At 45.2% G+C, this 57,671-nt stretch carries 46 protein-coding genes (1 of these 46 running past the window's edge); 21 read left to right on the top strand and 25 right to left on the bottom strand.

Features of this window, described 5'->3' with window-relative positions; genetic code table 11:
* Positions 1 to 605, top strand: the 3' end of a protein-coding gene (locus VNM22_08950) for a DegT/DnrJ/EryC1/StrS aminotransferase family protein (protein ID HWP47274.1). It extends 685 nt beyond the left edge of the window; only the last 605 of its 1,290 coding nucleotides appear in the window; its start codon lies beyond the left edge, outside the window; it ends in the stop codon at positions 603 to 605.
* Positions 606 to 651: 46 nt separating this feature from the next.
* Here the strand turns inward: VNM22_08950 and VNM22_08945 are convergent, their stop codons facing one another.
* The 6 genes from VNM22_08945 to VNM22_08920 form a co-directional block, all read right to left on the bottom strand.
* Positions 652 to 1,827 carry a tetratricopeptide repeat protein gene (locus VNM22_08945; protein HWP47273.1) on the bottom strand — a complete coding sequence of 392 codons (1,176 nt, stop codon included), beginning with the start codon at positions 1,825 to 1,827 and terminating at the stop codon, positions 652 to 654.
* Between the two features lie 112 nt (positions 1,828 to 1,939).
* A complete protein-coding gene (locus VNM22_08940) occupies positions 1,940 to 2,638 on the bottom strand; it encodes an AcvB/VirJ family lysyl-phosphatidylglycerol hydrolase (GenBank protein ID HWP47272.1) in 699 nt (232 codons plus the stop codon).
* Positions 2,639 to 2,802: 164 nt separating this feature from the next.
* Positions 2,803 to 4,500: a phosphatidylglycerol lysyltransferase domain-containing protein gene (locus VNM22_08935; protein HWP47271.1), complete on the bottom strand. Its 1,698-nt coding sequence runs from the start codon at positions 4,498 to 4,500 to the stop codon at positions 2,803 to 2,805.
* A gap of 40 nt (positions 4,501 to 4,540) precedes the next feature.
* Positions 4,541 to 5,803, bottom strand: a complete 1,263-nt coding sequence (locus VNM22_08930; protein HWP47270.1) for a TolC family protein — start codon at positions 5,801 to 5,803, stop codon at positions 4,541 to 4,543.
* Positions 5,804 to 5,860: 57 nt separating this feature from the next.
* The gene (locus tag VNM22_08925; protein HWP47269.1) at positions 5,861 to 9,277 is read right to left on the bottom strand and encodes an efflux RND transporter permease subunit; all 3,417 of its coding nucleotides are present in this window, start codon (positions 9,275 to 9,277) and stop codon (positions 5,861 to 5,863) included.
* Positions 9,274 to 10,527 carry an efflux RND transporter periplasmic adaptor subunit gene (locus VNM22_08920; protein ID HWP47268.1) on the bottom strand — a complete coding sequence of 418 codons (1,254 nt, stop codon included), beginning with the start codon at positions 10,525 to 10,527 and terminating at the stop codon, positions 9,274 to 9,276. Before VNM22_08920 ends, VNM22_08925 begins: the two co-directional genes overlap by 4 nt.
* A 758-nt stretch (positions 10,528 to 11,285) precedes the next feature.
* Between VNM22_08920 and VNM22_08915 the strand changes: the two genes are divergently transcribed.
* The 6 genes from VNM22_08915 (at position 11,286) to VNM22_08890 (ending at position 15,617) form a co-directional block, all read left to right on the top strand.
* The gene (locus tag VNM22_08915; GenBank protein HWP47267.1) at positions 11,286 to 11,705 is read left to right on the top strand and encodes a PepSY domain-containing protein; all 420 of its coding nucleotides are present in this window, start codon (positions 11,286 to 11,288) and stop codon (positions 11,703 to 11,705) included.
* Positions 11,706 to 11,810: 105 nt separating this feature from the next.
* Positions 11,811 to 12,725, top strand: a complete 915-nt coding sequence (locus VNM22_08910) for an ABC transporter ATP-binding protein (protein HWP47266.1) — start codon at positions 11,811 to 11,813, stop codon at positions 12,723 to 12,725.
* A complete protein-coding gene (locus VNM22_08905) occupies positions 12,722 to 13,474 on the top strand; it encodes an ABC transporter permease subunit (GenBank protein ID HWP47265.1) in 753 nt (250 codons plus the stop codon). The genes VNM22_08910 and VNM22_08905 overlap by 4 nt, the downstream gene beginning before the upstream one ends.
* The gene (locus VNM22_08900; protein ID HWP47264.1) at positions 13,471 to 14,040 is read left to right on the top strand and encodes a hypothetical protein; all 570 of its coding nucleotides are present in this window, start codon (positions 13,471 to 13,473) and stop codon (positions 14,038 to 14,040) included. Before VNM22_08905 ends, VNM22_08900 begins: the two co-directional genes overlap by 4 nt.
* 269 nt (positions 14,041 to 14,309) lie before the next feature.
* Positions 14,310 to 14,723: a PepSY domain-containing protein gene (locus VNM22_08895; protein ID HWP47263.1), complete on the top strand. Its 414-nt coding sequence runs from the start codon at positions 14,310 to 14,312 to the stop codon at positions 14,721 to 14,723.
* A 93-nt stretch (positions 14,724 to 14,816) separates the two neighbouring features.
* Positions 14,817 to 15,617, top strand: a complete 801-nt coding sequence (locus tag VNM22_08890) for a transporter (GenBank protein HWP47262.1) — start codon at positions 14,817 to 14,819, stop codon at positions 15,615 to 15,617.
* 102 nt (positions 15,618 to 15,719) lie between these two features.
* Here the strand turns inward: VNM22_08890 and VNM22_08885 are convergent, their stop codons facing one another.
* The 3 genes from VNM22_08885 to VNM22_08875 form a co-directional block, all read right to left on the bottom strand.
* On the bottom strand, positions 15,720 to 17,471 hold the full coding sequence (locus tag VNM22_08885; protein ID HWP47261.1) for a hypothetical protein: 1,752 nt from the start codon (positions 17,469 to 17,471) through the stop codon (positions 15,720 to 15,722).
* A gap of 34 nt (positions 17,472 to 17,505) precedes the next feature.
* The gene (locus VNM22_08880) at positions 17,506 to 18,324 is read right to left on the bottom strand and encodes a glycosyltransferase family 2 protein (GenBank protein HWP47260.1); all 819 of its coding nucleotides are present in this window, start codon (positions 18,322 to 18,324) and stop codon (positions 17,506 to 17,508) included.
* Positions 18,325 to 18,500: 176 nt separating this feature from the next.
* Positions 18,501 to 20,216: a hypothetical protein gene (locus tag VNM22_08875; GenBank protein HWP47259.1), complete on the bottom strand. Its 1,716-nt coding sequence runs from the start codon at positions 20,214 to 20,216 to the stop codon at positions 18,501 to 18,503.
* A 536-nt stretch (positions 20,217 to 20,752) separates the two neighbouring features.
* Between VNM22_08875 and VNM22_08870 the strand changes: the two genes are divergently transcribed.
* Positions 20,753 to 22,354, top strand: coding sequence for an ATP-binding protein (locus tag VNM22_08870; GenBank protein ID HWP47258.1), 1,602 nt, complete (start codon positions 20,753 to 20,755; stop codon positions 22,352 to 22,354).
* A gap of 32 nt (positions 22,355 to 22,386) precedes the next feature.
* Complete coding sequence (locus tag VNM22_08865; GenBank protein HWP47257.1) at positions 22,387 to 23,754, top strand: sigma-54 dependent transcriptional regulator; 1,368 nt, start codon at positions 22,387 to 22,389, stop codon at positions 23,752 to 23,754.
* A 141-nt stretch (positions 23,755 to 23,895) separates the two neighbouring features.
* Here VNM22_08865 and VNM22_08860 read toward each other — a convergent pair whose 3' ends face one another.
* The gene (locus VNM22_08860) at positions 23,896 to 24,753 is read right to left on the bottom strand and encodes a hypothetical protein (protein HWP47256.1); all 858 of its coding nucleotides are present in this window, start codon (positions 24,751 to 24,753) and stop codon (positions 23,896 to 23,898) included.
* 622 nt (positions 24,754 to 25,375) lie between these two features.
* On the opposite strand from VNM22_08860, the gene VNM22_08855 reads away from it, so the two are divergent.
* Positions 25,376 to 26,293 carry an SdiA-regulated domain-containing protein gene (locus tag VNM22_08855; protein ID HWP47255.1) on the top strand — a complete coding sequence of 306 codons (918 nt, stop codon included), beginning with the start codon at positions 25,376 to 25,378 and terminating at the stop codon, positions 26,291 to 26,293.
* 179 nt (positions 26,294 to 26,472) lie between these two features.
* Here VNM22_08855 and VNM22_08850 read toward each other — a convergent pair whose 3' ends face one another.
* Positions 26,473 to 26,982 carry a hypothetical protein gene (locus VNM22_08850; protein HWP47254.1) on the bottom strand — a complete coding sequence of 170 codons (510 nt, stop codon included), beginning with the start codon at positions 26,980 to 26,982 and terminating at the stop codon, positions 26,473 to 26,475.
* A gap of 269 nt (positions 26,983 to 27,251) precedes the next feature.
* Here VNM22_08850 and VNM22_08845 point away from each other — a divergent pair, with 269 nt between their 5' ends.
* Complete coding sequence (locus VNM22_08845) at positions 27,252 to 28,442, top strand: hypothetical protein (GenBank protein ID HWP47253.1); 1,191 nt, start codon at positions 27,252 to 27,254, stop codon at positions 28,440 to 28,442.
* Positions 28,443 to 28,604: 162 nt separating this feature from the next.
* On the opposite strand, the gene VNM22_08840 is transcribed toward VNM22_08845, so the two are convergent.
* Positions 28,605 to 28,997 carry a peptidoglycan-binding domain-containing protein gene (locus VNM22_08840; protein HWP47252.1) on the bottom strand — a complete coding sequence of 131 codons (393 nt, stop codon included), beginning with the start codon at positions 28,995 to 28,997 and terminating at the stop codon, positions 28,605 to 28,607.
* Positions 28,998 to 29,385: 388 nt separating this feature from the next.
* Here VNM22_08840 and VNM22_08835 point away from each other — a divergent pair, with 388 nt between their 5' ends.
* From VNM22_08835 to VNM22_08805, 7 genes are all read left to right on the top strand, one after another.
* A complete protein-coding gene (locus VNM22_08835; GenBank protein ID HWP47251.1) occupies positions 29,386 to 29,550 on the top strand; it encodes a hypothetical protein in 165 nt (54 codons plus the stop codon).
* Positions 29,551 to 29,559: 9 nt separating this feature from the next.
* On the top strand, positions 29,560 to 31,038 hold the full coding sequence (locus VNM22_08830) for an ATP-binding protein (GenBank protein ID HWP47250.1): 1,479 nt from the start codon (positions 29,560 to 29,562) through the stop codon (positions 31,036 to 31,038).
* Positions 31,022 to 32,422 carry a sigma-54 dependent transcriptional regulator gene (locus tag VNM22_08825; protein HWP47249.1) on the top strand — a complete coding sequence of 467 codons (1,401 nt, stop codon included), beginning with the start codon at positions 31,022 to 31,024 and terminating at the stop codon, positions 32,420 to 32,422. Before VNM22_08830 ends, VNM22_08825 begins: the two co-directional genes overlap by 17 nt.
* Positions 32,423 to 32,538: 116 nt before the next feature.
* A complete protein-coding gene (locus VNM22_08820) occupies positions 32,539 to 33,816 on the top strand; it encodes an ABC transporter substrate-binding protein (protein HWP47248.1) in 1,278 nt (425 codons plus the stop codon).
* Positions 33,817 to 33,891: 75 nt separating this feature from the next.
* Positions 33,892 to 34,758 carry a branched-chain amino acid ABC transporter permease gene (locus VNM22_08815; protein ID HWP47247.1) on the top strand — a complete coding sequence of 289 codons (867 nt, stop codon included), beginning with the start codon at positions 33,892 to 33,894 and terminating at the stop codon, positions 34,756 to 34,758.
* A gap of 267 nt (positions 34,759 to 35,025) precedes the next feature.
* Positions 35,026 to 35,976 (top strand): branched-chain amino acid ABC transporter permease, encoded by a 951-nt coding sequence (locus tag VNM22_08810; protein HWP47246.1) that lies wholly within the window; start codon positions 35,026 to 35,028, stop codon positions 35,974 to 35,976.
* Positions 35,977 to 36,019: 43 nt separating this feature from the next.
* Entirely contained in the window at positions 36,020 to 37,555 is a 1,536-nt protein-coding gene (locus tag VNM22_08805; protein ID HWP47245.1) for an ATP-binding cassette domain-containing protein, read from the top strand.
* A 74-nt stretch (positions 37,556 to 37,629) separates the two neighbouring features.
* Here the strand turns inward: VNM22_08805 and VNM22_08800 are convergent, their stop codons facing one another.
* The 3 genes from VNM22_08800 to VNM22_08790 all read right to left on the bottom strand — a co-directional run bounded on the left by VNM22_08800 (position 37,630) and on the right by VNM22_08790 (position 40,754).
* The gene (locus VNM22_08800; protein HWP47244.1) at positions 37,630 to 38,403 is read right to left on the bottom strand and encodes a slipin family protein; all 774 of its coding nucleotides are present in this window, start codon (positions 38,401 to 38,403) and stop codon (positions 37,630 to 37,632) included.
* Positions 38,404 to 38,495: 92 nt separating this feature from the next.
* Positions 38,496 to 39,827, bottom strand: coding sequence for a nodulation protein NfeD (locus VNM22_08795; protein HWP47243.1), 1,332 nt, complete (start codon positions 39,825 to 39,827; stop codon positions 38,496 to 38,498).
* 30 nt (positions 39,828 to 39,857) lie between these two features.
* On the bottom strand, positions 39,858 to 40,754 hold the full coding sequence (locus tag VNM22_08790) for a selenium metabolism-associated LysR family transcriptional regulator (protein HWP47242.1): 897 nt from the start codon (positions 40,752 to 40,754) through the stop codon (positions 39,858 to 39,860).
* 493 nt (positions 40,755 to 41,247) lie between these two features.
* On the opposite strand from VNM22_08790, the gene VNM22_08785 reads away from it, so the two are divergent.
* Positions 41,248 to 42,063, top strand: coding sequence for a PhnD/SsuA/transferrin family substrate-binding protein (locus VNM22_08785; protein ID HWP47241.1), 816 nt, complete (start codon positions 41,248 to 41,250; stop codon positions 42,061 to 42,063).
* 4 nt (positions 42,064 to 42,067) lie between these two features.
* Complete coding sequence (locus VNM22_08780) at positions 42,068 to 43,015, top strand: ABC transporter substrate-binding protein (GenBank protein ID HWP47240.1); 948 nt, start codon at positions 42,068 to 42,070, stop codon at positions 43,013 to 43,015.
* Here VNM22_08780 and VNM22_08775 read toward each other — a convergent pair.
* The gene (locus tag VNM22_08775; protein ID HWP47239.1) at positions 42,996 to 43,373 is read right to left on the bottom strand and encodes a tetratricopeptide repeat protein; all 378 of its coding nucleotides are present in this window, start codon (positions 43,371 to 43,373) and stop codon (positions 42,996 to 42,998) included. The genes VNM22_08780 and VNM22_08775 overlap by 20 nt on opposite strands.
* Positions 43,374 to 44,197: 824 nt before the next feature.
* Entirely contained in the window at positions 44,198 to 45,550 is a 1,353-nt protein-coding gene (locus tag VNM22_08770) for a sigma-54 dependent transcriptional regulator (protein HWP47238.1), read from the bottom strand.
* Positions 45,551 to 45,866: 316 nt separating this feature from the next.
* On the opposite strand from VNM22_08770, the gene VNM22_08765 reads away from it, so the two are divergent.
* Positions 45,867 to 46,628, top strand: a complete 762-nt coding sequence (locus VNM22_08765; protein HWP47237.1) for a fumarylacetoacetate hydrolase family protein — start codon at positions 45,867 to 45,869, stop codon at positions 46,626 to 46,628.
* A gap of 67 nt (positions 46,629 to 46,695) precedes the next feature.
* Here VNM22_08765 and VNM22_08760 read toward each other — a convergent pair whose 3' ends face one another.
* The 8 genes from VNM22_08760 to VNM22_08725 all read right to left on the bottom strand — a co-directional run bounded on the left by VNM22_08760 (position 46,696) and on the right by VNM22_08725 (position 57,362).
* A complete protein-coding gene (locus VNM22_08760) occupies positions 46,696 to 49,752 on the bottom strand; it encodes an FG-GAP-like repeat-containing protein (GenBank protein ID HWP47236.1) in 3,057 nt (1,018 codons plus the stop codon).
* 8 nt (positions 49,753 to 49,760) lie between these two features.
* Positions 49,761 to 50,186 (bottom strand): hypothetical protein, encoded by a 426-nt coding sequence (locus VNM22_08755; protein HWP47235.1) that lies wholly within the window; start codon positions 50,184 to 50,186, stop codon positions 49,761 to 49,763.
* 104 nt (positions 50,187 to 50,290) lie between these two features.
* On the bottom strand, positions 50,291 to 51,181 hold the full coding sequence (locus VNM22_08750) for an ABC transporter permease (GenBank protein HWP47234.1): 891 nt from the start codon (positions 51,179 to 51,181) through the stop codon (positions 50,291 to 50,293).
* Between the two features lie 5 nt (positions 51,182 to 51,186).
* On the bottom strand, positions 51,187 to 52,152 hold the full coding sequence (locus VNM22_08745; protein HWP47233.1) for an ABC transporter permease: 966 nt from the start codon (positions 52,150 to 52,152) through the stop codon (positions 51,187 to 51,189).
* A gap of 638 nt (positions 52,153 to 52,790) precedes the next feature.
* Positions 52,791 to 53,402 (bottom strand): hypothetical protein, encoded by a 612-nt coding sequence (locus VNM22_08740; GenBank protein ID HWP47232.1) that lies wholly within the window; start codon positions 53,400 to 53,402, stop codon positions 52,791 to 52,793.
* Between the two features lie 532 nt (positions 53,403 to 53,934).
* Positions 53,935 to 55,443: an ABC transporter substrate-binding protein gene (locus tag VNM22_08735; protein ID HWP47231.1), complete on the bottom strand. Its 1,509-nt coding sequence runs from the start codon at positions 55,441 to 55,443 to the stop codon at positions 53,935 to 53,937.
* A gap of 1 nt (position 55,444) precedes the next feature.
* On the bottom strand, positions 55,445 to 55,684 hold the full coding sequence (locus tag VNM22_08730) for a hypothetical protein (protein HWP47230.1): 240 nt from the start codon (positions 55,682 to 55,684) through the stop codon (positions 55,445 to 55,447).
* A 64-nt stretch (positions 55,685 to 55,748) separates the two neighbouring features.
* Positions 55,749 to 57,362, bottom strand: coding sequence for an ABC transporter substrate-binding protein (locus VNM22_08725; protein ID HWP47229.1), 1,614 nt, complete (start codon positions 57,360 to 57,362; stop codon positions 55,749 to 55,751).
* Positions 57,363 to 57,671 lie beyond the last annotated feature (309 nt).

Raw genomic sequence — 57,671 nt, 5'->3', positions numbered from 1 at the left:
TCTCCGGATATCTTCAACGGGCTTTCATCAGCCCCTATGGGTTTACTTTCAGTCTTTTTCCGGCTTTTTACATTGCCTCCTTCTTCGGACACCATGATTTAACACGTTACATTTGGGAAAAAATTCGACCCCTGGATCCGCTACCTTCAGCCTATCGACGACGTTATAGTAATGCCCAGGCCGTCATCGGACTGAAAGTACTGGAAGTAATTGATAAATTGAATGCAAAGAGTCAAGAACATGCCCGCCGATTGACGGAAGGCTTGAAAGAAATCCAATCGATTTTGCCACCCCAGACCCTTCCTTATACCTCGCCGGTTTATTACCAATATTGCATACGCACCTCAGATCCCATTACCTTAAGCCGTCGCGCAATCCGCCGTGGTATAGATATGGAAATCATGCATGTGGACATATGTACCCGCTTGGAGCTATTTGCTCCTTACACCTCCCCGTGTCCCCATGCCGAATCAACCGAAGGAACCCTACAATTGCCCGTTTACTCGGGACTCCAACCCCAAGATATCCGCCGAATCCTCCGGGTTATTCAAGATATCAGTCGCGATTTACCTCCCCTGACGATGACCGGACCTGGAAAACCGTAGGCCTCCTTAAATCCAAATGAGATGAGATAGCGTATCCCTGAAACACCTAATCCTGACCGGGTTTATAGGGAGCTTTTAAGTATCTCTCAACTTTCTTATGGGAGTCTTCAAAATCTTTCAACGCGAGAACATTTCGATATGACTCCAGAGCCTTGTCTCTTTCTCCGAAAGTATCATAGATTTTTCCTAAGCTGAGATGTGCATAGGCCAGAACCCAATACTTATCCGTTGAATCGGTATGAACCATGGCGTCGAAATATTTTTTAGCTTCTTCATATTTTCCGGCCAATCGTAAACTCTCTCCAAAAAAGTATGTGGTAATATTTAAGGACTCTTCTCCATAAACTTCTTTTGCAGCAGCCAGTTCCAGTATTTTTCTATAGGTATGAATGGCATTGTCATAATCTTTGAGTTCTTTATAGCAATAGGCCAACAGGCCTAAATAATTGAGATTTTCCGGATATTGATCCGTTAACTCCTTAAGTAGGTTTAAAGCCTGAGGGGCTTTATTTTCGTACCTTACATAGAAAAAAGCCAGGAAAAACTTGGCTAAATCCCTACCATAGGTTCCCTTTTCCATGGCAAGTTGCAATTCCTTGAGGCCTTTTTCCTGACCCCCATACAAACCAAACAAAACCTTACTGAAGACTCGAATATAGCCCGGGAAGGTAGCCGTGAAATAATCATAAAGGCCTAATCCCAGATAGGCATCATAAATTTCCGGGTTGATCTCCACGACTTTCTCGAAGTAGGCCCTGGCCTTCATAGATCGCACTATGGCTTCCCATCGATGGTTATAAGAACCTTCCAGCAATCCCCAACGGCCATACAAGCTGGCTAAGATAAGCAGGGTGTCGGTATCATTTTTGTTCCTCTTTAAACGCGCTTCCCCCATTTTAATAACCTTCTGGCTCAATTCAATGAAATGTTTCTCGGCTTCTGTATTCTCCCGCTTATTGATAAATATCGACCAGTAGGTCTCCGCCTGTAAAAAATAGCCTAAAAGACTTTCCGGGTGTTTTTGGATGAACCGTTCAAAGTTTTCTAGGGCCTGCTGAAAGTTATAGCGCTGATACTCTCCAACTCCCTGACGAAGGTCCGGATCATTAACCTCCTCTAACACGCTATTTTTATAAGCTTCCTGGGGAAAGGTTTGTTGAGTAATGAACAAAACCTGAACTACAAGCAAAGCGAATAAAAAACCTCTTAAGTTTTTTTCCATTTCATACCTTGTACGGGCGTACGGCCGTACGCCCCTACTTTTGATGAGGGCTTGATCTCTTCTATCCAATCTATGTTTATATATAAAAAGACGAGCCTGTAAAAGATAGCAGTCAATGACCTGCTGGGTTGACCCATTGCAATCCTTCCTGCAATAAACGAAAGAATTCCTCTCTATTGCCATCAAAACGATGATTTCGAGCTTTAATTAATATAAACCGCTTCGGTTCTTGCCCGGTATCAAACATCCGCCGGGCTGTTTCCGGAGAAACCCATTCATCTTGAGTGGCATGGATCATTAGCAAAGGAAGTGGAGCAACTCGAGGCAAAAAATCAACACTCCAAAACAGCGGCTCCCTGGGATCTTTTTTGGTAAGGTACGTAAGGTTATCTACCCATCGCCAGCCTAAGGCACTGGTTTCTGCCAGGCCGATAGTAATCAGACCCTTGAATATCTTTTTGTTTTCTTCCGAAGCCGCTGCCAGCAAACATAGTCCGGCTCCTTCGGACCAGCCAACCAGAGTAACCCGTTTATTCGCTCCCTGGACCATCCATTCTGCAATTTGCCGGAAATCTGACATAACGTCTGTTTCTTTTAAGGTTGTTTTACCGGTAAAACTTTTCAGGTAATGTTTAGTATCCAGCCCATACACATCGTATCCCCCAGAGGCCATAACCTGAGCAAGCTCGATGGCATAGCCCCGCCATCCTCCATCTCCAGGGGCAAATAGAATTTTAGAATTTGAACTTTTAGGCTCTCCCCGAGCAGGATATAAATAAATATACTGTGGCTGCCCTCGAAGAATGAGCACATTTTTTCCTGCGAAGGGGGTCTGGGCGAACAGAAGAGCAGGAAATAAAACTCCTATCAGAATACTACAAAGGTATGACCGGTAAAGACACCTCTGTAGAATTGATCTACTTTCATAATTATTTTCACTATGAATAAATATCATACAGAAAAAGCAAAGGGCATCTAGAGACCTCTGGCGAGTGGATTCAAAGAAAACGTAAAGCCAGAACTCGTGAAATACCCTCTCTTCAACTCAGAGACTTTGCTCAAAGCAATAGCTAACCGCGGTAAATCGAAAGGATTTCGATAAACCACATAGCGCGGCTCCCAAAAACTCACGAATTTTGCTTTATATTGCCGTAACCCAATATAGCTGAAGAGGAAGTTCAGGTGCTGAAAAAAATAGTGAATGGCTTTCTCTTCCCTTGAAGCTTGTTCATTTTCTTGAAATCCAGACATAGGAGCCATCCCTAAGTCAAAACGTTGGTATCCTTTTTCTTGATTGTATAAAAAAAGCTTTACAAAGAGATAGTCCATGATTCCATTGGGAACTCCCCTACGATGTCTCATAAGGTCAATAGTCGCTTCTCCCTTGCAATAGGAAGGAACTATATTTGCAAACGCCAGAATCTGACCGTTTTGGTCGATGGCTACAAACAGGGGAGTAGATCGAATATAGTTCGGTTCGAACCTCCCCAACGTAAATCCGCGCTCCCGACGTCCCGGAACCTGCAACCATTCATCAGAGACCTCCTTTACTTGTAAAAGAATTTCCTCAGGAATGGGGGGTTTGTAGTAAAGAGCTTGAATTCCAGACTTTTCCAGTTGATTGGTATAATGCCGAATTTTCTTCATAGCTTTTCCCTGAAGGCTGAACCGTTTTAGATCTACGATAGCACTATCCCCAATTTTCAGTTTTTTAAAACCTAATTTTTGATAGATAGGGAGAAAATCGGGTAAGGTTTGGTGGAATCCAAGTCCCCAATCATTCTCCTGGCAAAATTCCATAAAGGTACGAATTGTATCTTCTATTTCCTCTTCAGGCCCTACAGGATCTCCCAATACCACGGCGAAATTTCCTCCAACGCGGTAAGCAAGAAAACACCTTTGAGAAGGTGAAAAAAAGTAAGATTTATCCGGCCAAAGTTTAAAATAATCCAGTGCCGAACGGCCCCATTTGAGTACGATCTCTGTTGCCATGGCACGCTCCTGGGGATGAGTTCTAAATTGATAAAGGACCGGTCGAAATAGTACGAAAATACAATAACCCACGGTAGTCATAGTCATCATATAAAGAGAATTCACGAACCAGTGAGCGTAGCGTGTGTGGGGTACAACTTGTGGATCCCCAACCAGAGAGAGGAATAGGAAGGTTTCGTAGATGGAATTGCGGAGGGTAAAGTTGATATGAAACTCTTTCTCATCAAGAAACCAAAACCCGGCCATCCCATAGCTAATCGCCACGGTAACAGCTATTCCTAAACGGATCAATTCTAAACGCAAGTCTGGAATACTACTTTTTACAGTAAAACTTTTTCGGACTAGAACCAGCAAAATCAGCAAAACCATGGAGGATAGCACATCTTCATAATCAAGTCCTTGGGTTAAATGGAAGATGATGGACAGGCACGCTAACAAAAACACGCTTTGAAAGGCCCTTTTCTTTCGTTTATAAATGTTAATAGAAGAGATAACAAGGGCAAAGCCAATCAACAAGGTCAGAAAGGCAGAAAGATGGAGAAATTCCAGTGGAAAAATCTCTACGAACCAGCCAGCACGCAGGGATAGGCCTGGACGTATGAGAGAAAAGAGATTTACCAATCCACTTCCAAAAGTAACCCCCGCAACTATCCAGACCAAGACACGTCGCTTTTTCATCATGGAGAATAATCTTATCTCCCATTGGCCAGAGTTCAAGACTTTACTGAACAACCTCTTTACCAACTGAGAGATTAATCTGATAAAGACTGATCAGGTAATCAGCTAACGCTTGATGATAATTTAACTGGGTATCTCGATAGGTTCGTTCAGCATCCAGGAGATCCAACAGCGAAGTCTCTCCTTGACTATAGGCAAATTGGGCTATCTCTCTTAAACTTTCGGCCTGTTTCAGATATCCTTCTGTACCAGACGTTCCAACCTCATAAAGAAGTACAGTTTCACGGGTACTTTTAAAAGATTCGAAGGCGTTTTCAACCTCACTCATGATTTGTGATTTTAAAGCTTCTAAAGTGATCTTACTTCGCTGAACCTCCAACCTGGAACCTTGGATCTCTCCCTGATTTCGGTTAAACAGAGGGAGAGGAACACTAAATCCGAAGATGCCCGTATTATCAGGGCCTGTTCGTTTATAATCTATCTCAGCCGTGATATCTACTTTACCATTGGCTACTGCCAGCCGGGCATCGGTTTCAGCTTTTTCAGTGGCTTTGAGAGCTGAAATCCAATCGGGTCGATGGTGAAAAGCTGCATCGATTAAGTCGTTCAGGGCTAGTTGAACATTTTTAAATTTAAGATCCCCTTTTACCTCAAAATCTTTGCTAAGCCTGGGGGTATAGAGAAGATTCCATAAGGCTACCCGGGCCTGAGTTAACTGTAAGGTGGCAACATTCAAATCATTCTGAAATTTTAATTGTTCCAGGGTTATCTTCTTAAGATCGCTTCCCGAGATATCTCCTTTTTGAAACCGTAACATATTGAGCCTGATAATTTCCTGGAAGGCCATCAAGTTCTTTTGGGCTAATTCCCGATTTAACTTCGCCAGTAAAAGTTGGATAAAGGCCTTTTTTACCTCAAAGGTGAGTAAACGCACACGATCGGCAAAATCGGCTTCTGCTATCTGAGTTTCTAGCCGGGCACTTTGAATCCGTAATTGACGCTTACCTCCTCTTTCCAGAAGTTGGCTGATAACAGCGGTATACTCTTTGACAGGCGAAAGAACATCATTTGTATTACTGAAGACCGGGTTCGGTCGCAGCCCAGCGGTAATTTCCTTGGTTTGAGCTATCTGAATCCTAAGTTTCCCACTCATAAGATTGGGATTGTTTTCCAGGAGCAACCCTACCGCTTCATCTAGTGTGATTTGATGAATGGGGGCCTGGGATTTAGGGGTTTGGGCAAACCCGGGTATCACACCCCCTACTTCAAGAGCCAGAATAAATAGAAATCCTATCAGTTCCTTCAACAGAATTCATAAATCCCCAAAAACTACGAAGTAAAAATCATCGTAGTCCCCGGTAGATCAGAAGATGTTCGATAGCAGTACATAGAAAGCCGGAGCTATAATCAAGGACAAACCCATAGAAAGGCAAAGTCCACCCATGACAGCAATGGCTAACGGTTGCTGCATTTCAGCCCCAGCTCCAATCCCCAAAGCCAGGGGAAGCAACCCTAGCATAGCTGCCAGGGTTGTCATCATAATAGGTCGTATCCGGCGACGTCCTGCTAGAATCAGAGACTCAAGGATATCGGAATGAGAGGCTTCATAACGTTTTGCGGAATCTAACAGGAGGATCCCGTTTTTAGCTACAATCCCTACCACCATGATGGTTCCCATGAAAGAAGACACGTTAAACGGAGTATGAGTGAACCAGAGGGCTCCTAAAGACCCTGAGATAGAAAGGAGTGTGGTCAGGATAATGGAAAGCGGAGGAATAAAAGTGCTAAATTCGAAGAGAAGAACGATAAAAACCAGGAGAAATGCAGTCAGTAGTACGGTTAATAAATCTTTGAATGCTTCCTGCTGACTACGATATAAACCTCCATATTCCAGCGTTACACCCTTAGGAAGTTGAACCTTGCGGTGTAATTGGCTTTGAAGCTCTCGGATAGTACTACCTAAATCCCTTCCACTTAATCGGGCCGTAACTGTTGTAACCTGGCGTAGATTATCCCGATTAAGCTCAGTATGGCCCTTTTCGACCCGGATGTCAGCCAACTCTCTTAAAGGAACAGAAATCCCTTGTGAATTAATTAAGGTGAGTTCTTTAAGCAGATCCAGGTTCTTGCGATACTCCATAGGGAACATTACCCGGAGTCCGATCTCCTGATCCCCTTTGATGAGGTTGGAAGCAAGGGTTCCTGTCAGAATGGTATTGAGGTTCGTGGCGATTTCCTCTACGCTCAGGCCGTTTCGAATGGCCCTCTCCTTATCAATATCTATTGAGATAACAGAACCGCTCACCACAACTCCATCAAATACATCTACAACTCCAGGGATTGACTCAAGTACCTGGGCGATCTCCCTAGCCTTCTCCTGTCGAACAGTGTTATCATCGGAGAAAATCTTTACCTCAATGGGAGAAGGAGAATGGGTCAGATCTCCAATAAGATCCTGGAGGATCTGAATAAACTCAACCCGAATAGCAGGTTCTGACGATTCAATCTGTCGCCTTAGATCATCCATGATTTCTTCAATTCTCCGGGTTCTCCGATCTTTGAGTTTAATCAGAAAATCTCCGGTATTAGGCTCTGTAATCGCCAGACCCAACTGGGTTCCAGTACGCCGAGAGTAGCTTTCTATCTCTGGAATGGCCTGGATAAGTGCTTCTAAATGCTTCAACATACGATTCGATTCTTCCAGGGAAGTCCCAGGTGGAGTGACATAATCCAGAACAAAAGCTCCCTCATCCATTTCTGGCATAAATCCAGACTCTATGGTTCCGTATACAAGATAAGAACCTCCGACCAGAATCAGGATAATGACGAGAACGATCCAGGGTCGAGGAAGAATCCAGCGAATCGCCCGTTCATATCCGATCAGAATACTTTGAAATAAACGTCCACCTTCTTCACAGCTTCGTTGAGAAACATCAAGGTAATGCCCAGGATCCTCCTCCATGTAAGGAGAATCTTCGTTGTCGCCCTGATCATAGTCAATCTTAACCGGGCGATCATAAAAGCCGGTTCCGTCCATAGACCCAGAATCTGTACTAGGCGTGCTGAAGGATCCGTCTCCTCCTTTGCTTCCATCACCGACCGTCTGGTAAGAACTATTCCTGTCATCACCCCGTCGAGGCCTGTGTTCTTTATAACTCATAGAACCCGACAAAGGAATGGTTTGAATCCATTCTCGCTTTTTCCATGAAAAAAGACTCGTAGTCAAACGGTTTATCGCTGTTATCGACCTGCTATAAATTGCACTACGGCGAATCCAGCTGTTATCCAGGGTCTTTTTTATTGACTTTTCGGATAAAAATAGGGCAGCCAGGGTCGGTGTGAGGGTTAAAGCCAACACCAAGGAGGTGAGGAGCGCCAGAACCATTGTCATAGAAAAGGGTTTGAAGAAGGCTCCAGTAAGACCTTGAAGAAAAGCCAGGGGAATAAACACGACAATGGGTGTCAAGGTAGAGCTGATAACCGCCGGGGTAATCTCGATTATGGCGTTTCTTATAGCTATCAAACGTGTCTCCCCATCATCCAAGTGTTTCACAATATTTTCAACCACCACGATGGCATCATCAATGATCAATCCGACAGCGGCGGCAATACCCCCTAGAGTCATTAAATTAAAACTCATATTCCATACATACATGAGTACAAAGGTTATGAGAACCGTTGATGGAATAACCAGAATGGCTACGACCGTGCTCCTCCAGGTTTTTAAAAATAATACAAGAATCAGGGTAGACAAGCAAAGCCCCAAGAGGATACTATCTCGAACGTTTTTAATGGACTCTCGAACCAGGAGGGATTGATCATAAAAAGTAGAGATAACGACGTCAGGTGGAATTTGCCTCCGGAGGGGTTCCAGGGTATTCTTGACTTCATCTGCAATACGGACCGTATTACCTCCTGGCTGGCTATAGATATTGATAAGAACGGCCTGGGTTCCATTTGCTGTGACAATCACATTTTCTGGTCGTACTGCAGGTTCTACCGTAGCCAGATCACGAAGACGAATGGGTACTTTATTGTCTACTTTCAAAATGAGGTTTTTAATCCCCTCTGAGTCGTTTACCTGCCCACTCACAAGTACAAGATAGAGTTGATAGTTTTCCTCTAACAACCCACCTGAAGAAATCCAGTTTGTAGCCTTTAAGGTGTTCACGACCTGGTCCAAGGTCATTTTAAAAGCCGCCAGCTTAACAGGATCGACTATGATATGATATTCCCGAACTTTACCCCCTACCACCACCGCCTCCGAAACCCCCTGGACTCGCCCCAGTTGAGGACGCAAACTATAAGTTGCTAGATCGGTAAGATCTGCCAGGCTCTGGGTTTTAGAAGTCAAACTGAACCCCATGATGGGGAAAATGGTAGGAAATAAGCGTCGGGCTGTAATACTGGTTGGAGGAGGAAATGTCGAACTGATTTCTGAAAGCCGGGATTGGATCAACTGAAGGGCTTGAACCATATCTATTCCCCAATCGAAGTTGAGATTGATTTCCGCAGAGCCCCGGCTGGTAGTCGATTTAATCGTACGGATTCCGGGGACAACACCGACTCCCTCTTCAATAGGTTTTGTAACCGTCACCAACATCTTTTCGGCAGGTTCTACCTCATTTTCAGCAATAACGACAATTCGGGGGATACTGATATTTGGGAAAATGGCTATTGGAAGACGAAAGGCTAGATAAATTCCCCCTAAACTTAGGATCAGGGTCGTAAAAAGAATAGCTTTTCCATGTTGAAGTATCCATGAAAAGAATCGGCTCATGGCTCCCCTTGTACCAGATGCTCAGGCTTTACCTTCGTACCATCCGGAAGACCGTAAACCCCTTCCGTAATCACGATTTCTCCTTCTTCTAACCCCTTTAGAATCTGAACAAAACCATCGTTTATTACTCCCCGAACTACCTCCCGACTCCGGGCTATCGCGTCTTTGTCTACGACCATGACCATGGCTCGGGAGGTTTGTTCGTCTAAAAGAGCTGCTTGCCTGGGAATCACTAAACTGTCTGGATAAACCCGTGTAATAACCTTGACGGTTGCATAATCCCCAATTTTTAACTCCTTCTCCCGATTGGGAACCTGTACCCATATCTCAACAGTACCATTGGTTGGATCGAGGACCGATCCGATCTGAATAACCCGACCTTCAAATACCTTGTCCGGGTAAACTTTTACCATCACTTGAGCCTCTGAACCCGCCTTCACCTGAGAGGCGTCTTCTGGAGTAAAGTGAGCCCGTACGATAACTTCATCTAATTTCATGATGGTTACTATGGGTGCTTTGATGTCTACAACCTCTCCCGGGTATACAAACTGCTCGGTCACAACTCCTGTTAAAGGACTTCGAATGAGGGAACGATCCAGATCGATTTGAGCCAATTCTAACTCACTCTTTTTCTGAAGTACTAAGTCCCAGGCTGCTTCAAGGTCCTCCTTTCGAGAACCCTTTTTAAGGAGTTGTAAGTTTTGTACAGCCGTTTGATAATTACTACGAGCAGTTTCCAGATCTACTCTGGCCTGCTCGTAGTCTTTTCGAGATATCGCCTCTCGTTGGAAAAGTTGTGTTTTTCGGTCTAATTCTGCTTGAGCATTATTTAAAGAGGCCCGGGCAGAGTTTACACTGGCTTCCGCCTGTTTAATCTCCTCGGGTCGAGATCCAGCCTTTACCTTCTGAAAGCTTGCCTGGGTCGACTTTAAATCAGCCTCCGCCCTTAACTTAGCCAACTCCAGGTTCTGGTTTTCAAGAACAGCTATAAGGTCTCCCTTCTGAACCTCGCTTCCCTTCTGAACTTTAAGCTCTTTGACAGACGCTGAAAGCATGGAGCTGACGGTAGTCTGTTCAAGAGGATAAATAGAACCTACACCTGAGACAAACTCTACCACCTTCCGACGTTCTACCCGGGTAACCTTAACAGTAACCTCAGGAGCAACCTCTTCCTCCTTTTTCTGAGCGTCCGAAGCCGAACACCCCAACAAATATAACATCAAAAAGAAGCTTAAAAATCTTAAGGTCATAAAAATGCTAAAATAACCTCTATAAGGATTTCTAAAAAATTAAGTTATGGACAGCCTTCTTCTTTGAAAGAGCTATCCACAACTTGTTAGATTCAGAGCGAAGCTCTGTTAAGGAGAGGTCCCTTAATGCTCTTTTGCACCCATTTAGCCTACAAATCTGATGCCACAAATTTCCGTCCTAGGTCCCCATTAAAAGTTGCTCCCTTTATACCAGGTCGGTATTGAAATGGGGTGTAAAGCAGGCATAGTCCACTCTAACCCTCCCCGCAGGCAAGGAGGGAAGGAAGAGGCTGCCTGTTAAGGGCCACCTAGCGTTGTCCCCTCCCAAGATGCAACCTCTTCAATCGGAATGGGTATTACCAGGATAGAATCCCTAAAAGAGGATTAAAAAGTCCTGAATTAGGTATTTATAACCGTCCTTGATCAAGGGTCCGGATGATCCTGCGAGATTTTCTGCCTTACTTTTGGATGGCACTCTTCTTGCGTTGAATTTGGAGTAGATAGGTCGTTAAGGGGAGAGTTGGGTCCAGATAATCCCTGGGTTTCCCCCTCCCAACACAGGAAGAGGGTTAGGTTAGAAAAACATTTACCCCTGAAAGCCAAGGCCACCTCGGGTGAAAAACCAAGGGTCTTGCCAACCTGAAGGGAACGATGTTTTCTTCAACCCGGCATGACCTCTGGTAAGGAATCCTTCAAATGGGGTATCAGAAGAAATATTGAGGAGTTTTTAACAAACTTCCTATGAAAGGAGAAGAATTATGAGAAAAATTAACCATGTTCTTAAAATCCCTGTTTTGTTACTACTTATAGGGATCTCCACCAGTATATATGCAGAAGAAAAAAGTAACAAAGTTCAAGAACCTTCTTACAAGGGTTCTATTATCGTTGGCCAGGCAGAACGAAGTGACTTCCCCGATATGGCAAAGATTTCTTTACAAGAAGCTATGCAAACTGCTCTTACCAGGGTTCCAGGTAAGGTTCTCAAAATAGAACTGGAGAATGAGAACGATTACCTGGTTTACGGGGTAGAGATTGTCTCTGGCGACAAGTCCATAACAGATGTTAAGATCGACGCAGGAACCGGTTCGGTTTTGAAGTTAGACCAACACTCGGCAGATCACCGTGAGGGTAAGAAACATAAAAACAGAGAACGAGAAAACGAAGAAGAGGAGGATTAGGGCTAATTCTATAGTAAGAAACCCTTCAAGGATGCAGGAGGAGGGGACTTCGAGCATTATGGCCTAAGCTAATTCTGTAGTAAGAAACCCTTCAAGGAGGTTTTCATGAATCCTGTAGAAGTTTATGGTTTGAAAAAAACCTTTGAGGAAAGGCTTGTTCTGGAGGATATCTCCCTGGTAGTTCACTCGGGAGATATCTATGGCCTTTTAGGACCCAATGGCTCGGGCAAGACAACCACACTACGTATCCTTTTAGGTATTCTCAAGCCTGATGAAGGAGTTATAACGGTATTGGGAATGGACCCTTTCTTAGCCGGTCCGCAGTTACGTCAAAGGGTCAATGCCTTACCTGAATCCTATGGCCTTTACGGATGGATGTCAGCCCTAAGTTACCTGAGCTTTTTTGGTCAACTCTATGATATTGCCCTTACTCTGGATGATTATCAGGACTGGTTGCAACAGGTTGGATTGGAACCCGGTGATAGTCGTCCTATCAGGACCTTTTCCCAAGGAATGAAACAACGGTTGGGGATTGCGCGGGCTATGATAAACAATCCTGAAGTTCTATTCCTGGATGAGCCAACCAATGGCTTGGATCCACGAGGAAGAAGAGAGATCCATGATCTTTTGCTTAAGCTGAATCGAGAAAAAGCCACGACTCTGGTTATTTCTACCCATATTCTGGATGATGTGGAACGTTTATGCACCCGCATCGCTATTTTGGATAAAGGAAAAGTCCGCTATGAAGGAATGCTTACCTCTTCTCTTAACAAACCATCCATCCGCCGTTATCGTTTTCATTTAGAAAATGGCTATCAACTCCCTTCAACTTGGAGTTATCCGGGTATATCGTTGATTGAAAGGAAAGGAGATTGGATGACCTGTCTGGTTGAGGATATGACTCCAACCATGGTTATTAAAACCCTTATCAACAGCGGACTACCGATTATCGAAGTTGAAGATGTCTCCGATAAGCTAGAAGATCTCTATCTTGCTTACACCACAGGAGGTATGGCATGAATACCTGGGTACCTTTAATTAAAAAAGAATTCCTCGAAGATCTCCTGGCAACGCGAGGGATTCTTCTCCTCGTTGTGACCACTGTTATTCTCAGCATGTTCTCCATCCTGCTGGTCAGCAATACAGAATTAAGCTTGATAGACAACGCGCAAGCGGTGTATATGATGAGCGGCATCATTATTACCATGGCCTCATTGGTTGCCATAATACGAGGAAGTGATGGCTTTGCCGGAGAGCGGGATCGGAAAACCTTAGAAATCTTAATGTTGACACCAGTTACAGGACAGGACTTGGCATTCACCAAACTGATGGGAATTCTGTTTTCCTGGTTGATTCTTTTGGCCCTTTCAATCCCCTATCTCTGGGCCGTAGGGAATCTTGGACAAAACCTCTGGCCTTCTATGAAATATCTATCCCTAGTAGGAACCTTATTGGTTTTAATTTTTGGTGGTTTGGCTTTGATATTGTCCGCCAGGATGAAATCCTTCAAAAATGTGTTATGGGCCAATCTGATTATTTTTCTCTTGTCTGGAAGCCCCATTCTTTTAGGACCTTCGTTAAGGCAAACTGCTGTAGGACAGGTGATCGATCTCATAAATCCCTTTGCAAATGCATTAAACACGCTTGATAGCGTGGTGATTGACGGGCAGGGAATAACCTTTCAACTTTTAAGGCTGACCCTCTTGAGCTGTTATTCCTTTATAGTCTTCTGGCTCCTTTATAAAACGACGAGGAACATCGAATTATGAGGTATCTCCACTTAAAAAGCCTAGGTCTTTTCATAGGGATTGTTCTCTCTTTACCCGGCACAAGGATTGCTCCTGCAGCAAATACGCTTTCGATCCAGGTAACCCTGCAACGCCCAGATGAAATTTTGAAAATGGGTAACACTCCGACTTTCATTGGCACTGTTAAAAACCTCGGACCCCAACCTTTAAAAGGACTCACAGCTTATATAGCCTTGCTATCTCTAGAACCAGGCAAGGAACATCCGGTAGATCTTGAAGATTGGTCGGCGCAGACAGCCATCCATATACATCAATTGTCGGCAGGCGAAACCCATACCCAGGGGTGGGATATGAGGCTAATTCAGGCTGGAAAGTTTGGCATACTCTTAACGGTAATTAACCCTCAGGAAAGTCGGCCTATCGTGAGTGATCTCATACCTTTTGATATCCAACCTAAGCCTACCCTGGCTTCAGACCGAATTCTTTTTGTTTCTATAGGAGAACCTTTATTCCTTTTATTCCTATTCGGAAGTTTGCATACAAAATCCTTGAAAAACAGAACCTTCCTTGACCGAACTGAGAACTAAGGTCTCGAGCTTCGGTCTTCAATTCAGGATTTCGGGGTGCTGTTTTAAGGACTCAGTCAGTTGGCTTTCCGGTAAACCTTCTTTACTCAAGTAGCCTACCTCCCTTGACCTTGCGAGATCTTTTCATCTTAAATTTCTGAGTGGCATCCTTCTTGTACTAGATTCTTGTACTAGATTAGATGTGGAAGTTACTCGGGTTACCGAAACTTTCTAAACCCTAACTTCCACTGTGCCTCTACGTAATCTTTACCGAAAGGAGAAGTGACCCTATGAAACGACCCATTCCAGTATTTTTGGTCTTAGGGATATTCTTCATTTTCTTCGCTGGATGTGGTAAATCCTCGCGTTCCCCCACTTCCCCAACAACCAGCTCCAGTTCAACCCAATTTTCATCGAGCTCACAGAATTCCAATATAGAAGATTCTTCAGGTATGGAGGATTCTTCAGGGATATCAGATATGTCTGATCAGCCTGTTGATCCGAGCCTTGCCAGAATTACGCCCGATCAAGCAAAGGCTGCTGCCTTGGCAGTTGTAAGTGGTACCGTACTCCGGGTTACCCTTGATGATGAGAATGGACAGATTGTTTATTCTGTTGAGATTCAGACTTCCAAGGGAATCAGCGACGTGAAGGTAGATGCTACAACCGGACAGGTGGTTAGAGTAGATAACGGACAAGATTAAAATTGTTGTAGTCAGGAAACTCCCTGGGAGCAGGGGGAAATAGCTTGATTTTTATCCCCTGCTCTCGCCATGGAGAAAGGAGATGGAAGATTCATGATAAATTTTTATCGTTTTCTTATTGGACTGGGTCTATGGATGTGGTGGGTACCTTCTACTCTTCTTTATGCTGGACAGCCCCTCGAGACAGAAACGGCACGACCCCTTAAAGCAGGATGGTTTAAGGTGGAAAACACCTTTGAGTATCAAACTTCTTCCGAAGGGACGGAGACGGCTGTACCCATGGCAATTGAGTATGGTATAACCGACAATCTAGAGCTTTTGGTGGAGCCGGTTTTCTATACAGCCATTCGCCCGAAGCAAGGACGGCAGGCAACCGGGCTTGGAGACTTGGAGGTAACTCTTTCCTATCTTTTTTGGTACGAGAGCCTAAAGTTCCCTGCACTTGCCACTGCCGTTGAAGTAAAGCTTCCAACGGCGGATGATATTCTTATCGGTACCGGAAAAACCGATTGCACCGGATACCTCATTGCCAGCAAACGATTTGGCAAATTCGATACCCATGCCAATATCAGCTATACCATCATCGGAGAACCTTCAGGAGTCCAGTTAAACAACATCTTCGGTTTTGCCCTGGCTGAGGAATATCATCTCAATAAAAAGTTCGACATTGTCGGGGAAGTTTTTGGTAATACCTCCTCCTCGCCTAATACCGGAGAAGGAAGTAGCTCAGGCAACGAAAACGCTGTGGTACCGGAAGCAGCAGGAGGCGAACTGGTCGGGACATTAGGAACCCGTTATTACCTTTATCCTAACCTTTTTCTCTCCCTAGGCGTAAGCTACGACAATAACCGGGCAGTTTTAATTCGGCCGGGTTTAACATACTGGTTTCCCTAAGTCGAGGAAATATCCTTAACCTCCAGGTTTACCCTGAAGTCTATTCTGACCCTATATGGGAGAATCTGAAGGTAAAAGTTTGTACCAGATCAACTGGTTTATTTACCTGGCTAAGAAATAAGCGTAATACCCTGTGTCTCCTACCTGTTGCCACCCCGCCTTATCAACTGAATCTGGGATCATATCGGTAACAACTACCTTAGCACCTGCCTTGGCAAAAGCAGCCAGAATTTGCTCTCGGATTACAGGACTTGCTGTCCAAAATCCATCCCCTTCCTGACTGTAAACTTCGGCAATGATTTGAACACGGGCAAGCCGGGCCCACTTCACATTGATAGAATGGCTATAACTAGTTGACGCGACTTTGTCTCCGGGTTGTACTCCTATACGCTTTAAGCCCTCGGCCACCTGCCAGTAAATATGAGGCTGGCCCCAAGGTATGGAAAGAACATCTCCAACAGTTTTTGGAACGGTTGAGAGGATAAATGCCATTAAAACGGCAAGAGTTAAAGTGGGAACTAATCTTTTATTGGTATGAGTTAAACGAATCCCGGCAAATAAAACTACCAACGTGATTACGATAAAAGGTGCAATATAACGACGCTCTACATGGACCAGTAAAAACAAGCCTTGTGCTGTAAGTACTGGAATGAGAAGTGGCCAATAGACTCTTATATCTCTAAGAGACTCTGGTCCCTGGCCACTCTTATAGAACAGTATGGATAAACCGATCATTAATGCACCAACTGGACCCAACAACAATCTGAAATAAACGCATAAGTTTCTCAGAAGGGCTTTAGCTTGTTGAATAATCCTAAAATGTGGTTTAACACCCTCATACCAATAACTTGGATCGTACCAAGGGGGATAAGTACCCCCAACCGGGAATGCAAATTCATAGACCGGCGGGACTTCATATATTTGCTGTGTAGGATGTACAAGCGGTTTATGGTCCAGCGAGTCGCCTTGCCAATGACGACCGGGGATCTCGTTGACGTGCCAGACATAGTTCAATTTCCCGCTGTCACCAAAAGTTAATCGGCCTTTAACTTTGGAGAGAGCAATGATGAAAGGGCTTGTAATCAAGAGAAACACCATTAAGGCTATCAGGGTACGTAGTACTGTTATCCGTGGGTTATCAACCAGTATACTAACTCCAAGAAAGATAAAAGCCAGAGGGAACATAAAAGCTTTCGTGAGATAACTCAAGCCAAGGGTTGCTCCCAAAAGTACAAATGGGAACCAGCTTGTGGACTTCTTGCGGATACGTAATAACAGACCTGAAGCTAAATAAACAAATGCGGCAACACACAAGTCAGGAGTTACCGCCGAGAGAGTTATCAATTCTAAAGAAGACCAGATGAACAGGATGTAACCCAATGACAGCCACAGCCCTTCAGGCAGAACTCTATATCTATCTTTGGAAAACCGGATTGACGGACCTCCGTTATAATGAATCCATTCAAACAAAAAGAAATGAAAACAACTTAATGCCCATATGTAAATAATAAAGTTTACGAGATGTACAACGGTAAACTCCCAATACGGTGAAGGTTTCAAGACCAATAAAGCCAGACCTAATAGCCAGGAGTAGAATGGACTCCAAAGGGTATTAAGGGCCATACTCCAGTCACCCCGTAAATACGCATCTCCCATGTCAAGATAGGAGATTCCATCGGCATTCATGGTATGACGGGTAGCCCAGGTACGAATGGCGCCCATCACGCCAGCAATCAGCCAGTAAATAACTATCCACCGTTGCTGTTGGGAATCTTTATCTAATGCTGTTAATATCCTGCTTTCTATCGGTAAGAGTTTCCAAATATAACGATTTCTGCTTGCTAGCCCATCCATTTTTAACTCCAGGTGGCAATTCGGGGCGTTACTCTTACCGGCCAGGACACACCTTGTTTTTAACACCAACCCGGAAGTCGAGGAATGCCCGACAGATCGATAAGGTATCTACCACAGGTCGAAAGTGTGAGGACTTGTTTTGATCGAAATAAATGGCCGGAATGGGGACCGTTGCAATGGGTAGCCGTCGCTCAAGGGCCAGGAGAAGGATATAGAGTTCGGTTTCATACCGCCCCCCTTTGATATCTTGCACAATTTGCTCGATAAAGCTTCGTTGAAATGCTCGTAGACCGGATTGAGTATCCCGGGGGCTTCGGGGATAAAGTCTTTGTAGAAGTATAGTCGCCAGCCTATTCCCAAGGCGGCTCCGTAAGGGTATGGCTCCCAGATCGAAGGTGCGCTCCCCGATAACCAATGCTGCATTTTCCTGTATACAGGCCTGTACCAGGCGAGGAATATCCGAGGGACAATGTTGGCGATCCCCATCTAAAGTAACAAGGATATCGAAGGGAATTTCCCTAAGGGCATAATGGAACCCTTCCAGGAGGGCAGTACCCTTACCGCGATTATTCAAAAATGAAAGGACCCGAATACGTCCCTGACTCTCCGCCGCAACTTTGTGCAATACCTTATCCGTTCCATCTGTCGAACCATCATTTACAGCAATTACGTAATCCACATACTTAGCCGTCTGGATAACTACCTCTCCACAAAGTACTGCGACGTTATAACAAGGTATCACACAACAGACAACCGGATTTGGAAGAACCTCTTTGGACATATCCTTCTCGATGAGGTGCCAGTCACCGATAGTCGGAGAACAGTAATTTTGACCCCATAGGGCCGCTTTCACTCCCTAACTCCCCTCTCCCGCAGCGTGGGAGAGGGGCTGGGGATGAAGGCCACTTACAAGTCAAGCAAAACTAAGTAAACAGTGTACTACGCAGGCTCATAGGTGAAAATGAATTTACATCATTGAAGCCCCTTAAGGGTGCCCGCTTTACACCCCATTTCAATACCGACCTGGTATTACCCCTTAAAGGGTGAAAAACCTCGCTCCACAGCCTGTGCCCATATAAGTGCAAATCTGCCTTCTGTCGGAGAAGTAAAGAATTCATGATGCCCAACGGTAAGAAATCGAGCACCCTGGCAGGGGGTGCCATCCATCCAGCCGGTTAAGATACCTTTTTCAGAAATAATCACATACGGTGCCGGAATTCGAACCTCGAAGGAAAAAACATACTTTCCGTCGGATAGGGAAGGGGCAAGAAACTGGCCAACTACCCGTAGACGACCTATCGGTAGATAATTTTCCCGAAGAAATTTACCGGCACGGGGAGGAAATCGACTATTGTCCAGGGCGGCAACATAGGTATGGGTCTCCATAAGGCGTTCTGGAATATCATCTTTAATCAATCCCCGTTTGAGGCGCTCCATGGTAATCGTTTCGAGTACATAATAAAAAGCACGCGGACGGAAAATCATCTCACCTTTTACATCCATCACCGGATCCCCGGGTTGGGTAAGGGTCAGCACATCTTTAAGTAATTCTATCTGGTCACGGGTCCTATCCTGCCAGGGCTTTTCTGTCACTACCAACGAAACAATTTCTAAAAGAGCAATACCGGTGGGGACTAAATATCTTAGAAAGGAAACCGACCATCCCTTGAACCATCGACCCGCCCTATCCAGCACGAAATAGGTCAGGAAAATAAGGCAGAGGGGATAAAAAGGGAGAAAATGCTGCCGCTCGATGAGAGGCCAAAAACTATAAAGGGCCGAGAGATATACGCCGGTGACCAGGAATACAAAAGCCCGACGGATCCCCACGGGGTCGGGAATACGGCGAATCATAACCTGAGCTCCCCACCAAAGGAAGGGGTACCCTATGGGAAAAAGCAATCGGTACCATCGAAATTTGCCCCAAGAACCCAGTCCTGGAAGGATGTTATGCTTGATAACTCCATAGAAAAAAGGTTCTAAAGCCCCTCTGGCAAAGAAGAACAGAATCAACGCCCCGGGTATCAAAGAAAATCCCACCAATGCCCGCATCACACACCCGAAGAGATCAGAGAGGTTAACCGGCTGATACCCGGCAGAGAGGTAAAGCGTGGTCAGGCCGGCAATGCTAAGGGTAACAAGCAACAGAGTCGTTTTCATTGAAACGGCCATGGTGGCTCCCAACAGGATACCCACCGTAAAACTTCGCAAGAACGTTATAGGCCCTCTAACCAGGAGAACCATCGTCACCAACCAGAGTACCGTCCAGAGGTTATCCGTGCGAAACTCGGTAGAACAGAGAAAAAACCGTGGAAACAATCCTGTGAATACCGCAGCCCACAGACCAACCCGAAGAGAGAAAATTCTTTGACCCATTTCATAAGTACTCCCCAACGCCAGCAGGTAAAGGGGAATCATGGTAAGCCGCATCCAGAAGAGTGTCTCAGGGTGATCCCCCAGGGTAGCAAAGATCGGAGCCCACAGGAGGTGAAAAAGAGGGGCGTGATTATCGAATACGTCACGATATGGAAGCAGACCGTGGGCCCAGCCCCACACGACATGTAAATGCTGGGGTTCATCTGAATTGAAAGGATACCGAAAGATAAAAACAATCCGCAGGAACAGAAGGATGATTAAAAACAAAAAGGCAATTCTTTGTTCACCCACTGGTTTTTGTAAAACACCCTGTCCCTTAGAGAAGAACTCAAGCTCCCGGTTAAAGTCTTCAGTTTTTTTAATCTCCATATTTCACAGCTCTGTTGGAGTATTTCTGGATGAAAAGGAGGAAAATTCTCCATTCTGATCTCTTTCAGAGGTTTTCCCCTCTCACCTATCCGATGTACAAACCTGATACCACACTTAAACGGTCGGAATGCTAATCTGGAAAATACCTGGAATCAGGGAGCTGGATAGGAAGAACAGGTAAGAGGAAGGACTTTTTTTGAAAATTACTCTTGTCAAAATCCTCAAAAGAGGATTAAAGATCCCCATTTGGGGATTAAAATGCCTTCGCTATGGAATACCCTAGGGTACGGAGAATTGAGCCTTACCTAACCTATTCCTGCCCTCTTCCTTTAATTGTAAGGGTAAAGAGAAGCCAGAATAACCCCGAGGACTCCTCTGACGGCTTATGCAGGTTCAATAGGGAAATGGTATAACAATAGCTCTTGACAATTCAGAAATTTACAGAATCTAATTATTCTATGAGCGCCCGATTTCCTAAAACTTTACAAACTACCCTCATTAGCCTAGTTTCCCTCTCTGTTGCCGGGATTAGTCTGATGGCAACTGTTTTGCACCTTTCTATTTTATCGGATAGCCTGAACCATCAACTTAAAGATAAAGCCCTGGTACTGGCCAGAATTTTTGATATCAGTATCAAAAGCAGGCAGGAAATAGAAGATGTAGAAGGACTCCAGCAAAAGATTTTGGATCTCAAAGCTTCACGACCGGATATTAACGAGATTGATATTGTGGTTCCTGTCCCCACCGCACCGGATCAGTTTTATCTTGCAGCTACCACCAATCCCAGAGAAAAAGGAACAGGTCCAAATCCTTTAGAGGGCCAGGTTATTCAAACCGACACACCTCTTATCAATTTAGAGATTGTGGACCGACAGAGTGGTGAAGATCGTTATCATTTCTCCCGGGAACAGATCGGTTTTAAGGAAGTTATCAGATCTCTTCTTCATAGGGATCAACTTTATGTCTGGGAGGTTATTTCGCCCCTCCATGATAACCAAAATCAAGTTATTGGAAGTATTGGGATTGAAATTTCTCTGGATGAGGTTTTGGCCCAAATTCAGGCTTCTTTACTTAAATCCCTGTTGGTTTTTCTGAGCTCTCTGGCTGCCATTATCCTGGTAATCTGGTATTGCCTGAGACGGATCATCATTCATCCTCTCCAGATCTTGACAGATGGGATTCAGACGGTTCGAATGGGAAATTTTTCTTATAAGTTAGAGGTAAAGAGGCCCCGTGAACTGGGACAATTGGCCGCCGCTTATAACGACATGATCGCAAGCCTTCAGCGTTCCCGAGCCGAGATTATCGAACTTAACCGCTCTCTTCAAGATCGGGTAGACCAGGCCACGTCCGAGTTACAGAAGATAAACCAGGCCCTTGCCTTAAAAATAGAAGAGTTGGAGAAAACTCAACAAAAGTTGATCCACTCAGAGCGAAATGCGGCTGCAGCCATGATTGCGGCAGGTATTGCCCATGAGATTAAGAATCCGTTAAGTACCATCAAGCTTATCATTCAACACTTTCAGGATAAATTTATAGGCCCGGAAGCTCGAAAGGATCCTAAATATCAGGAATTCTACCAAATCATTTTAGAACAAATTCAACAACTGGATAGCCTGGTTATGGCTTTTCTGGATTATACCCGACCCCTTAAACTCCATCCGGTCCTTTGCTCCTTGCATGAACTTCTGGATAATGCCCTGGCTTTAGTGATGAGCGGAGTGACTTCTGTTGGAATCGAGGTAAAAAGGGAATATGTAGAAAATCTTCCCCTCCTCCTGGCAGACCCAGAGATGCTCAGACGAGCTTTTGTTAATTTACTTTTGAACGCCATCCAGGCGATGCCGGAGGGGGGTACCTTGACCGTTAAAACTGAATTCATTCAAAAAACCCGGCATGTACAGATTACCATAACCGATACAGGTACAGGAATAGAAGAAACGCATCTGGATAAGCTTTTTAATCCCTTTTTTACGACCAAAGCAAATGGGATTGGATTAGGCCTGGCCATTGTACAAAGAGCTATCCAGGCTCATAATGGACGAATTTCCGTAACCAGTCAGGTTGGGAAAGGTACTTCCTTTTGTATCGAACTGAGTCTCCAGACTATAGGAGAGGGAGAGCAGACGGCGGCATAAGAAAAACGGCCTTCTGCAATCTTCATGTTGGGATGAATTCCTCCCCAGTTTATATCTTAGTGGTAGATGATAACCGGGCTCAGGGAAAAGTGGTTGCCGAAATTCTGCAAGATGCCGGTTACCTGGTAGAACAGGTTACCCAGGCGCAAGAAGGGCTTAGATTATTGAGTTCCTTACCTGTTGAAGTGGTATTAACCGACTTGAAGATGCCCGGCATGGATGGGCTTGTCTTTCTGGAGGAGATCCTCAAGCAACGCTCCGATGTTAGTGTTATCCTTATAACGGCCTACGCAACGATTGAAACGGCTGTAGCTGCCATGAAAAAAGGGGCCTTTGATTATCTGGTCAAACCTCTGGATAAAAATGAACTGATTTTGGTGGTAGAACGGGCTGTAAAAACCCTCCACCTGAATCAAGAAGTTCGACGATTACGGAACCAACTCCAGGAGCGATTTCAGTTTCCTAACCTTATAGGAAATAGCAGGAGAATGAAGGAAATATTTAGAACCCTTCAAAAGGTGATGGATAGTGATGCAACTATCCTGATTTATGGGGAGAGTGGTACTGGTAAGGAAATGGTTGCTCAGGCTATTCACTTCAACAGTCCCCGGAAAGAGGCTCCCTTTATTCCTATTAATTGTGCTGCAATTCCTGAAACCCTTCTGGAGAGTGAACTTTTCGGTTATGAACGAGGGGCCTTTACCGGTGCAAACACCTCAAAAAAAGGACTGGTCGAAGCCGCCCATCAGGGGACTCTCTTTTTAGACGAAATTGGAGATCTGAGCCTTCCTTTGCAGGCGAAAATTCTAAGAATGCTTCAAGAAAAGGAAATCAGGCGGGTAGGAGGCTCTAAGCAGATCAAAATCGATGTCCGAATTATCGCCGCAACCAATAAAGATCTTCAAACTCTCGTCCAGAGAGGGGAGTTTCGAGAAGACCTGTACTATCGCCTTAATGTTATTTCCATTCACCTCCCGCCCCTCCGGGAACGAAAAGAAGATATTCCTTTGTTGGTGGAACATTTTATCCGCAGACACCGCTCAGATAAAACCTCCCGGATTCCAAAGATGTCTCCAGAAGCACTGGCCGTTCTTATGAACTACGACTTTCCGGGTAATATCCGCCAACTGGAATCTATCGTAGAAAGAATTCTATTGTTCTGCGATTCCGATGAAATCTCCGTAGCCGATCTTCCCCGGGAGGTTCTTACCCCCAGTTTCAAAATGGAAGTTCCTTATCGTCTTCCAGAACAAGGCATCTCCCTGGAAGAATTAGAGAAGAGCCTTATTTTTCAAGCCATCGAGCGGGCCGGGGGGGTGTATAAAGAAGCAGCCAAACTCCTGGGATTAAGTTACAAGACTTTTCTCTACCGGGCCGAAAAATACGGCCTGAAACCTTAACCTTTCGGGATTTTTGAGTCCTGATTTCAGGACTCATCTAAACGGCTTTCCCGTGGACCTCTTCTGTTTCTTTCCGGTTATAAACCCTTACTCTCCGATTCCTTTAGGAGAATTTTGAAGCTATCCGGTTACCGGACAGTTTTAAAATCGACGTTCTGCCGATATTAAAATCCCGATCCCTGAGAAGTGGAAAAAGTTTCCATCCTCTTGGCTGGTTAGATTCTGAGTGAAATACCGATAGGTCAGGTTCGCTCGAAGAGAGAAACGATGGCTAAAAGCATAAACAGCCGTCAGAGAACTGTTTAGACAGGTTTCATCTTGAAAGAGGGGTCCTCCTTCCTCTTGGTGTGTATTGAGGTTATTTAATTTCATTCCTAGAAATCGACCTTCTATACTTGTTTTGCGAGAAAGCCGATAGGTACCTTCCAAACCAAGAACGGGAAACGGTAAAGACTGTTTGAAATCTTCGGGTCCCCCAAACTGACTGATAATAGGGGTTTCCGATTCCACATCAAAGATAAGACGGGTATAATCTAATCCGATCAAGAGGCTTAAGTAATCGCCGGATTCCCAGGTCTTCAGAAAACGGCGGTAGAGCAGTTGTAGATGGTATAAATCCGAAGTGGAATGGATCGATACTCCCGAAGGAAAGGTCTTTCCATTGAAGTTGATGGATTCCTTCAGGGTGGTATCTCCGGATAATTTCATATAATCAAAGCTCAGGGACAAAGCATTCTTTTCCAAAAAGTAATAAGCTATTTCTACAAAGGGTAGAACCGTCCACCGTCCCATGCTCAAATCATCGGCCAGATCCAGTTTCGTACCTGTTATATCAAATTCTCGAACCTGAATAGTCCCTCCCATCCTGAGCGGCTCCAGGCCACCCTGAACACGCCAGGGGCTTTCTATGGGATAAGCCGGATCTATAAAGACCCCTAAACTAAGCCATAAAACTAATCCGACCAACCCCGTTCTTTTAAAAAGAAAGTGTGGTTTCATACCTGCGGACACATATTTTTTCGTACCAAATCGGTATTAAAAGTGGTATAAAGGATAGAGGCAATTCCCTGGGCCTTAAGTTAAGGATTAGATCCGGGGTCTAGACACTTCCCTCAAGGGTATATGCACCAGGATAAGAAAGTTAGCCCCAGCGAGGAGAGTGAGGACCTAGGCCATTCCCGAGTTCCCTCTTCCCGACGCGGGAAGGGGTTAGGTTAGAAAAAACCTACCCTTGAAAGCTATTCCCCCCTTCAGGGGGATTTTCAGGCCGAAAATAAGGCTTTTCCCCTTCCTTAGCTGGATGCACAGGGAATAGCTTCTCTACATTCGACAACCTCTTCAGAGGGAATTAATATAAGATCCTGGAAACGGGAATACTCTCCCCTGTAATCTGTCATATTTTTGCGACAGGTGAACTCACCGGATTTACGTTCCCTCTTCACCAGGTTTAAGATAAGTTACAAATCCAATGCCAGAAATCAGGTTAGAATTTTCAGTTGGGTAAAAAACCTCATCCCTTCGGTTAAGTTGGCATTACATTTGTAACTTCTTACTCCCAGTGTGATGATAAGCAAGGCTGGAATTAAAACCTGATAGAGATATAAAGCATCTTAAAAAGGATATGAGGAATCTGATACGCGTCTTAATTATCGGATTTGTTTTTGTGAATTCTCCGGTTATTGCCGATGAAGAACCGATACCTTTAAAGCTTGAAAAAGCTCTACCTGTAGAAGGTCCTGAAAATATTCAGCCTTCCGGACTGGCAATCTGCCATAACATGCTGGTCACGGTCTCCGACAAGCATGATAACACGATCTTTGAGGTTAAATTAAGGGATGACAAAGCCGTTTTAGTGCCTTACCTCCAATTTAAGCTTTCAGAACCCGTTACAGAAAGCAAATTGGACTTTGAGGGAATTACCTGTGATGAGATGGGTAATTTTTATCTTATCAGTGAAACGGCCTTTAGAATTCTTCGGGTCAGTGCGAAGGGGGAAGAAGTTTCCTGGATAACGCCAAGCTTACGATCTTATGGAAAGGAAAAAGGCCTTTTCCAGGTTCCAAATGCTTATCTGGAAGGTATCGCCTTGAGGGGACCTCATAAATTTGTTTTAGCCGCGGAAAGACAACCCAGGGGAATTATGGAAGTAGACATCGGCAAAGTACCTTTTGAAGTACGAGTTTTTAAAAACGATACCACCCAACTGACGTTACCCAAAGGTCTAAATCCAGATTTTTCCGATTTGTTCGTGGAAGATCAGGGTCTTTACGCCCTGGAAAGGAGTGCTTACGCAATATGTAAACTCGTAGATACCGGTCAAAAATTTGAAGAAAGAGATTGTTGGTCCTATAAAGCTATTGAGACCCGCGAGGAACTCCAATATCTGGATATGACCTTTGGTAAGGCGGAAGGTCTGACCATGGACAAAGATCACGTTTTTATTATCCTGGATAATAACAATGAGGCAAGAGCCTGTGACCCGAACGATCGCAGACCCTTGTTATTAATTATGGAGCGTCCCATTGTAAAGACCTGGTAAAAGATTTCATCCCCCTCTTAGGGAAAATATTTTATAACCCTTTGCCTTCCTGAAGGACCCTCCAATTATTTCCTTTGCCGGACCTACTTAAATCACTCTATTTTCTTTTCGGCCTTCCTAACAACAAACGCTAGATTCCACCTAGGGAATTTATAATTTCACATAGCGGGATTCTTCTTTTATTTGGTTACAGCTAACAGTCCAAATTCAAAGAGAAGATCATTATCTATTTTACTTCGAACCTGGTAAGTTAAACTGGTGGTCAAACCGATGTGTTTGCCAAAGAAATATTTAATACCTATTTCGTTATTTTCGGCGAAGACCGTTTGACTGTCAAAACCGGCACCTATTCCTACACTCACAAAAGGAAGAAGGCGAGGATCCTCGAAAAGATGACGAAAATGATAGCTATAAAATCCCAGAGCGGAGCCTCTAATATTCGCCTCTTCTCTATTTGCAACCGAGGCTGAAAAACCGATCTCACTACTCTCGGTCAAAAAATACCCGGCATGGCCAGAAGCTCTAACGGAAGATGGATTGTTTCCCAATCCACTACGAGCCGAAAGGTTAAAACGAAGTTCATAAGACCCTGCAGAAGGTTGAGCAGAAGCTTTATCGGCATAAACCATGAGGAAAATGAAAAGTCCTGAGGTTAAAAAGAGAGGCTTCAATCGTAGTTGCTTTCTCATAAAGGCTTAGACTCCTTATCTTTATATCCTGAAACTTTACCAAGAGCAAGAACTCATCCAGGTAAATTAAGGAAGTTTGGTTAGATGATATAGGAAACTATCCGTTCTTTTTAGATAAAGCTCCGTAAACTTATATAATTTACTGAGCCGGGCTTTTAATTTCATCAAGAAGATCTTGCAACTAAACTCAAGGGGTATGAAATTTAAAATATTGGTATAGATAGAAAATTTCTCATTAACGCCATCCTCATCGAATAAGGAGCACAACCATGCAGCAAATTTTACTGTGGGGCGCAATTATAATAACCGGACCTGCCCTTTACCTTAAGTTGGCCGACCTACATATGTATCCGCCTCTTTCAGCTTTGATTTTTGGACTGGGTGTTCTGGGGGCTGCCTTTCTTCTTTCCTGGGCGGCTGAAGTAGCTCAGATGGATATTCCTCGGGCTCTGGCTGTAGCCGTACTTGCCCTTATTGCCGTGCTCCCGGAGTACGCCGTTGATCTTTATTTTGCCTGGACTGCTGCCGAGCGACCTGAATATACAGCTTACGCAACAGCAAATATGACCGGATCTAACCGCCTGTTGGTTGGGTTTGGTTGGGCCCTTATTGTCTGGGTTTTCGCACTGAGATTTCATCGACGAGAAGTCTTATTAGAACCTGAACACCGCATAGAAATTAGCTTTCTGGGTTTTGCCACCCTTTATTCCTTTCTACTTCCGTTTAAAGATACCCTATCCCTGTTAGATACCCTCATACTTCTGGCTATTTTTGGATTTTATGTCTGGCGTACAATCCATGCCGAGGTTCATGAACCCGAGTTGGTGGGACCTGCCCGCCTGATCGGAAATCTCTCTACCCTTTACCGGCGATTCGCTACCTTTCTCCTTTTCCTTTTCTCTGCGGTGGTTATTTTCCTGGTTGCGGAACCCTTTGCCGAATCCCTGGTTGCTTCTGGAACCTTCCTGGGCATCGATGAGTTCCTACTCGTTCAATGGCTTGCTCCCCTGGCCTCTGAAGCCCCAGAATTCATTGTGGCTATTCTGTGGACCTTACGGGGGGATGCCGCAGCAGGATTGGGAGCTCTCCTTTCTGCTAAAGTTAATCAGTGGACCCTCCTCATCGGCACCATTCCCCTCGTTTACAGCATCAACCTGGGTGGAATCGGAGCCTTAACCCTGGATCTTCGCCAACAACATGAACTCCTTCTCACCAGCGCCCAATCCCTCTTTGCACTGGCCGTTCTGGCCAATCTTAGCCTCTCCCTTTGGGAATCTTTAGGCCTCTTCAGCCTGTTTGCCGTGCAACTTTTCATCCCGGATATTCGTATCGAAGTATCTTACGCTTATATGATCCTTTCGGTGATTCTGATCCTGCGTAAAAGATCTCAAGTCTTGTCCACTCTTCGGGGTGGACTTCAACTGAGCTCGAATTCCACCTTCAATAAAACCCATTCATAAATAAATTTTAAACCTTCTTCCAGGAAGGACCCCCTTTGGGACTTGGGGACTTGGGGATGCGGAGAAATGCCTCTGCATCCCAATGTCTCCGCGTCCCCGCGTCTCTCTGTCTCCGTATCTCAAAACTCCGCGTCCCCAAGTCCCAAAACTCTGGGGGATTAGCTATACAGATTTTTTTGCATGGAAGGCACGGCTGTGATGAGTCTTCTTAGTATAACGGCCGGATTTGGAATGTGTGGATAACTTGGCCCAGGTCTTGGGTCCTACAACTCCATCCACTTTCAGATGATTATCCTTCTGAAAGGCTTTTATAGCTGCTCTGGTTTTAGGGCCCATTTTCCCATCGATCGGACCAGGGTTATACCCGGCTAACTTTAAATCACGTTGAATTCTCATCGTCTGAGCAGAGGATTTACTCAATTTATGCTTGTGAGCATGTTTCGTAGAGTGTTTCGCTTTGGTATGATGCCGTGTAGGGTGTTTAGCCGCCAGAGTGGTTCCACTAAAATTTAAAACCAACGCACCTGCTAAAAGTAATACCCAGATCTTTTTCATTACTTCATTTACCTCCGGACAGATAAGCGATAAATAAAAATTTTTATTTATCCCTCATCTTTTGTCCTTTTCCTTCGTATAAAAACCTGGTAGGCCATCCCTTATCTTCTTATCTTTAAAAATAAGAAAGGGTTTGCTTCAGATCCGATAACGGAAATGCTTCCGCTTTTTCCGCTCGCAAGTTCTATACCAGGTTTTTAGACGAAGAAAAAATCCATGGAAACTATACTCTAAAGGGCTTTTTAAGTGATGAGGGATTCAGACCAAACTCATTAAACCTTTTCTTAAAATACCTTAAAAAAGGTAAAAACCTTTTTTCTGATCACCTGAACTAAATAGTAATATTTTATAAAGATAGAATATAAAACCGTGGGGATTCAGACTAATTATGCCTCAAATAAGGTACGGACCTGTTCGAGAGGAAATGGGTGCGAATCCTTCCATGACCGATGGATTTTACGAGCTGATGGGAGCTGGTATATTTTTTGCGCTTTTGATAATTTTGTATAAAGACTCACTTTTTATTCTTAATTTTACCCTAAAGGGGATGTAACCTAAAGACATGACGCTCAAGCAAAAGCTTATTCTTGTAATGGTTACCTTATTGGGTGGACTCCTTGTGGTCACCTACTGGTCTATGCAGCGGCATGAAAGGACGCTTTTGACCCAGGTTGAAGATCATGTAAAGGCATTGGAAAAAATCGGTCAGGTGGATGTGGATCAAATTTTTGCAGAAGGAATCAGCACGGAGGATAAACGAAAGATACTACAGCAACTGGCCGAGAAAAATAAACTCTATCAAATTTCCATTTTAAATGACGAAAACCATGTGATCCTCAGTTCCAATCCCAAAGATGATGGAATCAGTCTTGAAGAACTTCGGAGGCGGCGATTAGTCGGAGAGTCTGCACAGGAGGAGACGAAAAAGGAATTAGAAAAAAGGCTCAAGCGCTACGATATTATCATCCCCATAGGAGAGAATGAAGAGGGAACCAACTATGCCCATGCTATCATGCTTTTAGATGATTTTAAGTATCTCATAGCCCGAGCCCGCTTCCTCAATTTTTTACTCACCTTAACCACGTTTATTGTAGGGATCGGGATTATTATCTATCTGGTCAATCGATTCATCTATCCCATTGATCAACTCATTAAAGCTTCTGAGCAGATTGCCCAGGGGAATTTTGATGTCCAACTCAAGGCCAATACCCAGGACGAATTGGGTCGATTAATCGAAAGATTTAATAACATGGCCGTTCGCTTACAGCAACAAAAAGCCTGGGAAGAGCGAATTAAGCGTTCGGAGCGTCTGGCTATGATTGGAGAACTGGGAGCCAGGCTGGCCCATGAGATTCGGAATCCCCTGAACTCCATAGCCCTTACCATCGATCACGTTCGAGATCGGTTTGCGCCTCGGGCCAATTCCCAGGAGAAAGAAAGGCAAGAATTTGAAACTTATCTGAATAACATACGGAGTGAAATTTTGCGGCTTAACCGTCTGGTGGTTGAATTTTTACAATTTGCGCGTCCGCCCCACGCGAAAAAAGTGCCTGTTCAGATCTCCCTTCTCCTTCAACAGATTGCTCAACTCGTTGCAACAGAAGCAGAGAAGCAAAATATTCAAATCAAGGTCGAAATACCCTCAACCCCTATAGAAATTCTGGCCGATGAAGAGCTTCTTAAAACCGCTTTTCTTAATCTCGTTTTCAATGCTTTTCAAGCCATGCCAGGGGGAGGAACTTTAACCCTTCAAGTTCAACCGGTAGTTCGAGAAAGTCCAGAATACCCCCCGCGAAACATCCAGATCCTCTTCTCAGATACGGGAAAGGGCATCCCTCCCGAATATCGGGAAAAAATCTTTGAGCCTTATTTTACAACAAAAGAGGGGGGTTCCGGATTGGGCCTGACCATTGCCCATCAAATTATCGAGGAACACGGGGGCTTGATTACAGTGGAAAGCCAGCTTGGAGAGGGAACGACCTTCAGGATTACCCTTCCCCTTGGGGAGAACGGAGGGAACCAGAATGAAAGAGTACTCTGAAAGTATTCTCGTTGTAGATGATGAAAAACTTCAACGAGAAATCATCCGAGATATTTTAAAATATGAAGGCTATCCGGTTACTATAGCCGGAAGTGGCCGGGAAGCTCTGGAACTCCTAAAACAAACTTCGGTAGCTCTCATTATAACGGATCTCAAGATGCCCGAGATGGATGGGATCGAACTGTTGGGAAAAGTGAAGGAAATAAGTCCGGAGACCAGTGTGATCGTGGTAACGGCTTATGGCTCCGTAGAATCTGCCGTAGAAGCCATGAAAAAAGGGGCTTTCCATTACCTTACAAAGCCCTTCGGTAAAGAAGAACTTCTTCTAACCGTGCAGAGAGCCCTGGAAAACAGATCCCTGCTGCGGGAGAATCGTCTCTTACGAAAAGAACTGGAGGAACGGTATCAGTTTCACAACCTTATTGGAAGTTCTCCTCGGATGCAGGAAGTATTTAGAATTATCGAAAAGGTCGCCCCCAGTGACTCCACTGTCCTTATTTACGGGGAGAGTGGAACCGGAAAAGAATTGGTGGCCAGGGCTATTCATTTTTATAGTAAACGAAAAAATCATGCTTTCCTGGCAATTAATTGCGCGGCCATTCCGGATACCCTCCTGGAAAGTGAGATGTTTGGCCATGAAAAGGGATCCTTCAGCGGCGCTTATACTCAAAAGAAAGGAATCTTTGAAGAAGCCCACCAGGGAACCCTTTTTCTGGATGAAATCGGGGATTTGAATATTTCTCTGCAAGCTAAATTGCTCCGGGTGCTTCAGGATGGAGAAATAAAACGGGTTGGTGGTAATAAGGTCATTACGGTAGATGTACGGGTGATTGCAGCAACCAATAAAAACCTGGAAGAAGAAATGCAAGAAGGCCGATTCCGCCAGGATCTATACTATCGGCTCAATGTAGTTCCTATTTTTCTTCCTTCGTTACGGGAGAGAAAAGAAGACATCTCCCTGCTTATCGATTTCTTTATTAAAAAGTACGGAAAAAAGTTTGGAAAAGTCATTGAGAAAATAACCCCGGACGCCATGGATCGATTACTGGATTACTCCTGGCCGGGAAATGTTCGAGAATTAGAGTCTGTAATAGAACGGACGATTCTCCTAAACGAAGATGGAATTATTCGAGCCAGTGATCTTCCCCAAAAACTCCTGGCCCCTAAGTCTCAGAGCCTTGGGCTTGATCTCACTATTCCTGATGAGGGCATATCTCTCTCTGAGGTGGAACGAAATCTTATTGAAAACGCCCTCATCAAGTCTAACTGGAGTATTAAACGAGCTTCAGAACTCCTGGGGATTACCTACAAAACCTTACAGTACCGAATTCAGAAATTCCATTTGAAACGAGAAAATTCCATCCGAGGGTCAGGTAACTCTTGAGTTTGAAGATTAAACTTGACAATCCATCAGCAGGTGGAGATGATAACCTTAGACAGGTTATCCTTTAAAATTACAGAGGGTTTTTTATTCCCTTTAGCCATACAGGAGGTGGGACAATGGGTTCAAAAGAGGTAGGAAGAAGAGATTTTTTAAAGTATGGGATATCTTTAGTAGGTACAGGAGTCCTGGGATCTCAACTTGTTTACCCCCTGGATCCGGTTTATGCCCAAACAGAAAAGAAGGGTAAAATTAAAGACCCCATTCGAATTGGAGCCCAGGCAACCCTTTCCGGCCCGTTTGGAGGATATGGGCAATTTATGAAAATGGGGGCTCAACTGGCCGTTGATGAAATTAACTCCAGCGGAGGAATTCTGGGGAGTAAGGTCGAAATTGAATTTCGAGATGAGGAGTTAAAACCCGATGTGGCCGCTAAAAATGCCCGATATTTTGTAGATGACTGGGGAGCCGATTTTCTTACAGGTCTCGATGCCAGCTCTTCGGCCTTAGGGGTTGGGGCCATCATGGGGGAATTGGATAGAGTTCTCATTGTAACCCATGGAGCAACCGAAAAACTTACCGAAAATCTGGTCTACAAGCAGGGGATCAAACAGATTTTTCGAATCAGCGTGCCGGTTTACCAGGATGGAATTGCGGCTGCCATAGTAGCCAAAGATTTCCCGGCGAAGCGATGGGTTACCATCGGGGCCGATTATGAATACGGACATACCGCCTGGAACTTTTTTAAGGCAACTTTAAAAAAGCTCCGTCCCGACGTAGAATTTGTAGAAGAAGCCTGGGCTAAGTTCCTGACTTCGGACTTTGGGGCTCATATTACCAAAGTCATGGCTGCCAATCCCGATGGAATTTACTCAACCCAGTGGGCCGGGGAAGCCGTTACTTTAATCAAGCAGGCCAAGCTTTTCGGAGTTTTTGATAAAATTCAAACCTGGATGACCCCTATGGGAGCAGCCATGGATGTATTGGAAGGTCTTGGAAAGGAGTACCCGGAAAAAGCCTGGGTCACCTGCCGATACTGGTTTCAATACCCTGATACCCCTGAAAATAAGGCTTTCGTTGATAGATTTTATAAACGCTGGAATAAATATCCCCACTACGTCTCAGAGACCACGTATTCTGCCATCTATGCCATCAAAGCCGCGGTAGAAAAGGCTGGAACGGTTTCAACGCCCGAGATCATCAAAGCCCTTGAGGGGATGACCCTCATGACCCCGGCCGGTAAACGATACATCCGTCCCGAAGATCATCAAGCGGTTTATCAGGTCCCGTGGGGCCGTATTACCCACAATCCAGAGTATCCCTTTCCAACCTTGACAGACCTCAAGGTTATACCGGCAGAGGAGTATTTTCGGAAACCGCCATTTGTTGAAGCCTAGAAATCCCCTTCGATCTTCGGTTTTCTCGCAAAGGTGTATTTGCTCTTTGCGAGAAATTTTTTATTCCTGATTCCGATGAGGACATTTCTATTCCAGGGCCTGGTGGGTCTCAGTGAAGCCATGTACCTTTGGATGGTCGCCGCAGGACTTAGCCTGATCTTTGGAGTTCTGCGTGTATTGAACTTTGCCCATGGAAGCCTCTACATGTTGGGTGCCTATCTGACCTTCTACTTTTTTGGACTTCTGGGGCATAACTTCTGGCTGGGATTGGCGATAGGACCTGTCTTTGTTGCCGGAATCGGCCTGCTGATGGAGCGATTCTTTCTCCGATGGGTTTATCGTCTGGAAGTTGCTTATCAACTTTTGCTGACCTTTGCCTTCGTCCTTATCTTCAATGATTTAGTTAAGTTGATTTGGGGCCCTATCTATCAGGCCTCGCCTATGCCCCCGGGTCTGGATAGCTCCCTGTCGATCCTGGGTCAGGCGTATCCCCTGTACAATCTGTTTATTATCCTGGTTGGACCCCTCATCGCTTTAGGACTCTGGTTCCTCCTGGAGAAAACCCGGTGGGGCCGCCTCATTGTAGCTTCTGCCTCAGATCGAGAGATGGCCAGCGCCCTGGGGGTAAATGTTCCTCGATTATACACCGGGGTTTTCATGCTGGGGGCCTGGCTTGCTGCATTAGGCGGAGCTCTGAGTATACCTATTCGCCCGGTTTCTCCGGGAATGGGCGAGATAATTATCATCGAAGCTTTTATTGTTGCGGTTATTGGAGGCCTGGGAAGCTTAAAAGGCGCCTTTATCGGAGCTATCCTGATAGGACTTCTTCATGTATACGGTGTTTTCTATATTCCCGTATTTGAAATGGCTCTGGCCTTTATCCTCATGGCCGTTGTACTCATTTTAAGACCCTGGGGATTGTTTGGAACCCGAGAAGTTTAGAAAACAAGAAACACGGAGATGTGGGGAGGCAGGAAAGGGATCGGGTCAGAGAAAAAGATACCTGGCAAGGGTCTCAGACGGCTTGGGGTGTCTCTAAATAGGGCAGTACTTCGTAAAGTTAGATTTGAATGACCGTTCTGCCCTCACCCCCGGCTCCCCTTCCCCCTTTCCATCCCCCCGTGGACGGGGAGGATGAGGGAGGGGGAGGAGCCTGGGGTGAAGGAGAATCACACAGAATTAACTTTACAAAATAGTAACCTTTAATAAATGAAACCTTATACAGTGATTGGTTTATGCCTCTTAATCGTTGTTTTGATGATTCTTCCCCTTCTGGCTTCAAGGTTTTATCTTTATATAACCCTTCAGATTCTCATGTTGAGTCTGTTTGCCTTAGGGTTCAATCTTTTGTTCGGCTATACAGGACTTTTATCCTTTGGACATGCAGCCTTTTATGCAACGGGAGCCTATGCAACGGGCCTGATTTTAAAGAATGTAACCAATTCTCTAATTCCCGGCGTTCTGGGAGGTACGCTGGCTGCAACCCTTCTTGCCTTAATCATCGGCTTTTTTTGTGTTCGCCATACTGATGTATATTTCTCCATGCTGACCCTGGCCTTCGGGATGATGGTCTACTCCCTGGCCTGGAAATGGCGGGATGTCACCGGAGGCGATGATGGATTGATCGGAATTCCCCGAGCTCCCCTTCAGATTCCCGGGGTATTTAGCTTAAACATGAAGGCCGTATCTAATTACTATTATTTTGTTTTAATCGTTACACTTCTGGCCATTCTTCTCCTTTATACCATTGTCAACTCCTCCTTTGGACTGGTCCTTCAGGGTATACGGGAAAATTCTCATCGTGTGGAGTTTGCCGGAATTCCTATCAAGAGATATCGATGGATAGCCTTTGTGATTTCGGGATTCTTTGCCGGATTGGCCGGTGCGTTACTGGCTCCTCTGGAAAATACCGTCGCGCCTGCAGCCGCAGATTGGACCAAATCCTCTGAACCCATCCTGGCAAGCCTTTTAGGAGGAATTCATACCTTCGCCGGTCCTATCGTTGGTTCCGCGTTGTTTATCCTTTTGAAAGAAACCGTCGTCCGGTATACCGAGTACTGGCTGCTGGTATATGGAATCATTCTACTCCTTATTCTGCTCGGATTACGAGGAGGGGTTGTAGGAGCTCTTATCCAATTCAAAGCAAAGGCCAAAAGGTAAAGGAGAAAAATATCTTTGCTTTTGCCTTTTGCTTCCCTAAGGGATGGAACTGTTGAGGGTTGAAGGCCTCAAAAAGTATTTCGGTGAAATTCATGCAGTCGATGGTATTGATTTAAAATTTGAAGAAGGGGTTTTTACTTCGATTATCGGACCCAACGGAGCTGGAAAGACCAGCTTCATTAACCTCCTGACAGGCAGATTTTTTCCGGATTCGGGAAAAATCTTCTTTAAAGGTGAAGATATTACGCGATTTCCCATTCATCGTAGAGTAAAAAGGGGCATAGGCCGTTCCTTTCAAATCACCAATATCCTGCCTCGATTGACCGTTTTCGAAAATATCGCCATTCCCACACTTTCCCGGATGAATAAAAGCCTGAATCTTTTCTCCAGATTCAAACGCTTAACCTCTGTAAGAAAATCTGTGGAAGACATACTCCAAACGATCGGCCTTTTGGAGAAATCCACGCTTCCTGCAGCCGCTCTTTCCCATGGAGATCAACGACTGCTGGAGATCGGAATGGCCCTGGCCAGTCATCCCACCCTCCTTATTCTCGATGAGCCTACAGCCGGTATGAATCCCGTAGAACGGGTCCATATCCTTAAAAATATCAAACGATTAGCGGTAGAGCAAAAAACAACTTTCCTCATTGTGGAGCATGATATGGATGTGGTGTTTTCCCTTTCCGACCGGATCATTGTTTTACATAGGGGGAAAGTTTTGGTGGATGGGCGACCCGAAGAGATTAAAGAAGACCCCATCGTTCGAGAAGTTTATTTGGGAGATAATCCATTGACCGCTATCCCCCGTTCGTCATCGTGGACCCCCCCGGTCAATGAAAAGCAGGCCTCAGCCTCCAGGCCTCCTACTACCCACAAAATCTTAGAGCTTCAATCCATCGATACGTTCTACGGTTTCAGTCATATCTTGCAAGAGATCTCCCTGGAGGTTAATCAGGGAGAAGTGGCCTGTTTATTGGGAAGAAATGGAGTAGGTAAAACGACCACCCTTCGAAGCATCATGGGCCTGACTCCGCCTCGATCCGGGGTTATTCGCTTCAAAGGACAGGACATTTCCAAAAGAAAGCCCTATGAAATAGCTCTTCTCGGCATTGGGTATGTTCCAGATGATCGAAGGATTTTCCCCGAATTGACGGTCCGCCAGAATCTTGAAATAGCTCAGTGGGTCATACCTCCTGTCCAGGGGGGTTGGAACCTTTCCAAGGTCTATACCCTTTTTCCAAAACTTAAAGATCTGGAAAATCAAAAGGGGCGGCATCTCAGCGGCGGAGAGCAAAAAATGCTGGCCATCGGAAGGGCTTTAATGGCCAATCCCACCTTACTTTTACTGGATGAACCTTCAGAAGGATTAAGCCCTCTCCTGGTACAGATCTTGAGGGAGGCCATCCAGAATATCCGGAGAGAAGGTGTAACCATTCTTTTAGCAGACCAGAACTTGAACTTCGCCCGCGCCGTAGCCGATCATGCTTTTATTCTGGAAAAAGGAAGGATCCAATATGAAGGATCGGTGGAAGAATTATGGAAAAACGAAGCCCTGGTTAAAAAATACCTGGCCATTTAAGACCTTTGAGCAGGAGTTGACCTAAAGCTCAGAAAGCAGAAAGTACAAAAACCTTTCTGCTTTCTAGCCGGGTCTTATTTTTTCTCCTCTATGAGTTTTATAAAAGGTCGAATCAGATCGATAGGAACGGGGAAAAGAACGATGGAGTTATTCTCTGCCGCTATTTCGGTTAAAGTTTGCAAGAACCGAAGTTGTAAGGCGGTCGGCTGGGTAGCTATGATAGAAGCAGCTTCTGCAAGCCGTGAAGAAGCCTGATATTCTCCCTCTGCATTAATAACTTTAGCCCTTCGTTCCCTTTCAGCTTCTGCCTGTCTGGCCATAGCTCGCTGCATTTCCTGAGGGAGGTCGATGTGTTTCACCTCTACGGTAGATACCTTAATACCCCAGGGGTCGGTATGGCGATCCAGGATTTCCTGTAAATGGGCGTTGATTTTCTCCCGCTCAGAGAGTAAATCATCCAGCTCAACCTGACCCAGAACGCTCCGCAAGGTAGTCTGGGCTAACTGAGAGGTTGCATAGAGATAGTTTTCCACCTCGACAACGGCTTTATTGGGATCTACCACGCGAAAATACACAACCGCGTTGACCTTGATCGAAACATTATCTTTCGTAATAACATCTTGAGGCGGAACATCCAAAACTACCGTTCGTAAACTGATTTTGACCATTTTATCAATAATGGGAATTAGCAAGATCAACCCAGGCCCATTACCACCCACGATGGCCCCTTCGGGGGCAAGCTTTCCCAGACGGAAGATAACAGCCCGTTCATATTCCTTCAAGATCCGAATGGAGTTAAGAATAACGACTAAAAGAAGAAAACCAACGACCATTACGCCGATTCCCATAGAATCCTCCTTTGTTTGTTTAGATGTTTGTTTAGAAAAAAAAGCCTGTAGTAACCTTTCTCTTCATTCCTAAAGAGGGATTAAAGAGATTACTACATTTCTTTCCTTTTAGCTCTCCTTACCTTCAACTTTAAACCTTTTACCTGGATAACTTCTACCTTTTCTCCAACCTCCAACATTTGATCACTTTCTGCGTTCCAGTATTCTCCGTGGACAAAGACTTTAAACTCTCGATCATCCAGCTTAGAATAAACCGTTCCGATTTCCCCAATCATTCCTTCTTTTCCGGTTGCAGGTTTAGACAATCGCGCTTTGATGGCGACTCCCAGGGCAAATAAAATAAGTGCAGCCGTAGTTCCTACAGCCGGCAGGATAACGGACCAGGAAGCCCTCAGGTAAGGTTCAGGAGATTCAAAAAGCATGATGGAACCCAGAATCATGGAAACAATTCCACCGATGGTCAGGGCACCATAACTGGCTACTTTTACTTCCAGCACCAGCAACATAATTCCGAATAAGAAAAGGAGGAGACCGGCATAATTGATGGGAAGGGTCTGGAGGGAATAAAGTCCCAGGATTAAACAGATACCCCCTAAAATTCCAGGTAAAACAGCCCCGGGATTGGAAAGCTCAAAAATAAGCCCATAAAATCCCAGGATCATGAGAATATAGGCGATGTTGGGATTGGTCAAAGTATTTAAAATCCGATGTCGTAACCCCATTTCAACCCGAACTATGTCGGCATCCTTTGTATTCAACTCCTTTACACCCGATTCCAGGGTCACCTTTCTCCCATGGACCTGGGAAAGAAGCTCCGGGAGATTTGAAGCCACCACATCGATAATATGGAGTTCCAGGGCTTTCTCGGCAGTTACCGAAACACTCTCTTTGACGGCTTGTGCGGCCCACTCTTCGTTTCTTCCCCGTTTTTGGGCTATGCCCTGGGCATAGGCGATGGCATCATTTTCTACTTTTTTCTTCATTTCCTCGTCCATTCCGCCTCCTAAGTTGACCGGATGCGCAGCTCCTATATTCGTTCCGGGAGCCATGGCAGCTATATGGGCCGCCATGGTAATCATCACACCTGCAGAGGCGGCTCGAGCGCCACTGGGTGAAACATACACGATAACCGGAATCGACGAGTTAAAAATTCCCTTTACAATATTGCGCATAGAGGAGTCTAATCCGCCCGGGGTATCCAGCTCAATAATTAAACTCTCCATTTCGGCTTTGCTGGCTGTATCGATGGATTGAAGAATAAATTCCTCGGTGACCGGATTAATGGAACTATCGATTCGAATTACCTGAACCCGGGGTTTAGGAGAATCGGCAAAGACGGGTAAGGTAAATAAAAGAAAAACAAGAGTTCCCGGATAGAATACTATTTTAATTTTGGGAAGTAAAAAATTTAGGGACTTCATCATATCAATTATGAACCATCCTTTATCCCATTTTCAAGACATTTTGTGTCTTAAAAGGAATTGAATAAAAGCTTTAGCCAGTGGGGAGAGGGTTCTGACCTGGGGGTAAACAATGTAAAATTCCCGGAAAAGACTCATATCCTGAACGGTCAGGGCCACCAGAGAACGACATTTTACCTCGTGGAGAACAGCCTGATAAGATAAGATAGAAACCCCTATCCCTGCTACAACGGCCTGCTTAATAGCCTCTGTACTTCCCATTTCGGCTATAATCTGGAGATTTTTAAGAGAAATATTTTTGTCTGCAAAGCCCTGTTCGGTAATCATTCGGGTGCCGGAGCCCTTTTCACGGAAAATAAGAGGTTCCTGGATTAAATCTGCAAGCTCAACATACTGCCGGTTGGCCCATTTATGGTCTGGAGGCACGATTAAAACCAACTCCTCCCTGGCAAACACCTCGTACCTTAAACGAGGATCCGGAAGATGGGCACCAACCACCCCTAACTCAATTTCATCTTCCAGTAAGGCTTTAACAATACCTTTGGTATCTGAAACTTGTAAGCTAATCTGAGCCTGAGGATACGCTTCCTTAAAGAGGCCGATTAATCTGGGCAAAATATAATTACCGGGAATGCTGCTCCCACCGACTTCCAGATTCCCCCGGATAGTTCCAGAGAATTCCTCCATAGCATTTTGCATTTCCTGCCTCAAACGCAGAATCTCTTTAGCATATTGAAAGAGTAATTCACCCGCTTTAGTTAATTTGGCCATCCTGGCCGTCCGGTCAAAAAGCTTTACATCCCATAAGTTCTCCAGATACTGAATATGACTGCTCACGGTGGGTTGGGTAAGATAAATTGCTTCGGCAGCTTTTGTAAAACTCTTTAACTCTGCGACCTTACAAAAAACTTCCAGTTGCCTAAACTCCATATTTCCTCCTGTTACCTAAGGATACATGATTCAGACTTTTCCTGTCAAGAAAAACCTCCGTACTGGATCTGTAGCAGTTTAGCAGGCATACCTCCCTGTTTCCCCATAGTGCCGGGATAAGGGTAAAAAGCCCTGTCAGCGGCGAACTGTCTATAGCCCCCAATGGAAGTCGGGGGATTCAGTCATTCAGAATTTTCTTCAAGCTCCGAAGGAAGCCCCCTTTTCCTCTATATCCTCCCCTTCCCCTGCATGCGGGGGAATTCCCGCCGTACATGGGCGGATAACCTTCTAAATCCCATCTGGAGAGACTTTCCAGGGTATCTTTTTTGTACCTGACTCCTCCCTCTCCCCTTCCTTCACAGGGGAGGGGAGAGTGGAGACATCGGCAATCTTCGAGGAGACCGAATCATGGCCTATTGAGCCCCATGAGAAAAGATTTGATCTTCTCTCCTGAAGAGAATATCTTATCCTTAGGAGTTGAGACCCTGTCTTTATGTTCCTCCAGATAGCCTGCTGCCTTTTAATAAATTTTTTACTCTTAGGATCTACCCCGGCTTTAGGGGCTGACAACGGAGCCAGTATTTTCTTCTACAATCCCGATGCTAATCTAAAAGACGTCAGTGTCCTCAAAGCCAGAGTGGGGAATTATTTGAAAAAGACGAACCTCTCTATGGATTTCCAACCCTTTATAAAATTTGAGGTGATGATGCAGCAAATTGAAGCCAGGAAGCCCTCTTTCCTTATCATCTCAAGCTGGTATTATCCCATACTGGCTCAAAAATACCCTCTGACTCCCCTTTTAATTCCTATAAAGAACGGCCAAAAAGGCTATAAAAAAGTTCTGGTGACCCTGGAGGATATTCAGGATCTCAAAGAACTGAGTGGAAAAACACTGGCTACCACCCCACTGGGAGATAATACGCCGGAGCTCTTAGCCGATAACTTTTTCAAAAATAATCCTGTGGATATATCGAGTATGAAAATCATTACCGTACCCAAAGACCTGGATGCTTTATTAGCCGTAAGTTACAAACGAGTAAACCTGGCGATGGTTGTCCCCCATAACATCGATATTCTAAAAGCAGTTAACCCGGCTGTAGCAAAAATCAAGATTATCTATACTTCCCCGGAAATTCTTCATCCCCTACTGGTGGTTCTGAAGGATTATGCCTCGGCTGAGGAAATCGAAAAAATCAAATCGATCTTTTTAAAAATGTCTGAAAGTCCTGATGGAAAAGAGGTTTTAAACTTGTTGAACTACGATCGCTGGATTGTGCCGGATGAGGAAATTCTGGGGCATTTAGAATAAAACCATGAAGTTCTCTATTCATCTTTTTTTGTTTCTTATTCTTATGATGACTACGTCAGGTTTAGTCGAGCTTGGGTTAATCTGTCTTGTAGAAGCCGGTGAAGAGATTGTAATCCTAAAGACTAATCAGAAGATCCCCCAATATAACCTTCCGGCAGAAGCCTTCAAAAAGGCCCTTTCCTATCCTGTCCGGGAATTCGATATAGAAGGAGATTTGAACAAAGGGCGGAAGTTAATCGAAAAGATAAAACACGATAAGCCCCGGCTTATTTTTGCCATTGGAGATAAAGCAACCTTCCTGGCTAAGGAAGGATTTCCCGATGTTCCGATTATCTTCTCCATGGTTTTGAATTGGAAAAAATTGGATTTGTCAAAAAACAAAAATATCACCGGGATTTCCCTGGATGTTCCTCCAGAATCCCAGTTTACCCATTTAAAATTAATTGCCCCTCAGATCTCCCGAATTGGTGTGATTTACAGTCCAGAGGCCTCCCAGGAGCTTATCAGGCGGGCCAGAGAAATTTCTTCAGGTTTGGGAATAAAGCTGGTAGAAGTTCAAGTTACTTCGGAAAAGGCGGTAAAGAAAGCCTGGGATGGGATTAAAAATCAAATTGATGCGCTGTGGATGGTGGCAGATCCCATTGTGATTACCCAGGATAACTTTGAATTTTTACAGAAGCAGACCCTGCAACAAAAAATTCCCTTTCTGGGGTATTCAGAAAATTTTGTTAAGGCCGGAGCGCTTTTATCGGTATCTCCAGATTATGAAACCATCGGTTCTCAGGCTGCCTCCATAACCCTTCAAATTTTAAAAGATAAACAGAAACCATGGGATATTCAGGTAACCGAACCCATTGGAACGGTCATCGTACTTAATAAAGCAACGGCCAAAAAGCTTGGATTATCCCTCTCCGACTCGATCCTGCAACTGGTTAATCGGACGTTTGAGTAGATATTCTGACCTCTTGCTCAGCCTGCAGTTGGATGGCTTTCACAAGGTCATGTACTGTTGGAAATTTTTCCTTTGTAAATACTTTAAGTGCTTCCTCGTAAGCTTCGAGGGCCCTCTTTAAATTTTCATTTCTATTCTCTATCTCTGCAAGCTTACGATAGGCATTTCCAAGATTGTGCTGTAGGGTCGCATACTGAACAGGAAAGTGATCCATGGTATAAACCTCCAGTGCTTCTTCATAATCTTTAATCATCTGCTGTAAGCAGGTGGCTGAAATATCTGGATCTTTCATTTTTTCTTTCCCTGGGTTAAGGCTTGGAAGTATAGTTACCGGCTGATGCTTTATAACTTTTTCCATGATCAATTCCGGTTCCGGTAATGTATCGGCCGGTAACTACTACCTTGTAAAGTTAATCTGGATAAATCCTTAAAAGACATCAAAAACGATGTTCGTAGCAGGTCAAACGTCTCGTTTGACGCCTCCAGGAGCGATCTGGGTTAGATCTGTTCCGAACCGGTCACTCCTGGTGGAGTTTCCTCTCATAAGGCTGGGGAGCTGTTTTGCTATAAACAGATCTCTCCTAACGGGGTTTTTAAGGTATATTAAAACTAACTTTACAGGGGACTACTACACTGTTTACTTAATTTTGGCCTCATAGGGCTGCTTTCACTACCCAACTTATCTTGCCATGCCAGCCCTATTTCATCAACTTCTAAAATTGGATAAGGTCAGAGTTTTCCATATGCCCGGCGGGTTGTACTTTTACCCTACCGGTTGAAAGTAGAAGATACCAGCCTGCTTTATCGGGATCGGGCCTCCATACGGCAAGATCTGCTTTTTTATTCCCATCGAAATTATTGGCTACAACCATCCTAATGGCCCGATTGGATTACCACCTGGGCTGAGGTAGTCTATAAAAAACGAGCTCTCAAGGTCCAGATACTAAAGGGTTCCTTCTTGAAGTCAGGAAAGGGAGAAGTTGCAACCTTCTCTCTTTTTACTTATAAGCACCTTCATTTTCGCTAAAACTTTTATCACTCAAATTGAACATCAGCAGCTAGAATCCACAGCAGGTCTTTGTAAGGGCAGGGGATCAGAAGAGGTTAAGGGGTCAGGAAAGGATAAATTTCTCTGGGGAAGAAGTTAGGGTTTCAAAACTCCAAAGTGGAGTATAGAAACCTTCAGGCGTCGATTCCGTATTTTTTCAGTTTATCGTAGAGAGTTTTATAATTAATTTGGAGGGCCCGGGCGGCTTTTGCTTTATTTCCTTTGTTTTTGGCGAGGGCTTCCAGGATATATTTCTTCTCAAGGTCTGAGAGGAGTTTTTCCTTGGCTTCAGAGAAAGACAGAGAGGAAAAAGGTGTGGGAGAAAATAAAGTGAGATCCGGCAGGTGCTCGGGGGTTATCTGGTCTTCGGCCAGAATAACAGCCCTTTCCAGAACATTCCGAAGTTCTCGAACATTCCCGGGCCAGGAATAACCCAGGAGGATCTCCATGGCCTTTGGGGAAATCCCGTGGATGTTCTTCTTTTGCTGCTGAGCAAACCGATTGAGAAAATTCTCTGCCAACAAGGGAATATCTTCTTTTCTCTCTCGCAAAGGTGGGAGTTCTAAGGTAAAGACGTTCAATCGATAAAAGAGATCCTCTCGGAATTTCCCTTCCCGGACTGCCTGGCGTAATACCAGATTGGTAGCCGCAATGATTCTTACATTCGTAGGAATTATTGAAGTTCCGCCCACCCGGGTAATCTGTTTTTGTTCGAGTGCTCTGAGGAGTTTAGCCTGCCCGGAAAGGGGGAGGTTTCCGATTTCATCTAAGAAGAGGGTTCCTCCCCGGGCCAGCTCGAACTTTCCTATTTTTCTTTGTGAAGCCCCCGTAAAAGCCCCTTTTTCATGCCCGAATAACTCACTCTCCATCAAGTCCCCTGGGATGGCCCCACAATCTACAGTTACAAAGGATTTATCCCTTCGGGAACTGTGTTGATGAAGGGTATACGCGACCAACTCCTTACCGGTTCCACTCTCTCCCTGAATAAGCACGGTGGTGTCAGTTCGTGCCACTTTATCGATCAATTGATAAATCTTGGTGATGCCTGGGCTGGTTCCGATTAATCCCGCCGGACTCCAGACTTCTTGAATTTTTTGTTCTAAATTGAAGGCTTTTCTCTGGAGCTGACTATGTTGCAACCCTTTCTCGATAATCAGCTTAATTTCCTCAAGATTAACCGGCTTGGATAAGTAATCATAAGCCCCCAGTTTCATGGCCTGTACAGCGAACTTGATTTCCTGAAGAGCCGTCAACATGATAACCAGACAATCACTATCCAGCTCTTTGATTTTTTCCAGAACCTGCAATCCATTCAAGCCGGGCATATCAATATCCAACAGTACAAGATCTATAGGTTGATCTTTTACCCACCGGAGGGCTTCAAAGCCATTTTGAGCGACAAAAATCTGGTAACCTTCCTGAGAAAGGAAGTCCGACAGCATAAAACGGACTGCATCATTATCGTCTACAATCAAAATCGAGTACATGGCTTAAAGTTCACCCTAAATCTATAAGACTTGCAAGGAAAATATCTTAAACTCTTTTGTATTCTTTGTACCCTGGCGAAATAGTCTCTATTCTCCGACACCCTAAATAATTTAGACGACGATTTGGCTGCCTGATAAACTGCTCTAGAGGTTATGGGAACGGCAGAAGCTTATCCCCATGCCGATAGAATCCTCAAAGTTTCCCCTTGACAATCTCAGACTTCTCACTTATTAATTCCCCTAGAATTTGTTTAAAACCGATCTTAAGAAGATGATTTTTGATATTAAACTTTGTTAAACAACAGGAGGAAACAACGTGAAAATTGCCAGATTTAGCCGAAATGGAAAAATAGCCTATGGTGTGGTTGAAGACGACAAAGTGCGGGAGATCTCGGGAGATATTTTCGGAGAGTATACCGTAACTCAAACTACCTATAACCTGAATGATGTCGAGATCTTAGCCCCCATCATTCCCAGCAAACTGGTGGCCATTGGTCTTAACTATGTGGACCATGCGGAAGAGACCAAAATGCCTTTGCCCAAAGTTCCTCTTATCTTTTTTAAGGCTCCCAGTGCTATTATTGGTCCCGGGCAGGATATTATTATTCCCAGGGACTCCCGACGCACCGATTATGAAGCAGAGTTGGGGGTAGTCATAGGTAAAAAGGCCCGTTATGTTAAAGAGTCGGAAGCCCTGGATTACGTGTTAGGATATATATGTTGCAACGATGTTTCGGAACGAGATATTCAGAGGAGTGATGGGCAGTTTGCACGTGCAAAATCCTTTGATACCTTTGCTCCCTGTGGTCCTTACATTGTAACGGATATAGACCCCTCAGATTTAAAAATAGAGTTGATTCAGAATGGGGTGGTCAAGCAATCTTCCCGGACTTCCAAGCTGGTTTTTAACGTTCCCCAGTTGATCAGTTTCATTACCCGGGCTATGACACTCTTACCTGGAGATATCATCTCAACGGGAACTCCTGCCGGGGTTGGCCCCATGCATCCGGGGGATACGATTGAGGTAAGAATTGAAAAGATCGGAAGTTTGATCAACCGGGTCAAGCTGGAAGAGTAAGTCATAGGTAAAGCAGAAGGTTGAAAGTAGAAGGGGACTCGAAGATAAACGCGCATTTCTATTATTCTTAATCTCCGATCCCGGATCTTCGATCCTTCTGCCTTCGGCCTTCTACTTTTTGCGACCGATCCTTGAAGGATCTAAACTTATAAAGGCAGCTCCAGATTAAGAAGGATAAAACAACGAGGGATAGGAAAAGGATCACCCCGTACATATACCAGGGAATACCGGGGATATCGGGCCCCCGGAATTCTCCCCAGGTACCGGTCAACCCCTGATCGTTATAGAAGAAGCGATATCGATGGGGTAATCCCCGATCCCAAAAAGTAAAAAGACCCGAAAGTTGCCAGGTAAGTTTATCTCCAGACTCGGCCAGTTTGGGTTCTCCTATCAACCTCCAAAGATTTCGAGAAGGGCTGTAGACTTCAAGCCCTACCTGGTTATAGCCTCCATTTACATCCCCCATCCGAAGGGTATAACGATATTCATCCTTTCCTAAGGCTTCCACTCTGGCTTCCCGAATGAAGGGAGGTGAGTTATAAACACGACTCAGGGCCAGCACGTTGGAAGTTCCCTCGAAGCTCAGAATGACTTCTACATTTTCATCTTGGTCTACATCCAGGGCCTGTAAACTCTGAATAACCCCCGGGGTTCTATATTTCCAGATTAACTTCCCTTGAGAGTCAAAAATATAAAAATTCTTATCTCGACACCCGACCAGGATCGCCCCCCTCTGATCACCGTATAAATTGGTTGCCATAAGACCGGTTATCCCTTTTTCCAGTTTTTGACTCCATTTAAGGTTGAGCTGGGTATCAAAAACGGCCAGGGTTCCATCCTCCGAACCAGTGATAATCTCAATGGTTTCATTTCCCTCCAAATCCTCCGGATAAAAAGTATTAAGATTGGGGATTTTTTGAACTCTCTTGGGTTGACCCTGATGGTTGAGAATATGAAGGGTTCCGTCTCGACAGGCCAGGATTATCTCGATTTCACCATCTGCATCTAAATCTCCGGCGCTTATATCAAAAATGCTCCCACCGGTTTCATAGTACCACTGAAGTTTTCCCTGTTGGAGGGTATTTTCCTCTACATCCAGTACATACAAGATATTATCATCCCCTCCGATAAGAATTTCTTTTTCATCGTCCTCATCCAGATCTTCAGCCAGGAGGATATTTATTTTTCCACCTGTATGATAATTCCATTTTCGAGTCCCTTGAAAGTCCAGGGCCTGGAGGGTTCCATCTTCAGAGCCTACTAAAATTTCGGGTGTTCTCTCCTTACCCAGTTCGGTCACTAAAATAGCGGATACAGACCCGGGTGCCCGATATCTCCAGGCTTCGGCCTCATTTTGAATAAGTATTACCTCCCCGTTTTTTAATCCTACGATGATTTCATCCTTTCCATCCCGATCCAGGTCATAAACCGAAAGGGCCGTAATGCTTTCTTCGGTCTGAAAGGGATACCTGAGTCCTCCCTGGGGCGTAAACTGATAAGGGGTCCTCAGAATTTGAGAAGATTTTCCCTGTTCATCGGATTCCTGTGAAGCCAGGTTAGAATAGTAGCCCCTGAAACTGCCCTGATTATCCAATACATGTAGTTCACCCCCCAGGGTTCCTATGAGAATTTCCAGGTTTCCGTCCCCATCCAAATCAACGGGAGAGATTACCGAAGGGAGTTCTTTGGTTTCGTAGTTCCAGACGGGACCGTAGGTCACCAGAGGGGAGGGATAACCGAAGACATAGATATTATCCGATCCTATCACGATCTCTCCCTTACCATCTCCGTCAATGTCCGCTCCAGAAACGCTGGAGATAAAGTTTGAAGTTTCATACTTCCACTTAGGATCTCCCAGGTAGTTCAGGATATAAGCCTGCTGATCGTTGGATCCCACGATAACTTCTCCTTTACCATCCCTATCCAGATCAAAGGCACGAAGGCTTGTGATTTCTCCTCCTGTGGTGAAAGTCCATTTAAGCTGTCCCTGTTCATCCAAAACATAAACCCTATGATCGCCGGATCCGATCAGGATTTCCTTAGATCCATCCCCCTCCAGATCAAAGGCATAGGTCACATTAACACTTCCTGAAGTCTCAAATTTCCATTTCAGTTTTAAAGAGAGGGTCCCCTGGTTTTCTTCAGGTTCAAGGGCATAAAGGGTAGTATCCAGCGATCCAGCGAGTACAAGGGTAGAGCCGGGTCTGAGTCCTTCCCCTGTCTTCCTATCCACCACATACAGACTCAAAATAGAGCCTTTTGCCGGAAAGCGATCCCAAAGTTCCCCATTATTTCCGAACAAATAAACCGATCCATCCTCTGATCCTGCCAGGATCGCTGATTGCCCTTTTTTACCCAAATCAAAAGCGGTCAGGGTTACGGCGGATCCTTCCATTTTATACTTCCATCTCAGGTTCCCCTGATAATCCCAGACATAGATCGTTCCGTCGGTGGAACCTGCCAGGATCTCTGCTTTTCCATCTTGATTTAAATCCATGGCATACAGGGTAGTTACCTCACCCTGGACCCTGGTTTTCCATAAAACCCGTCCCCGGAAATCAAAAACAAAAAAAGAAGGTGTATCGGGACCTGCTCCTGCAGAACCTGCCAAAATCTCTCCGTGTCCATCGCCATCCAAATCTGCTATATACAGACTTCGGAAGTATTTAACCTGCCTGCAAGCTTCTTCACATTTCCAACTTAGATTACCCGAATAGTCGAGAACATAAAGGGTATCGGAACCGGCGATGATCTCTTTTTTTCCATCCCCATCCAGGTCGAAGGGGAAAACGGTTACTACAAACCCTTCTGTTTTGTACTTCCAATCAGGTTCCGCTATAATCTTGGCAGGAGCAGCCTGGATAGGAAGGCAGAAGGTAAAGAGCAAAAGGCAAAAGATAAAAGCCATGAATAAAGGTGTGGGAGTGGGGAAGTAAGGGAGTATGGGAGTGTGGGAGTATGGGGGTATGAAAGGGTGGAAGTAGGGGGGTATGGAAGTATGGGAGTATGGGGGTATGGGGGTATAAGTACTTATTCTCCCCCCCACTTCCCCACTCCCCCACTTCCCCACTCCCCCACTCCTATACTTCCATACTTCCCCACTTCCCCACTCCCACACTCCCATACCCGGACTTAATAGCCGGCTGCCCAATATTTAAGAATCAGCCGGGTATTATTGTTGAGGTTCACGATGGGAACGGCAAAAATCTGAGTGGTAAATCCTTTCACATCGCGATCCAGAATACTGACGGGAATGGTAGAGCCCCCGTTTTTAACTATAACGGTGACTTCAAGTGCAATCAACTGATTCATAAAACCGCCATTTGGAAAGTTAATACGTCGAATCCCAAAATTTTCCGCATTCTTATCCGTATAGAGGTAAAGGGGTGGTGTTATCCCATCTACGCGGATGGCACCTATCATCGGCGGGGTGATTTCCAGTTCATCGGTAAGAACCTTGAGACCTTTGAAAGGTTCATCCTGGGCTAAGGGGGGTACCGGAAAAAGCAGAAGATTTATCAGAAGGAGCAGGAAGAGAATTTTATCAACAACCCTCATTATAGCTTTAACTACTAACACCACCTTATAAGTGAGATGCAAGGGCACGGAGATTTTTTTATCCCTGTGGTTCTGTATCTCCACGTGTTCATCCCGGTGGATTTTTACATCCGACGTGCAAGCTTAGGATCTAGCGTATCTCTTAAGCCATCGCCTACCAGATTAATAGCAAGGACTGTCAGAGCCAGGAAGAGTCCTGGGAAGAGGATAATCCAAAAAGCGATTTGCACGTAAGGACGTCCTTCGGCCATCATATTTCCCCAACTGGGAATTTGAGGAGGTGTACCGGCTCCCAGAAAGCTGAGGTAAGCCTCAATAATAATGGCGGAGGCACAGATATACGTACCTTGTACAATTAAAGGAGCCAGGGTGTTGGGCAAGATGTGACGAAAGAGGATCCTGGGGATCCAGGCCCCGGCAGCTCGTGTAGCTTCCACAAAGGGTTGTTCTCGTAAGCTTAATACTGCAGCCCGTACGACACGAACCACGCGAGGAACTTCGGGAATGACTAAAGCGATGATAACGTTTTGTACACTGGCCCGCATTAAAGCCATCAAAGCAATTGCCAGTAAAATAGCCGGGATAGCCATCAATCCATCCATGATCCGCATGATCACCATATCCAGACGTCGGTCATATCCGCTGATTAACCCAATGGTTAAGCCGATGATCATACTCAATGTTGCCACACAAAGTCCTACTATCAGGGAGATGCGGCTACCATAAATCGTTCGTGCATAAATATCCCGTCCCAGATGGTCTGTTCCAAACCAATGCTTAACAGAAGGTCCTTGAAGTCGGTCAATGGGATTAATGGCCAACGGATCTAACTGTGACCATAACGGAGCCCCCAGGGCTATCAGGCTCATCACGGCCAGCAGGAAGATTCCCAGGCACATAGTTGGATGGCGTTTCAAGAATCGAGGTATCCCATGGATTTGGTTATCTACGTATTTCCAGGGGGCGATTATTTTAACAGGTACCGTTGTTTTCATGTCGCTTAATATCGAATTCGAGGATCTAAAAAGACATAGGAGAGATCTACCAGGAGGTTGATGAAAACATAGATACTCGAAGTAAAGAGTATCACACCCTGAATAACCGGGTAATCGCGATGCAAAATGGCATCGACGGTCAATCTTCCCAGGCCCGGAATAGCGAAGACACTTTCGGTTACTACCGCTCCACCGAGAAGCAGCGCAAAGCCTGTACCGATAATAGTTGCTACAGGTAGTGAGGCATTTTTGAAGGCATGTCGCATGAGTACCAGGCCGGGTTTTACCCCCTTCGCAAAAGCTGTACGAATATAATCCTCCTTGAGAACCTCTAACATACTCGCGCGGGTCATACGGGCCAGTAAAGCGGTATAAATCATACCCAATGCCAGGGAGGGAAGTATCAGATGTTTAATAAACGGAATAAACCCTTCGCTGAGCCGAGCATAACCCTGGACGGGGAGGATGGAAAGCTGGATAGAAAAAAAATACATGAGTAGAAAGCCCAGCCAGAAGACCGGTAGGGAAAAGCCGAGGACCGAAAAGACCATAGTTCCCCGATCAATCCATGTCCCTGCCTTCCATGCCGCCAAAATTCCCAGTGGAATAGCCAGACCGGTACTGATAATTAAGGTAAAGATACAAAGGCTGAGGGTCGGTTCCAATCTTTGTTTAATGAGTTGGGCCACTGGCAGCCCTGTGAAAATGGAAGTCCCCAGGTCACCTCGAAGGATTTGACCCATCCATATTACAAACTGTTCGTGTATCGGCTTATCCAATCCCAGCTTTTGTCGGATGCGTATGATATCTTCAGGTTTGGCGTAATCTCCCGCCACCACCACGGCCGGATCACCTGGCGCCAGGCGCAATAAACTAAAAACGAAAACAACCACTACAAACATCACAGGAATGGCACCCAGTATTCTCTTGATAATATAACTCTGCATGGGGTAAAGCCATTGAACCTGCACCCCTGTCTCCTGTCTAAGGATACAGATTCAAGACATCTCCAGGCAACTGATTGAACAGCTAACCACGTTTTTAAGAACCCTTTTTCTGGGGTTTGTACTCCCCTAGAACAACTTATCCTGTAGGGGACCCATAAGGTCTAGGATAGTTTCTTTTACCCTACAGACAGATCCTGTGGTAGACAAGGGTTCAGGAGCTGAAGGATCAACCTTTCGCCTGTCTTGATCCGGAACAAACCGGGCCACCTCCAAAAGTCTGAATTTATTGTACCCTTTTGCCTGAATTTGTCAAGTATTCCTTTATCTTCGATCAATCCCTTAAAGGAAAAATCTTCTTCGCACACTATGGAGAGACTAAGGCCTATAGGAATCTTACGATTTCTAAGACAGCCAAGACGATCTTACAGAAAGCTCAGGAAGAATATAAGGTTACTGTCTGGGTTGACAAACTCAAGGAAGGGCGAGAAAGGTTACCGGAGGCAATGATCGGAAAACCGCTTAATCACCTTTTGACAAATTTTGTCTTAACTTTCTACCTCTATTCCCTGATAACCTTCCCAAACCCTAGAAAGCTTTATGTGAAAGTCTCCCTGCTTCTTCCTGTTGAAATCTTTAATATTCTTTCAACTCCTACCTCTTTCTTATTTTCTAGCAGGGGATTGGGGTTCAGCCAGGGATGCAAGGCAGGCATGTAAAAAACTGCGAATCAGATCAGGTTCCAAGCCATCTCTGCCCCATTGCTCTGTCAGCTCTATAGCTCCTTGAAAAAAACTGAAAGTTGCTACAAACTTTTCGGGATAGCTGGTAAAAACTTCCTTAACTGCTACTACAACCCGATCTACTGGAGATGACTTACTTTTAATAACTTCAGGGAGCAAAATAGGTTGGTTACAGGCTTCTGGTTTGTTGCAACGACGGCTAATTCTTTCCCCATTCAGAAGGATGATTTCGATCTTATTAGATTTGGCTTTAGGCAATTGGATCCGGATCGTCCCTTTGGCCGGAAGAGATTGTCCTCTAAGGATTCTCTGGGGAAGTTTTCCATCTAAAAACCATTTTCCATCTATGTCTAAAACGAATCCAACATCTTTCGACTTTATGTTTTCTTGAGCCTGAACACACCACGATGAGAAAAGGATAACCAGTCCAAAGCCTGACACTATAAATCTTTGCCAGATCCGAGAGGTTCTACTCCAAACCTCCTTATCTGCCGGATTTCTAAATAAGGTAACACTCTTAACGGGTTTGGACATTTTCCTATTCCTTTTTAGATTTATATTCTTACTTGTAACCATAGACTTTTCTACCCTATCTCCCTAGCGAGAGTCCAGGTAACCCCATAGCAGGAAGCTTGAATTTCTTCCTCTTACGTTCACTTAAAATTTTAATTTCGCTTTGGAGGAAAATCAGAGTTCCACAGGAAGTTCTAAAGAATCTGCTCTCTTTTTCGATCATAAAACACCTTTAGCAAATACGTGTCAAATACTTTACTTTCTCTACGAAAGATGTCAATGAAATTGTAGAAATCTCCTAAGGTTTTGATATAACTAAAAGTACTGATCACTCTGATTAAACAGTTAGTCGGTGTGCAGGGTGTTATCCCATGCTACAACAGTACCAACCATACCAGTCCTCGTCACCATCCCCAACTGTGCCATCGTTTACGGCCGGGTTAAATACATCACTGGCAGGGCCTGACGAGCTTTCTTGTTGTTGAAGAGGCACAGGTAATTGGGACGCAACCAATATTACCAAGGCTCAGAGACGTCCACTTACAGGGCTCTCTTATTTTTTATCTAACCACACGTTCCACAGAACGGGGGCCGCAAAGGGGATCACCCCTTTCACGTTCTTACGATAAGCGACTAAACCCAGGGACTGCCCCAACGGTACTTTGGGGACTTCGTCATAGGCCAGCTTTTGGATCTCTTCTACTAATTCCTTTTGCCGGATAGGATCTCGAGTACGGGCTAATTCTATTCGCAATTCCTCCATGTGGGGACTACAATACCAGCCGGGAACCACACTGTTACAATCACCAACAATGGTCAGATCACCTGCCGGGTTAAACTCATCGGCAGACAGGGATCTTATATGATAGAGGTTCCATCCTCCTTCCTCAGGGGGCTTTTTCTCAGCCCGGCGGGACAGGAGCGTGCTCCAATCCATAGCCTGCAAATCCACTTTGACCCCAATCTGGGTCAGTAATTGCTGAGTTAGCAGGGTAGGTGCATGTAAAACGGGAATATCCGTAGGATCCATTAAAACAACAGGCCGTCCATCATAACCGGCCTCCTTCATTAACTGTTTTGCCTTCTCCAGATCCTGCCGCAGGAGAGGCTCTGCACCTGCCTGGGTTTCCCAGGGACTACCACATGTGAAAAACGCTAAACACGTTCGCCAAAACCTCTTCTCCCCGATAGCCACCCGAAGATAGGTCTCTTGATGAACCATCCACATCAGGGCCTGACGAGCTTTCTTGTTGTTGAAGGGAGGATGGAGATGGTTAATCCGCAATTGTTCCTGCCAGCCCAGGGGATCGTAAACAAAGACGGTAATATTTGGGTTTTTTTCTAACTGGGTAATAAAATCGTAGGGGGGAAATTCCCAAAAATCTACTTCCCCTGCTCCCAGTGCCGCACTGGCTGTAGCCGGGTCGGGAATATAAAGCCACTCCACACGATCTAAATAAACCCTTTTACCTCCGGCACCATAACTGGGCGGCTCAGGACGAGGGACATACTCCGGGTTACGGACATAAGCAACCCGATGCCCGGGTTCCCATTCTTCCTTTACGAACTTGAAAGGACCCGAGCCGATAGGTTCCTTGATCTGTTCATCGGCCGGAGTGGCTGCAATTCGAGCCGGCATAATAAAAGGTACATTGCTACTCGGCTTGGCCAGAGCTTCCAAAACCAGTCCAAAAGGTTCCTTTAACTCTAAACGGAAGGTTCTGGTATCCACCGCTTCCAAACGGGCCGTAGCCTTCATCAACAACTTACCCAAGGCATCCCGCTGACCCCAACGCCGGATAGAAGCAATGACATCTTCCGAGGTAACCGGAGTACCATCATGAAACCGGAGACCCTCCCTGAGGGTGAAAGTATATTGCGAACCATCCGGACTTACCTGCCAGGTATCCACCATCTGAGGCCGTACTTTCATATTCTCGTCCAGAGCAAAGAGGGTATCATAGATCATATAACCATGGTTACGGGTTATATATCCTCCTGTCCAGATGGGGTCCAGGATCTTTAAATCGGCATGGGCAATAAATCGCAGCGTTCCACCCATTTTAGGCTCTTCGGATAAGGCCCATGGGGTGAAGTTGAGTAAGAATAATCCGGTTAAGATCAGCCGGATCGGAATTCGGTACAAAAACCTGTGAGAACCTTGCATCATCATAAAAAGTATGGGAGTGTGGGGATGTGGAAGTATGGGAGGATGGAAGGATGGGAGTATGAAAGTATGAGAGTGTGGAGGTGAAAAATATGGGATTATACTCTCCTACACGCCCACACTTCCCCACTCCCATACTCCAGTACGGGCGATCGGCCGATCGCCCCTACACACTCCCCTCCACTCCCACACTCCCACACTTATTTCTTGTCCAGCCATACGTTCCACAAGACCGGAGCTGTAAATTTAGGTACTCCTTTTACATAATCTCGATAGGCTATTAAGTAAGCAGATTGTCCCACGGGTATATAAGGAACCTCTTCATAGGCCAGCTTTTGAATTTCTTCTACCAATTGCTTCCGCTTAGCTTCATCTTGGGTACGAGCCCATTCGGCACGCAACTTCTCCATTTTTTCACTGCAATACCAGCCAAACCAGGCCTTGTCACAACTGCCGTCTATGGTCAGGTTTACAGCCGGATTAAACGTATCGGCTCCGATAAACTCCGTAGGAAGTAAGTTCCAGCCCCCCTCTTCGGGTCGCTTTTTCTCGGCCCGGCGGGCTACCAGGGTACTCCAATCCATGGCCTGGAGATCTACCTTGACTCCCATCTGGGTCAACAAGTATTGGGCCACCAGCATGATGGCATGTAATTGCAGGCGATCCGTTGGATCCATGAGTACAACCGGTCGTCCATCATATCCTGCTTCTTGCATCAATTGACTGGCTTTCTCCAGATCTTGCCGTTTCAACGGCTCCGATCCCACCTCGGTCTCCCAAGGACTGCCACACATAAAAAATGCCAGACAGGTCCGCCAGAACCTCTTATCACCCACAGCCGCCTGCATGTAGGCTTCCTGATTGGTCATCCACAATAAAGCCTGACGGGCTTTTACGTTGTTAAAGGGCGGATGGAGATGGTTAGGGCGAAGCACATACTGGCTACCCAGCGGATCGGTTACTGAGATGGCAATATGGGAATTCTTTTCCAGTTGGGTAATAAGACTTGCCGGTAACCGTTCCCAATAATCTACCTCTCCTCTTTCTAAAGCTGCACTGGCCGTTGCGGGATCGGGAATATATAACCACTCCACTCGATCCACATATACCCGCTTACCTCCGGCACCATAACTGGCCGGTTCAGAACGGGGTACATAATCTGGATTACGGACATAAACAACGCGATATCCAGGCTCCCACTCCTCCTTCACGAATTTGAAGGGTCCTGAACCGATGGCTTCTGTGATCTGCTTATCAGGCGGAGTGGCTGCAATTCGAGCCGGCATGATGAAAGGCACATTACTGCTTGGCTTGGCCAGAGCATCGAGTACCAACCCGAAAGGCTCCTTGAGCTCCAACCGAAAAGTTTTATCATCCACCTTCTCTAACCGGCTTGTATAATCCATCAATTGCTTACCCAGAATATCCCGCTGACCCCATCGTTTGAGGGAAGCAATGACGTCATCGGACGTAACAGGACTGCCGTCATGGAACTTGAGACCTTCCCGCAACGTGAAGGTATACTGGAGCCCATCCGGACTTACCTGCCAGGTATCCACCATCTGGGGCTGTACCTTCAAATTTTCGTCTAAAGCAAAAAGGGTATCGTAAATCATATAACCGTGATTGCGGGTGATATAGGCTGTAGTCCAGATCGGGTCCAGAATTTTTAGATCGGCATGGGGAATTAGCTTTAAAGTTCCCCCCCTCTTAGGTTCTTGGGCTATGACCCGGGAAGTGAAGGTGAGCAAGACTAATCCGATGATAATCATCAGAACCGCATGTGGGTATAAAAACTTGGAGGAATTTCTCATGGTTTTAGTATATCCCCAAAGAACTCCGAAGGATACTCATGAACCTCCTCTCCCGAGGCTTCGGGAGAGGAGGTTGGGGGGAGGGCAGAATACCTATTCTTAACTTTCTCCCCTTTTCTCCCAGGGAAGGGAAGAGTAGAGACCCGGGCAATCCCTGAGCTTCCCTTTTCCGACTATGGGAGGGCGTACGGCCGTACGCCCCTACTATTAGAAAAAATCTACCCCTAAAAGCTTCCCTTCCCCACCTCACCTCCCATCCCCCCTAGCCCCCCAGTTCCCCCTATCCTGTGTAGGGGCGGGAGGCCTCCC

Source organism: Candidatus Limnocylindrales bacterium, assembly GCA_035559535.1.
Taxonomy (GTDB): domain Bacteria; phylum Moduliflexota; class Moduliflexia; order Moduliflexales; family JAUQPW01; genus JAUQPW01.
The sequence above is the reverse complement of the archived record's forward strand: the minus strand, read 5'-3'. Positions and strand labels throughout refer to the sequence as shown.

What these genes read in the sequence shown, in the direction of transcription:
- VNM22_08945 (HWP47273.1), bottom strand. Translation starts at nt 1,827, where the DNA reads ATGGAAAAAAACTTAAGAGGTTTTTTATTCGCTTTGCTTGTAGTTCAG.
- VNM22_08935 (HWP47271.1), bottom strand. Translation starts at nt 4,500, where the DNA reads ATGATGAAAAAGCGACGTGTCTTGGTCTGGATAGTTGCGGGGGTTACT.
- VNM22_08925 (HWP47269.1), bottom strand. Translation starts at nt 9,277, where the DNA reads ATGAGCCGATTCTTTTCATGGATACTTCAACATGGAAAAGCTATTCTT.
- VNM22_08920 (HWP47268.1), bottom strand. Translation starts at nt 10,527, where the DNA reads ATGACCTTAAGATTTTTAAGCTTCTTTTTGATGTTATATTTGTTGGGG.
- VNM22_08915 (HWP47267.1), top strand. Translation starts at nt 11,286, where the DNA reads ATGAGAAAAATTAACCATGTTCTTAAAATCCCTGTTTTGTTACTACTT.
- VNM22_08910 (HWP47266.1), top strand. Translation starts at nt 11,811, where the DNA reads ATGAATCCTGTAGAAGTTTATGGTTTGAAAAAAACCTTTGAGGAAAGG.
- VNM22_08905 (HWP47265.1), top strand. Translation starts at nt 12,722, where the DNA reads ATGAATACCTGGGTACCTTTAATTAAAAAAGAATTCCTCGAAGATCTC.
- VNM22_08900 (HWP47264.1), top strand. Translation starts at nt 13,471, where the DNA reads ATGAGGTATCTCCACTTAAAAAGCCTAGGTCTTTTCATAGGGATTGTT.
- VNM22_08895 (HWP47263.1), top strand. Translation starts at nt 14,310, where the DNA reads ATGAAACGACCCATTCCAGTATTTTTGGTCTTAGGGATATTCTTCATT.
- VNM22_08890 (HWP47262.1), top strand. Translation starts at nt 14,817, where the DNA reads ATGATAAATTTTTATCGTTTTCTTATTGGACTGGGTCTATGGATGTGG.
- VNM22_08885 (HWP47261.1), bottom strand. Translation starts at nt 17,471, where the DNA reads ATGGATGGGCTAGCAAGCAGAAATCGTTATATTTGGAAACTCTTACCG.
- VNM22_08875 (HWP47259.1), bottom strand. Translation starts at nt 20,216, where the DNA reads ATGGAGATTAAAAAAACTGAAGACTTTAACCGGGAGCTTGAGTTCTTC.
- VNM22_08870 (HWP47258.1), top strand. Translation starts at nt 20,753, where the DNA reads ATGGCAACTGTTTTGCACCTTTCTATTTTATCGGATAGCCTGAACCAT.
- VNM22_08865 (HWP47257.1), top strand. Translation starts at nt 22,387, where the DNA reads ATGAATTCCTCCCCAGTTTATATCTTAGTGGTAGATGATAACCGGGCT.
- VNM22_08860 (HWP47256.1), bottom strand. Translation starts at nt 24,753, where the DNA reads ATGAAACCACACTTTCTTTTTAAAAGAACGGGGTTGGTCGGATTAGTT.
- VNM22_08855 (HWP47255.1), top strand. Translation starts at nt 25,376, where the DNA reads ATGAGGAATCTGATACGCGTCTTAATTATCGGATTTGTTTTTGTGAAT.
- VNM22_08850 (HWP47254.1), bottom strand. Translation starts at nt 26,982, where the DNA reads ATGAGAAAGCAACTACGATTGAAGCCTCTCTTTTTAACCTCAGGACTT.
- VNM22_08845 (HWP47253.1), top strand. Translation starts at nt 27,252, where the DNA reads ATGCAGCAAATTTTACTGTGGGGCGCAATTATAATAACCGGACCTGCC.
- VNM22_08840 (HWP47252.1), bottom strand. Translation starts at nt 28,997, where the DNA reads ATGAAAAAGATCTGGGTATTACTTTTAGCAGGTGCGTTGGTTTTAAAT.
- VNM22_08835 (HWP47251.1), top strand. Translation starts at nt 29,386, where the DNA reads ATGCCTCAAATAAGGTACGGACCTGTTCGAGAGGAAATGGGTGCGAAT.
- VNM22_08830 (HWP47250.1), top strand. Translation starts at nt 29,560, where the DNA reads ATGACGCTCAAGCAAAAGCTTATTCTTGTAATGGTTACCTTATTGGGT.
- VNM22_08825 (HWP47249.1), top strand. Translation starts at nt 31,022, where the DNA reads ATGAAAGAGTACTCTGAAAGTATTCTCGTTGTAGATGATGAAAAACTT.
- VNM22_08820 (HWP47248.1), top strand. Translation starts at nt 32,539, where the DNA reads ATGGGTTCAAAAGAGGTAGGAAGAAGAGATTTTTTAAAGTATGGGATA.
- VNM22_08815 (HWP47247.1), top strand. Translation starts at nt 33,892, where the DNA reads ATGAGGACATTTCTATTCCAGGGCCTGGTGGGTCTCAGTGAAGCCATG.
- VNM22_08810 (HWP47246.1), top strand. Translation starts at nt 35,026, where the DNA reads ATGAAACCTTATACAGTGATTGGTTTATGCCTCTTAATCGTTGTTTTG.
- VNM22_08805 (HWP47245.1), top strand. Translation starts at nt 36,020, where the DNA reads ATGGAACTGTTGAGGGTTGAAGGCCTCAAAAAGTATTTCGGTGAAATT.
- VNM22_08800 (HWP47244.1), bottom strand. Translation starts at nt 38,403, where the DNA reads ATGGGAATCGGCGTAATGGTCGTTGGTTTTCTTCTTTTAGTCGTTATT.
- VNM22_08795 (HWP47243.1), bottom strand. Translation starts at nt 39,827, where the DNA reads ATGATGAAGTCCCTAAATTTTTTACTTCCCAAAATTAAAATAGTATTC.
- VNM22_08790 (HWP47242.1), bottom strand. Translation starts at nt 40,754, where the DNA reads ATGGAGTTTAGGCAACTGGAAGTTTTTTGTAAGGTCGCAGAGTTAAAG.
- VNM22_08785 (HWP47241.1), top strand. Translation starts at nt 41,248, where the DNA reads ATGTTCCTCCAGATAGCCTGCTGCCTTTTAATAAATTTTTTACTCTTA.
- VNM22_08780 (HWP47240.1), top strand. Translation starts at nt 42,068, where the DNA reads ATGAAGTTCTCTATTCATCTTTTTTTGTTTCTTATTCTTATGATGACT.
- VNM22_08775 (HWP47239.1), bottom strand. Translation starts at nt 43,373, where the DNA reads ATGGAAAAAGTTATAAAGCATCAGCCGGTAACTATACTTCCAAGCCTT.
- VNM22_08770 (HWP47238.1), bottom strand. Translation starts at nt 45,550, where the DNA reads ATGTACTCGATTTTGATTGTAGACGATAATGATGCAGTCCGTTTTATG.
- VNM22_08760 (HWP47236.1), bottom strand. Translation starts at nt 49,752, where the DNA reads ATGGGAGTGTGGGAGTGGGGAAGTGGGGAAGTATGGAAGTATAGGAGT.
- VNM22_08755 (HWP47235.1), bottom strand. Translation starts at nt 50,186, where the DNA reads ATGAGGGTTGTTGATAAAATTCTCTTCCTGCTCCTTCTGATAAATCTT.
- VNM22_08750 (HWP47234.1), bottom strand. Translation starts at nt 51,181, where the DNA reads ATGAAAACAACGGTACCTGTTAAAATAATCGCCCCCTGGAAATACGTA.
- VNM22_08740 (HWP47232.1), bottom strand. Translation starts at nt 53,402, where the DNA reads ATGTCCAAACCCGTTAAGAGTGTTACCTTATTTAGAAATCCGGCAGAT.
- VNM22_08735 (HWP47231.1), bottom strand. Translation starts at nt 55,443, where the DNA reads ATGGGTGGAACGCTGCGATTTATTGCCCATGCCGATTTAAAGATCCTG.
- VNM22_08730 (HWP47230.1), bottom strand. Translation starts at nt 55,684, where the DNA reads ATGGGAGTGGGGAAGTGTGGGCGTGTAGGAGAGTATAATCCCATATTT.
- VNM22_08725 (HWP47229.1), bottom strand. Translation starts at nt 57,362, where the DNA reads ATGAGAAATTCCTCCAAGTTTTTATACCCACATGCGGTTCTGATGATT.